The sequence below is a fragment of the Streptomyces sp. NPDC002676 genome (genome assembly GCF_053592455.1).
Genome location: NZ_JBSFVT010000015.1, coordinates 56,008 through 112,526 on the forward strand (window position 1 = coordinate 56,008; position 56,519 = coordinate 112,526).

Here is a 56,519-nt window from a genome sequence, read left to right on the forward strand (position 1 = left end):
CCGGCCGCGGGGACGCCGATGTGGGACAGCACGGTCACGAAGGGGCTCTCGCCGGCGGTGTACCGGTTCCAGGGCAGCAGCATCGACAGCAGGACGACCGAACCGACGTAGAACACGCCCACGCGCCACATGATCGAGTTGATCGCCTTCGGCATGATCTTCTCGGGGTTCTCCGTCTCACCGGCGGCGACGCCGACCAGCTCGACGGAGGCATAGGCGAAGACGACGCCCTGGATGATGAGCAGCATGGGCATCAGACCGTTCGGGAAGACGCCGCCGTTGTCGGTGATCAGGGACGGGCCGGGGTGGTGGCCGGCGACCGGGTGCTGGGTGACCAGCAGGAAGATGCCGATGCACATGAAGATCACCAGAGCGCTGACCTTCACGATGGCGAACCAGAACTCCAGTTCGCCGAACATCTTCACCGAGATCAGGTTCACGGCGAGGACCACGGCCAGGGCTATGAAGGCGATCACCCACTGCGGGATGTCGGAGAACATGCCCCAGTAGTGGGTGTAGGTGGCCACCGCCGTGATGTCGGCGATGCCGGTGGTGGCCCAGTTGAGGAAGTACATCCAGCCCGCGGTGTACGCGCCCTTCTCGCCGAGGAACTCACGGGCGTACGACACGAAGGCGCCGGAGGACGGGCGGTACAGGACGAGTTCGCCGAGGGCGCGTACGACCAGGAAGGCGAAGACGCCGCAGACGGCGTAAGCGACGAACAGGGAGGGTCCGGCGTCGGCCAGCCGGCCGCCGGCGCCGAGGAAGAGGCCGGTGCCGATGGCACCGCCGATGGCGATCATGTTGACGTGCCGGGACTTCAGCGACTTGCTGTAGCCGGCGTCTCCGGCGTCGACATGGCCGGACGAAGGGCGCGTCTCGTCTTTGAGGTGCTGTTCGCTCACGCCTCGGGTCTGCCTTCCGTAGGGAGATCAGTGCGCGTGGGACGCACGATGTCGGTGAGGGTCGTCTCGACGCGGTCGAGGTGGTGGCTCATGGCCTCGACGGCGTCGCGCTCGGAACCGTCGGTCAGCGCCTCGACGATGGCCCGGTGCTCGCGGTTGGACTGCTCGCGGCGACCGCCCAGCTCGTTGAGGAAGGCCGACTGACGCGCCAGTGCGTCGCGGATCTCCTCGATGACCCGGCGGAAGACCGGGTTCTGGGCGGCCTCGGCCACGGCCAGGTGGAAGAGGGTGTCCATCGCGACCCACGCGGTGGTGTCCGTCTCCCGCTCCATGCGGTCGAGGAGGTGGGCGAGGTGGTCGAGGTTCTCCGGGGTGCGGCGCAGGGCCGCGTACCCGGCGACCGGGATCTCGATGTGCCGGCGCACCTCGAGCAGGTCGCTGGCCGCGTAGTCGCCGAAGGTGGGGTCCTCGACCGTGTTCGCGACGACGAAGGTGCCCTTGCCGGTCCGGGAGACCGTCAGGCCCATCGTCTGCAGCGCGCGCAGCGCCTCCCGCAGGACGGGCCGGGACACCTCGAGGGTGCGGCACAGCTCGGCCTCGGAGGGGAGCTTGTCGCCGATGGCGTACTCGCCGCGTTCTATGGCGCCGCGGAGGTGGCCCAGGACTGCTTCCATCGCGCTCACGCGCCGCGGACTCCGACCACCTGTCTGGCTGTCTGACAGGTTCACGGGAGCGATCCTGCGGGTTACGGAACCGGGCTGTCAAGGCATGGCGTAAGAAAACATTCACGGGGTGCGGCACCTGAATGCAGGCATCCGCACCCCGTGGGTGGGCCGGGTCTTCTCCGAGGGGGCTGCTCAGCTGTTGAGCGTGTCCGTGGCGAGCAGGCCCAGCAGGACCACGCCGACGGCGATCCGGTAGAGGACGAAGGCGTTGAAGGAGTGCTTGGCGACGAACTTCAGCAGCCAGGCGATGGAGGCGTACGCCACCACGAAGGAGACGACGGTGCCGACGACCAGCGGGGCGGCGCCCACGCCCGCACCGAGGGCGTCCTTCAGCTCGTAGATGCCGGCGCCGGTCAGGGCCGGGATGCCGAGGAAGAAGGAGAGGCGGGTGGCGGCGACGCGGTCCAGGTCCAGGACCAGGGCCGTGGACATGGTGGCGCCGGAGCGGGAGAAGCCGGGGAAGAGCAGCGCGAGGATCTGCGAGCAGCCGACCAGCATCGCGTCCTTGAAGGACGTGTCGTCCTCGCCGCGCTTGTGCCGGCCCATCTGGTCGGCCGCCCACATCACGGCCGAGCCGACGATCAGCGACGCCGCGACCACCCACAGGGAGGCGAGCGGGCCCTCGATCAGCGGCTTCGCCGCGAGCCCCACGACGACGATGGGAATGGTGGCGTAGATGACCCACCACGCGAACTTGTAGTCGTGGTGGTAGCGCTCCTCGCGGTCGGTCAGGCCGCGGAACCAGGCGGAGACGATCCGCTTGATGTCCTTGAAGAAATAGACCAGCACGGCGGCGATCGCGCCGACCTGGATGACGGCCGAGAACCCGACGACGGACTTGTCGTCGACGGGGATGTCCATGAGCCCCTCGGTGATCTTGAGGTGGCCGGTGGAGGACACCGGGAGGAACTCGGTCACCCCCTCGACGACTCCGAGGACGACGGCTTGACCGACGGAGATGGCGCTCATGGGATCCAGTTCTGGGAAGGGTTGGTCGACACTGCTGTAGACAGTCTTACTATGCCCGGCCGTAGGGCAAAGCCCCTGGGCCCGCTAGGCCCACAGGGCCCCGGCGAGCGAGACGCCGGCGAAGGCCGCTGCGAGCCCCGCCACCACACTCGCGACGACGTTGAGGGCAGCGTAGAGGCCCGCACCGGCCTCGGTCAGCCTCAGGGTCTCGTAGGAGAAGGTCGAGTACGTCGTCAGCGCGCCGCACAGGCCGGTGCCGAGCAGGAGCTGCAGATGCGGACCCGCGGCGCCCGCGGAGACGGCGCCGGTGAGCGTGCCGAGGATCAGGCAGCCGGTGATGTTCACCGCGAACGTACCCCAGGGGAAGACCGAGTCGTGCCGGGCCTGGACCGCGCGGTCGGTGAGATAGCGCAGGGGTGCCCCGACCACGGCCCCGAGGACGACCAACAGCCAGTTCACGACGGCTTCTCACCCTTCGGATCCGCTGCGTCCGCATGCGCGGTGCGGCCGACGTACCGGACGACCTCGCACTCGTCGAGGGTCACGAGGCCCTCGCCGACCAGTTCGTCCAGCTGCGGCAGGAAGGCCCGGACGCGCTCCTCGGCGTCCACGACGACGACCGCGACGGGCAGGTCCTCGCTCAGGGACAGCAGGCGGGAGGTGTGGATGCGGGAGGAGGCGCCGAAGCCCTCGACGCCCCGGAAGACGCTGGCCCCGGCGAGCCCGGCGGCATGCGCGCGGTGCACGATCTCGGAGTAGAGGGGCTTGTGGTGCCAGGTGTCGTCCTCGCCGATGTACACGGTGAGCCGCAGGGCCCGGCCGGTGAGTGAGGTCATCGCTGCCTCCGGGTGAGCAGGAGGCGGGTGGCGGCGGAGGCCAGCCACACCGCCGCGAGCGCCGCGAGCAGGGTCGCGGCGAGATAGGCGAGCGCCGTGCGGGGACGGCCGGCGTCGACGAGCTTCTGGATGTCGACGGCGTAGGTGGAGAAGGTGGTGAAGCCGCCGAGCACGCCGGTGCCGAAGAACGGGCGCACGAGCCGGTGGGCGGCCCACACGTCGGTGATCAGCACCATGAACACGCCGATCACGGCGCAGCCGATGACATTCGTCAGGAACGTCGCCCAGGGGAAGGTGCCGGCCGGCGTGGGCCAGGCGAGGCCCAGTGCGTAGCGGGCCGTGGCGCCGAGCGCGCCGCCGACGGCGACCACCGCGACGACGGGGGCCTGGGTGCGCCACTCGGACCGCCGCGTCGGTGCGGGGCGGACGCGGATGCTCTCGGCTTCCGGGGCTGTCATGCTCGTACGTCTCCTGTTCGACCCTGACCCGAAAGATGATCGACGGGTGATCACGGCCGGGCACCAGGGTACCGCCGTGTCACGGCGGCCTCGCAGGCGACGGCAGCCCCGCGGAATCCCGCGCAGTGGCTTTGCGGAAGACGGCGCGGCGGCGGTCCTTCACCAGCCCTTCTCGAACTTCCGGGCCACATCGGCGATGCGGATCTCGTCGCGCCGGTAGTAGGTGCGGCATCGGATCCGCCGGGTGCGCAGCAGCCCGAGGCGGGTGAGGAAGTCGAGGTGGGCGAGAGCGGTCCGGCGGGGGACGCCGAGCTTGGCGGCCACGGCCCGCGCGGTGACTCCGGTGGCCGCCGGGTCGCGGCGCCGGGCCGGGAAGTGGGCCGCCGGGTCCTTGAGCCACTCCAGGATGGCCCGTCGCATGCGGCCCGAGGGAGTCCCCATCATCCGTCTCGCCTCCGCCCCCGCCCGCTCTTATGCCGCGATCTGCCTGGTTCTGACCGCTTCCCTCTGGGCTTGTTCCCACTTTGGCGCGGGCGACGCCGTCCCGTACGGGACTCGGCTTCCGTTGTCCGGTACCGCACGGCAGGACGACGGGAAGGGCCCGGCCGCGGTGATCCTGCCGACGGAGCCGGCGCGCCGCGGGTCGACGTGAGAGGCGTCTGCTCGGCCGCGTCGGGGCTGGTCACCGTTCACCCGGTCTGACCAGTCCCGTCTCGTAGGCGAGAACGACCGCCTGGGCGCGGTCGCGCAGGCCGAGCTTGGCGAAGATGCGGGCCACGTGCGACTTGACCGTGGCCTCGCTGAGGGTCAGCTCGGTGGCCAGTTCCGTGTTGGACAGGCCGCGCCCCAGCAGGGCCAGCACCTCGCGTTCACGAGGCGTGAGGGCGGTCAGGTCGGGGTGCGGTGCCGGGCTGCGCTCGGGCTCGGCCGCGTACCGCTCCACCAGGCGCCGGGTGATCGACGGGGCGAGCAGGGCGTCGCCGGTGCCGACCAGACGTACGGCCGCCGCGAGATGCTCGGGGGTGACGTCCTTGAGCAGGAAGCCGCTGGCCCCGAGCGAGAGCGCGGTGTACACGTACCGGTCCAGGTCGAAGGTGGTCAGCATCAGGACCCGGCAGCCGGGCGTCTGTTCCAGGATGTGCCGGGTGGCTTCCAGGCCGTCCATGGCCGGCATCCGGATGTCCATCAGCACGACGTCCGGTTCCAGTTCCCGGGCCGCCGCGACCGCTTCGGCGCCGTCGGCCGCCTCGCCCACGACCTCGATGCCCCGGGCGGTGAGGATCAGCCGGAAGCCGGTGCGGATGAGCGTCTGGTCGTCGGCTATGAGCACGCGGGGCGCCCGCTCGGGCGCGTCCGCCGTCACGGTCGGTCCAGGGGTATCCGGGCCCGGACGCGGTAGCCGCCGCCGAGTCTGCGGCGGGCGTCCAGGTCTCCGCCGTAGACCGCGACCCGCTCGCGCAGGCCGAGCAGTCCGCGGCCGGTGCCCTGGGCGGGCGGTCTCGGCGCGGCCGGCGCGGCCACCTGCGCGGTGCCGGTCAGCACGCTGGCGCCGCTGTTGAGGACCTCGACGCGCAGGGCGTGGTCGGCGTAGCGCACGGTCACCTCCGCCTTGCCGCCGTCGCCGTGCCGGAGCGCATTGGTCAGGGCCTCCTGGATGATGCGGTACGCGGTCACGTCGATGCCCTGCGGCAGCGGGCGCGGCTCCCCCGAGATGCGGACCTCGACGGGCAGCCCGGCGAACGATATCCGGTCCACGAGCGGGCCGAGCCGGTCGAGGCCAGGCTGCGGGGCGAGGTCCGGGCCGCGCGGGTCCGCGGCCGGGCCCGGATCCGTGTCCCCATCCGTGTCCTCGCCGTTCTGCGCGGGCGCCAGCAGGCCCAGCAGATGTCTGAGGTCGGTCATCGCGCCCCGCCCGGCGTCCTCGACGGCCCGCAGGGCGGTCGAGGCCTCGTCGGGCATGGTGCCGAGCACCTCGCGCGCGGCGCTCGCCTGCACGACCATGAGGCTGACGTTGTGGCTGACGATGTCGTGCAACTCGCGGGCGATCCGGTCGCGTTCGGCCGCGATCGCGGCCTCGCCGGCGCTCTCCCGCTCCCGCTCCAGCAGCCAGCCCCGTTCCCCCACCGCCGCCTGCCAGCGGCGCCGGGTGCGCACCAGCGCCACCGTCAGCACCACGACGGCCGCGTACGCCACGGCGAGCGCTGCCGCCAACAACTCGTACTCCCCCATGGCCTCACTCTCGCAGACGCCACTGACATCCGCATCGACCTGGGGATTCAGTCCTCTGCATCCCCAGGATGAGGCCGGGCCGCGGTTGCCATCCGAGGGCGGATGCCGGGGGCCGGGGGCCGGGCCTAACTTCATGTCCATGGTCACTGAGGTGAGAACGGAAGACGCCGTCGTACAACTCGACGGTGTGCACAAGGAATACGGCGAGACGGTGGCGCTCGCCGGGGTGTCGCTGGAGATCCGGGCCGGGGAGGCGGTAGCAGTGATGGGGCCGTCGGGGTGCGGCAAGTCCACGCTGCTCAACATGATCGCCGGTCTCGACCGGCCGTCGGCCGGCACGGTCGTCGTGCACGGGGAGAGCGTCGGGGAGCTGAGCGAGAAGGGGCTCGCGCTGTACCGGCGGCGCCGGATCGGCATGATCTTCCAGTTCTTCAACCTCATCGACGACCTGTCGGCCCTCGACAACGTGGCGCTGGCCGCCCAGTTGACGGGGACTCCGTCCCGGCAGGCCCGGCGGCGCGCGCTGGAGCTGTTCGAAGAACTCGGCATCGCGGACCGCCGCAACGCCTATCCGGCGGTGCTCAGCGGCGGTGAGCGGCAACGGGTCGCGGTGGCACGGGCGTTGATGAACCGTCCGGCGCTGCTGCTGGCCGACGAGCCGACCGGGGCGCTGGACAGCCGGGCCGGGGAGCAGGTGATGGACCTGCTGATCGACCTGAACCAGATCGGCCAGACACTGGTCATCGTCACGCACGACGAGCATCTCGCGCAGCGCTGCGCGAGCCGCCTGGTGCAGCTGGCCGACGGCCGGATCACCAGCGAGCACGCCCTGGAGCCGTCGGCATGAGGGCAGTGTGGAAGGCCGCACGGGCGGCCGTGCGCAGGCGCCGGCTGCAGACCGTGGTCATCTGGCTGGTCACGCTGGTGTCGACGGGGTCGACGGTGGTCGCGCTGGGGCTGCTGGACGCGGCTTCGGCGCCCTTCGACCGGGCCTTCGGCAAGCAGCACGGGGCGCATGTGGTGGCCGCGTTCGACCCGGCGAAGGTGTCGGACGACCAGCTGAAGCGCGCGGCCCGGCAGTCGGGGGTCGAGGCGGTGGCCGGACCGTTCCGGCAGGCGACGTTGGAGATTCCGCGCGGGGCGGCCGACTTCGGTCTCGGCGGCGACATCACGGTGGTGGGCCGGCCGGGACCCGGCGGACCGGTGGACCGAGTCCATCTGTGGTCGGGCCGGTGGCCCACCCGGCCGGGCGAAATGGTCCTGAACCGGCAGTCCGACTGGACCGCCGACGACCTCGGCAAGAAGTTCCACGTCGGGTCGGGGCCGACGCTCACCATCGTCGGGTTCGCCTTCGACCTGAGCCACACGGCGAACGCGTGGGTCGCCCCGGACCAGATCCAGGCCCTGCGTCCGACCGGCACACAGATGCTCTTCCGGTTCCGGGACGCGTCGTCGGACAGCGCGCTGCGCGCGGAGCTGGCCAAGGTGACGGAGGGCCTGCCCAAGGGCGCGCTCGCCGGATCGCAGACGTATCTGTCGCTCAAGCACCGCATCGGCAGCACTGCGCGCGCTTACGCCCCGTACCTGATGGCGTTCGGCATTCTCGGCATCATCGTGGCGGTGCTCATCGTCGCCAACGTGGTCGGCGGAGCGGTGGTCTCCGGATTCCGGCACATCGGCATCCTGAAGGCGCTGGGCTTCAGTCCGGGGCAGGTGCTGAGCGTATACCTGGTGATGGTCTCCGTGCCGGCGATCCTGGGCTGCGCGCTCGGCACGCTCGCCGGAAACCTGCTGGCGCACCCCTTTTTCCAGTTCGTGTTCACCGGGCCGAACGCGGGGGTATTCCACGACAGCGTCGGCATCGCGCCCTGGGTGAACGTCCTCGCCCTGCTCGGCATGCCGCTCGTCTGCGGGCTGGCCGCGCTCGGCCCCTCGATGCGTGCCCAGCGGCTGTCGGCGGCGCGGGCGATCAGCGCGGGGAGCGCTCCGCGCGCGGGACGAGCGCTGGGCATCCAGCGGTGGTTGGCGAGTGCCCGGCTGCCGAGGTCGGTCAGCCTGGGAGTGGGGCTGCCGTTCGCCCGTCCCGCACGCAGCGCGCTCACCCTGGCCGCCGTGGTCCTGGGCGTGACGACCGTGACGTTCGCGACGGGCCTGGCGGCCACGATGAACGCCTTCGGGACCTCGGGGACGCACGCCTACGACGTCACCGTGTACGTCGGCACCTTCCGGCACGGCAAGGAGGTGATGCCGGTGCACAGCGACCGGCAGCTCCAGTCGCTGCTGGGCTCGTTGCCGGGGGCGACCCGGGTGACGGCGCGATCGGACGACGAGGCGCTCCTCGTCGGCTCCACGCAGGTGGTCATGTTCGAGGGCCGGCGCGGCAACGTGCCCCTGGACAGCGTGCTCACCCGGGGGCGCTGGATGCACCGCACCGGAGAGGTCGTGGCCGGGTCGGCCTTCATGCGCCGTAACGGCGTGCACCTCGGCGATCACCTGAGGCTGCGGCAGGGCGGCCGTGAGGAGGAGGTGACCGTGGTCGGCGAGACGATGGACGACAACGACCGGAAGGTCGCCGGCGCCTGGCCGACGATCACCGCCCTGATGCCGCACGCCAAGCCCATCGCCTACCACGTCAAGCTGCGCGCGGGCACTTCCCAGCAGGCGTACGCGCGCGCTGTACGGACCGTCGACCGGGGCCTCTACGTCCAGCTGAGCGGGCCGAGCAGCGGCACCGCCACGATCGTCGGCTCGGCGACCGCGCTCACCGTGATGCTCGCCCTGGTCACCTCCCTGGGCGTCTTCAACACCGCCGTCCTCAACACGCACGACCGGCGCCGCGATCTCGGCATGCTGAAGTCGATCGGGATGACCCCGCGCCAGGTGACGGTGATGACGGTGACCTCCATGGCGGTGCTGGGCGCGATCGGCTCCGTGCTCGGCATCCCGCTCGGGATCGGCGCCTACGAGCTGGTGATTCCCCGGATGGCGGCAGGTGTCGACATCACCCTGCCGTCGTACATGACGGACGTCTGGCACGCTCCGCAGCTGGCTGGTCTGGCCCTGGCCGGGCTGGTCATCGCGGTGGCCGGCGCACTCGTCCCCGCGCGGCGCGCGGCCCGCCTGACCGTCTCGGAGGTACTGCACAGCGAGTAGGACAGGAGCCCGCCGCCGCAACCGGTCAGGATCGGAGAAGCCGCGGCGGGCTTGCCCGCCCTAGCGTGAGAGCACCGACGGACGACCCGTCGCAACCCGCACCTCAAGGAGTGAGTGCCATGACCGCCGGCCTGCAGACGATCATCTACCCGGTCAAGGACCCGGCCCGGGCCAAGGCCCTGTTCACCGCCCTGCTGGGCGTCGAGCCGTACGCGGACCAGCCCTACTACGTCGGTTTCAAGGCGGCCGGCCAGGATGTCGGCCTCGACCCCAACGGGCACGCCAAGGGCATGACCGGGCCGGTGCCGTACTGGCACGTCACCGACCTGCGGGAGCGGCTCGCGGCCCTGCTGGAGGCGGGTGCGGAGCTGCTCCAGGACGCGCAGGACGTCGGCAACGGCAGGCTGATCGCCTCCGTGAAGGACCCCGACGGCAACCTGGTGGGACTCCTCCAGGACCCGGCTGCCTGAGCCCCGGACGAGTGCATGCACCCGCACTAATTGCACACTCAACGAATGGCCGGATCGGTGCTACGGTGCGGGTATGGCAGTCAAGACGGCCGACGCCCGGCTCGAAGAACGGTGGCGGGACATCCTCGCGGTGCACGCGCGCACGATGTGCGAGATCGACCGGGCCCTGCACCCGCACGGGCTGGGCGCCAGCGACTTCGAGGTGCTGGACATCCTGGCCGCCGAGTCGCCCGCGGAGGGCGACCACTGCCGGGTGCAGAACCTGGTCGGCCGGGTCCATCTCAGCCAGAGCGCGCTGTCCCGGCTGATCGGACGGCTGGAGAAGGACGGCCTGGTCGAGCGCTCGGTGTGCGCGGAGGACCGGCGCGGGGTGTGGGTCGCCCTCACCCGCAAGGGCCGCGAACTGCACGCCGAGGTGCTGCCGCTGCAACGGGCCGTCCTGGAGCGCATGCTGACCGAGCAGGACCTCTAGCCCAGCTGGGCGAGACCGCTAGAGCAGCAGCTCGGCTAGAGCAGCAGCTCGGCCCCGTCCGGCAGCACCTCGACCCCCTGCTCGGTCACCTGTGCGCTGGCCGGTGAGGCGGGGTCGAGCAGGGGGTTGGTCTTGTTGAGGTGGGTGTAGATCCGGCGCGGGCCGGGGTGGCGGGCCAGGGCGTCGAGCGAGCCGTCGGGCCCGCTGACCGGAAGGTGTCCCGTGGCCCCCTGTCCGCTGCCGCCCCGCACCGGCGTGACCTGCTCGTCGGCCGTGAAGTAGGTGCCGTCCAGCAGCACGCAGTCGGCCTCGGCGCACAGGTCGTCCAGAACCGGGCTCCACGCGCCGACGCTCGGCGCGTAGACCAGTACTCCCCCGGTCGCCAGGTCCTCGACGCGGTACGCCGTCACCCACGGGCCGCCGGGGTCGGGCGTCTGCACCGGCACGTACTTCGGGATCCTGGTGCCCACCGGGTGAGCCGTCACGACCAGGCCGCCCGCCAGCACGAACCCGCCGTCGGCCAGGCTGTCGGCCCACTCCCAGGGCGCGTACCGGTCCAGGGCGGCGCGCATGGGGGTGAGAACGGCGCTGACGGGTGGCGCCGCGTAGGCCTTCAGGCCCTCCGCTCCGCGCAGCGCGCTCAGGCCTGTGACGTGGTCGGCCTCGGCGTCGGTGAGCAGCACACCGCGCAGCGGGGTCGTCCGGGGCGCCTGGCCGGGCCACAGGGCGGGGGTGGCGACGAGCTGGGCCCGCAGGTCGGGCGAGGCGTTCAGCAGCCACCAGTCGCGGCCGTTGCCGGTGACGGCGGCGCACTCCTGGGTTCGGGAGGGCAGCTTGCCGTCCCGGGCGGCGGCGCACAGCGCGCAGCCGCAGTTCCACTGCGGGAAGCCGCCTCCAGCGGCGGTGCCCAGCAGGACGACCCTCACGGCCATCGGCCCTTTCGCTCGCTCGGCGGTCTCCGCTGGGATCTTCCCGCACGGGGCCGGTGACTACCCGGCGGTGGGGGGCAGTTCCGGCCGGCCTTGGGCGGGTCGCCGGTCCACGGGGCGCCGGGGCGGGATGGGTTCGCTCGGGAAGTCGCGGGGGCCGGTCCACAGGGCGGGTACGGCGTCGCAGCGGCGGCACAGCGCATAGGCGACGGCCTCGTAGTTGACCCGCCAGCCGTGGAAGTGCGGCCAGGCGTCCTGGGTGGTGCGTTCGCACCGGAAGCCCGTCTCCTCCAGCAGCGCCACGGCGGCCTCGAACTCGGCGAAGGTCAGCTCGATCGGGGCGTCCGGGGCCGGGTCGCTGTCGAAGGGGGCGCGCACGGAGGCGGCGATGTCGCGGAGGGCGGTGAACCCGGCACGCAGCACCAGCCGGGCCTCCGCCGGGGCGGTGCGCGGGGCGAGCGCGAGCTGCAGGGCCGCCGCGTCCATGACGGCGATCAGACCGACCAGCCAGCTGCGGTACGGGCGGGGCGAGCGGAACGTCAGCAGCACCGGGTAGGTGGCGTGGCTCTCGCCCATGTCCGCGGCGAGCCGCTCCCAGGAGCGGTACAGCTCGGGCAGCGCGGTCTCGGTGTCGACCAGCCACTGCCGGGCGAGGATCTCCGGGCCCCATGCGGGCTCGCCGGCCCGGGACTGGAGCAGGGTGACCTCCAGTTCGCGCCGGTTGTAGGCCGAGTAGAGCGTGGGCAGGTAGGCGATCTGCAGGGCGATGACGACGGGGCCGGTGGCCGCGGCCAGGAAGTCGAGCAGGGACAGGCGCAGCCGGGCGCCGCTCGCGAAGCCGAGGGTGAACAGGCTGGAGCCGGCCTCCCGGAAGGCGCTGCTCCAGGACAGCGGGGACAGCGCGTACAGCAGCAGTCCGAAGCCGGCGAAGGCCCCGCCGAGCCAGAACGCGAGCATGCCGATGAGCATGAGGGGGGCGAGCCAGGTCTGCGCACGGTCGATGGAACGGTAGCCGCCCCGGCTCGCGACCACGCACAGCAGCCGGCGCACCCCCCACCACAGCCGGTACACCAGCACGGAGTACAGGCCCCGGGGCACCACGAGGGTGCGCACGATGCTGCGCATGACCACTATGAGGACCAGCGTCCCGGCCGCGCCGGAGATCCATTCCATGGGCCCATTCTGTCCCCGCGGGCTCGCGCCCTCAGGATTGCGGCCTTTCGGCCCCGTACCGCGCACGGTGATCGGGTGCGGAAGTCGGGTACGGAGATCGAGTGCGTAAATCGAGTGCGGAAAACGGACAGGGACCGCGCATTCCGGAGTGCCGAACCCCGCGCGTCCACCTAGCGTGACCTTCCCGGCACGCGGATGATCGCCGCGGGGATGAGCGGAGGTCGGCGCCGCTCATCCTCGGCCGGCCGTCCCGCCCGGCTGCTCGGGGGCCGGCTCAGCGGGCGAGGAGCGTACGCACTCCCTGCGAGGAGAGCGTCAGCCCGTGTGCGGAGCTGCCGTCGATGACGAGGGAGAGATCCTCCTCGGGCCACTGCGAGGCGAGCGCGCCGAGCGGCACCAGGCGGTAGTGCGAGACGAACGGAAGCAGCTCGGCCATGGCCCCTTCCGTGGTGAAGACCGGGACGACCAGATCCCCGCCGGGCCGTTCGAGGACGGGCAGGGCGACCGTCGAGGGGTCGGCGCTGTCCGAGTCCATCGCGTCGTCCGGCACCGGGATGAGTACGTCGCTGTGGGCCAGGGTGTCCAGGGCGGCCTGGTCCTGGGTGTTCAGGGCCAGTGCGTCCAGCGCCTGACTGGCCGGCGTCGGAGGGTTGTCGTGTGCGGGTGTATCCATGGCAGATCCCCAGGTCGGCGGTCGTACAGGCCACCCGGGCGGGGTCCGCCCGCCCAGGCGCTCCCGCCTCGCGTACCCGTTGGGGGCGGGGACATGCGTGCGAATCGACCGGAGGTCCGGTGCGGTCAGCCGAAGGTGAGGGTCAGCTGGAAGTGGTCGGAGTCGAGCAGGCTGAACACCCGCGGCCGAGTTCTGCGGCGAGGGTCCGCACCCGCGTGTCGACGCCCGGGCGGACCCGGCTGATGCGCTGGTGCTTGAGCGGGACGCCGGTCATGGCCGGGTCTCCGCGAGCAGGTCGGCGATGGTGGTGACGCGGATCAGCGGACGGTACAGGTCCAGGATGTGCAGGGTCTTTATGTGCGAGTCGTCGTCGACGCCCGCGCAGGCGTCCGCCACGACCAGGACCTCGCAGCCGGCGTCTGCGGCGGCCAGGGCGGTGGACAGGATGCAGCAGTCGGTGCTGACCCCGGCCAGGACCAGGCGGCCCTCCGGGCCGACGCGGTCGGCGAGTTCCGGGGTCCACTTGCCGAAGGTGGTGGCGTCCACGGTGTCGCCGGCGTGCTCGGCGAACTCGTCGGTCAGCGCCCAGAGTTCGGCGTCCGGGAGGCGGCGGGCGAAGGGCCACCGGTCGTAGTAGGCGCGCCAGGCCCCGATGGGCTCGGCAGGCGCGAGGAAGCGGGTGAAGGTGACGCGGTCGCCGAACGCGGGCAGCAGGCGGAGTACGCCCGCCGCCGCGTCGGCGTACCGGGGGGTGGCCCAGGGGCTGGCCGGGTCGGCGAACACGCGCTGCATGTCGACGACGGCGAGCAGCCCGGCGGGAGTGCCGTCCCCCATCCAGGAGATGGAGATGCCGAAGCCCAACACGAAGGCACCGTAACCGAGTCCGAGGACGGAGACGTTCGCCGTCGCGTCAGCCGGCCATGATCTGGGCGAACCGCTCGGCGCTCACGTTGCCGCCGGACAGGATCACGCCGACACGGCGTGGCAGCGGGTCCACGCGGTGGGCGAGCAGGGCGGCCAGGGCGCTGGCGCCGCTCGGCTCGAGGACCGTCTTCAGGCGTTCGAAGGCGAACCGCATCGCGTCCCTGATCCGGTCGTCGCTGACGAGTGAAATACCGTCCAGCAAACGCCTGTTGATGGAGAAGGTCAGCTCACCGGGGGTGTCCAGGGCCTGGCCGTCGGCGATGGTGCGCGGTACGGGGATGGACACCCTGTGCCCCGCTTCCAGGGACCGCTTGGTGTCGTCCCCGGCCTCCGGTTCGACGCCGACGACACGGATGTCCGGCAGCAGCCCCTTGGCGGTGACGGCACTGCCGGCGGCCAGCCCACCGCCCCCGACGGGCACGAACAGCGCGTCCAACTCCCCCACTTCCTCGATGAGTTCGAGCGTTGCGGTGCCCTGCCCGGCGATGACGTGCGGATGCTCGTACGGCGGGATCAGCGCGAGCCCCCGCTCGGCGGCGAGTGCCTCGCCGATGGCGATCCGGTCGCCCGTGTAGCGGTCGTAGGTGACGATCTCGGCGCCGTAACCGGCGGTCGCCTCCAGCTTCGAGCGCGGGGCGTCCTCCGGCATCAGGATCACGGCGGTGGTGCCGAGTTCCCTTGCGGCTAGGGCGACGGCCTGCGCGTGGTTGCCGGAGGAGTAGGCGGCGATGCCCTTGGCCCGTTGCGCGGCGGACAGCCGGGAGGCGGCGTGGTAGGCGCCGCGGAACTTGAAGGCGCCCATGCGCTGCAGGTTCTCGCACTTCAAGTGCACCTCGGCGCCGACGAGTTCGTCCAGGGTGCGCGAGCGCAGGACGGGGGTGCGGTGGGCGACGCCCTTGATCCGCTCCGCGGCCTCCTGAACATCCTGCAGCGTGACGGGCTGACGGTCGGGCATGTGCGTACTCCGTTCCGGGATCCAACGGGTCTCTGGATTGATTGTCTAATATGTAGACGAGAAGTCCAACCCCAGTGACACAGAGAGACAAACGCATGGCAGACGCACAGGCGGGGGCGCCGGTCCGCAGCGCCGAGCAGGATGCCGTCATCGCGGCTCTCACACCGGTGATCGACGGGATCGCAGCGACGTTCGGCTCCTCCTGTGAGGTGGTGATCCACGACTTCCGGCGGCCCGAGAAGTCGATCGTCGCACTGGCCGGGTCGGTCACCGGCCGCGGCGTGGGCGGGTCGATGAGCGAGATCGGCATGCGGCTGCTGGCCCGTGGCGACGAGGCAGGCGACGAGCTGAACTACCTCACCCGCACTCAGGACGGGAGGCTCGTCAAGTCCTCCACCATGCTGCTGCGCGACTCCGCGGGCACGGTGTTCGGCGCCTTGTGCGTCAATCTCGACGTGACCGCCATCAGCCAAGTGCACGCGCTCATGGGCGAGTTGGCAGGGGTGGCCGGGCCCCCTGCCGGTCTGCCGACCACCACGTTCGGGGACGACATCGGCGCCGTCGTGGCCGCGATCGTCGACGCCCGTCAGCTGAGCGGCGTCAAGACCTGGGCCCACCTCGGCCGGGCCGAGCGGCTGGCGCTGTTCCGCGACCTCGACCGACGTGGCGTGTTCGCCGTGCGCGGCGCGGTCCAGCAGGTCGCCGCCCGGCTCGGTATCTCGCGGGCCTCGGCCTACAACTACCTTGCGGCGGCGCGAAACACGGACGAAGAGCCGGGCGGCGACTGAGCGAGACCAACGCTTACGCTTCGCGACTTACGCGGGCCAGCCGCCGTACGGCACGGTGATCAGTTCCATGGCGTGACCGACCGGGTCCATGAAGTACACGCCACGACCGCCGTCGTTGTGGTTGATCTCGTTCGGCCGCTTCATGTGCGGGTCGGCGTAGTGCTCGATGCCGCGCTCCTTGATCCGCGCGTACGCCGCCTCGAACTCCTCTTCGGAGACCAGGAAGGCGTAGTGCTGCGGGGATATCTTCTCCTCGGGGATCGTGGCGAAGTCCAGCGTCACTCCGTTGCTCAGGGCGATCGCGACGAACGGACCCCACTCTCCCGTGATCTCCAGGTCCAGCAGTTCCGCGAAGAACTCGGCGGATTCGTGTTTGTCCCGGGAGTAGACGATGGTGTGATTCAGTTCGACTGACAAGGAATGCCTCCAAGGGGCATGTCCAGGCACCTCCATGCCTCACCCAGTCGGTGACCGGCACGCGATGCCGAACATCCATCCTAATCGGGGGTTGCCCGTTGATCCACACCATCGGTGAGCCACGCACCGGGTGATCCGCAGCCCTGACGCCTCCCCCGGATGCCCTCGCCGAGGGCGCGCCGCTTAGGGTGCGGAGATGACCTCCCAGACGTACCTCTGCGAACTCTTCTCACTGGACGGCCAGGTCGCCGTCGTCACCGGCGGCAGTTCCGGCATCGGCCGGGCCATCGCCGGGGCTCTCGCGCGAGCAGGAGCCGACGTGGTGATCGTGGCGCGCAAGGAAGCGGAACTGCGCGACGCCGTCGACGAGTTGACGGACGACGGCTGCCGGGCGGCCTGGGTGAGCGCCGACCTGAGTACGCGCGCCGGGGTGCGCGCGGCGGCGGAGCAGGCCGCCGAGGTGTTCGGGGAGCCCGACATTCTCGTCAACTCCGCCGGGATCAACCTGCGTCCGCCCATGGGCGAGCTGGGCGAGGACGTGTGGGACGCCACGATGGCGGTGAACCTGGAGGCGCCCTACCTGCTGGGACAGCGCTTCGGGCCCGGCATGGCCGAACGGGGCTTCGGCCGGATCATCCACATCACCTCCCAGCAGGCGCACCGGGCGTTCGTCCAGAGCGGCGCATACGGCGTCTCCAAGGGGGCGTTGGAGTCGCTGGCCCGTTCACAGGCCGAGGCGTGGTCGCCGTACGGCGTCACCTGCAACACGCTCGTGCCGGGTTTCGTCATGACGCCGCTCAACGCGCGCCTGTCGTCCGACCCGGAGAAGGTGACGGCACTCGCCGCACGCACCATGGTCGGACGCAACGGCCTGGCCGAGGACTTCGAGGGGGCCGCCGTGTTCCTGGCGAGCCGCGCTTCCGCCTACGTCACCGGCCAGGCGATCTTCGTCGACGGCGGGCTCTCCGTGCACTGAGCCCGCCGCCACGTTCACGGCAGGTGAGGCGTACCGCGCCCACATCACGACGGCGACGCGGAGTCCGCGACTCGACAGATAGTCTGCGCACAGATAATCTGTACGCAGTTGATGCCGGCCGATGGCCGTCGAACACCGTCGAGCGCGGGGGGAATCCCATGTGGACTTACGAGCACAGCCTTGAGACCGATGCCACCCCGGACGCGATCTGGCGCCTGTGGGCCGACGTCGAGAACTGGGGGACGTGGAACGCCGACATCCGGAGCATCCGCTTCGACGGGCCGTTCGCCGCGGGAGCCGAGATCGTGATGAACCCGGACGGAGAGGAGCCGGTGCACCTCGTCGTCACGGAGACCGTCCCCGGTGAACTCTTCGTGGACGAGGCCCGGTTCGGCGGCATGGTCCTGCGGACGACGCACCGGATCGACCGGGGCGAGTCCGGCCAGGACGAGGGCACGCGGACCCGGGTGACGTACCGGATGGAGATCACCGGCGAGGGCGCCGCCGAGTTCGGCCCGCAGGTCGGTCCGGCTGTCACCGAGGACTGGCCGCAGACCATGGCGGCCCTGGTCGAGGCGGCGCGCGGCTGATGGCGCTCGACCCCGACAGCAGCCCCGGTTTCCTTCTCTGGCACGCCACGCTGCGCTGGCAGCGGGACATCGCCGCGGCCCTGGCCCCACTGGGGCTCACCCATGTCCAGTTCGTGCTGCTCGCCTGCGCCTGGTGGCTCAACTCCCAGGGGCAGCGACCCCGTCAGCTGGCCCTCGCCCGTCAGGCCGGTACGGACGTCAAGATGACGTCACAGGTGCTGCGCACCCTGGAGGGCAAGGGGCTCATCGAGCGCGAGGTCGACCCCGCCGACACCCGCGCCAAGCGGCTGCACGTCACCGCCGCCGGCGCCGAACTGGCCCCCCGCGCGATCGCCGCCGTGGAGGAGGTCGACGCGCGCTTCTTCCCGCCCGGGGTGCGGGACGAGGCTGTGGCCGTACTGCGCCGCCTGACCGCCGACGATTCCTGAGGGCCAGGGCTGCTGGGCGGGGGGCGGCGCGTCGGACTCGATCACACGTCGACCCCCCGCAGCTTCTCGGGGTTGCCCTGGAGACGAAGGTTGACGATCCGGCCGCCGTCCACGTCGTAGGTGAGCGCGCCCGCCGGGCGCCCGCCCATGGTGAACAGGACGCCTTCCTCCCCGTTGATGACCGCCGACTGCCAAGCCATCCCCTCCAGGCCGGGCTTGGCAAGGACGCCGAGCATCCAGCGCGCGACCGGGTCGTCGCCGTGCACCGGGCGGCGGGCCGCGCTGACCAGGCCGCCGCCGTCGGACCAGGCAGTGACGTCAGGGGCCAGGAGTTCCATCATGGCGTTCAGGTCCCCGCCGGTGCAGGCGGCGAGAAACCGCTCCGTGATCTCGCGCCGTTCCGCGCCGTCGCTGCGGAAACGCGGTCGGCGCTCCTGGACGTGTGCGCGAGCGCGGTGGGCGATCTGCCGGACTGTGGGATCGGGGCGGTCGAGGATCGCGGCGATGTCGGCGTACGGGTATCCGAACGCCTCGCGCAGGACGAACACGGCCCGTTCGACGGGGCTCAGGCTCTCCAGGACCACGAGCATCGCCGTGGAGACGGAGTCGGCCAGCTCCGCCTCCTCGGCGACGTCGGGCGAGGTGATCAGAGGCTCGGGCAGCCAGGGCCCGACATAGCTCTCGCGCTTGGCACGCGTCGAAGTGAGCTTGTTCAGCGCGAGATTGGTGACCGTGCGCACCAGGTAAGCGCGGGGGTTGTCCACCGAACCCTGGTCGGTGAGCGACCACTTGAGCCAGGCGTCCTGCAGGACGTCCTCCGCGTCAGCCACGCTGCCGAGCAGCCGGTAGGCGGTGCCGAACAGCAGTCGGCGGTGCTCGGTGAAGACGCCGAGTGCCGCGTCAGATACCTCGTCCATGTCGATCACACGCATCAGGCTGCCAGCCGACGAGTTTGCCCGGCAAGTGTGTTCAGCCGGTCCACGCAACCCGCACTGGCGGGTGCCCAGCCCAGCTCGGCCTTCGCCTTCGCGTTCGCCAGGCGCAGGTTCGTCGACATGATGGCGTACGCGAGCGGGGCGGGACGCAGCAGCCACAGCGGTACGGTCATCGGGGCGGGAGCGCCGAACGCCTCGGCCACAGCATGGACATGGCCGCCGAAGCCCATCGGTGTGTCGTCGACGATGTTGTACGCCTGGCCCGGCCGGCCGCTCTCGATCGCGGCGACGACCGCGCGGGCCGCGTCCTCCACGTCCACCCAGGACATCGCCCGCCCCCGGTCCGCGACGACCGGCAGGGCGCGCTTGCGCAGCATCGGCAGCACGGTCGTGTCGCTGACACCGGCCCCGTAGAACAGGCCGAAGCGCAGGCTGACGGCTTCCATGCCGTCGGCGGTGAAGGCGAGTTCCTCCTTGGTGCGCATGGCGCCGACGTGCCCCTCCAGCCACCGGTCGCCCTGCACGGGCCCGAAGGCGCCCTCGTCCTCGCCCAGCAACCGGTCGCCATGGTCCCCGTAGCCGTAGCCGAACGCCATCGACTCCACGACGATGCGCCGGGCTCCGGTCTCCTTCGCGGCGGCGAGCAGGTTCGCGGTGCCCTCGGTGCGCAGCCGGTTGGTGGCGGCCATGTCCTGGTGGCGCAGCAACGACCTGCCCTGAAGCGCTGTGGCCGCGTGCACGACGACATCGAACGAGAGCCCGTCCACCGCCCGCAGCACCGCCTCGCGGTCGAGCAGATCCGCCCGAGCCCCGTTGCCGGCACCGCGCCCGAGGCCCACCACTTCATGCCCCGCCGCGCCCAGTTCGCGGACGACGTTCCCGCCCAGCACACCGCTCGCGCCGGCCAGCAGAACTTTCATGTCCCCACCCGTCTCCGTGTCGTGTCTGCGGTGACACCCATGGGACAGGCGAACGGTGACGGACGTGACAGGCCCGAAATGTGATTCAGGCCACTTGCCGACGTCGTTCTCAGGCCATGAGCAACTCGGACAGGCCTTCCGCGAATTCGATGAGCCAGTCACGCCCTGGCCCGGTGCGAGCCCTCCGAAAACCGTGGCGACGGCCCCAGAACGCGGCCTGGACGGCGTGCAACTGGGCCCAGCGCCGGGCACGGGAGCGATCGACTTCCGCGGCCTCGGTGTAGACGTCCAGGATGCGGTCGACGGCCTTGCGCATGTCGTTCGCCGCGAGGAGCGTGAGCGCGCGGGACTTGAGCAGTGTGCCGGCGTCGTAAGCGGGGTCTCCCGCACAGCCCTTGGGGTCGACGGCCAGCCATGGTTCACGGTCGGCACGCAGGATGTTCCGGGCGTGGAGATCGCCGTGGACGAGGGTGTCCGGCTGGGCACGCCCCAGCTCGCGGACGGTCGCCAGGGCCGCGTCCACCGCATCACGTGACATGGTGTGCGTCAGCTCGTCGGCGTCCTTGCGCAGTTGCTCCTCCCAGGCGTCGGCCTGCTCCCGAAGCCGTGGCAGGCCGGGCGGTGCGGGGACGGCCAGCCGGTGACTGAGGCGGCCCGCGATCGTCACCACCTCGTCGCCGTCTTCGACTTCCGCCAGGGTCGACGTCCCGACCCGCTCCAGCAGCATCGCGAACCGTTCGTCGTCGCGCTCGTGCAGCAGGACGGCCCCGCGCCCGCCCCAGGCGGCGAACGCGTCCGGCTCATGGACGTTGCCGGGGTGAGGAAACGACACCTTCACCACAGCGGCCACGTCATCGCGGCTTCGCACCGGGACGATGACTCCCACACCCCCGTGCATCACCGGACCGTCCGGCACGCACCCCCAACTCCCCAGCAGCTCCTCCACGATGCCGGGCAGTTCGGCGAGCCATACCGATCCGGGCTCTCCTTCCCGCTCGACCGTGCTCCGCGCGAACGTCTCGGGTACCTCGATCATTCGGGCACCCTACGCGCACGCCCCGCTTACACCGCGATCAACAGCTTCCCGCGGTTCGCCGCACGGTTCACGTACAGGCTCCGGTAGGTCTCAGGGATGCTGTCGAATCCGTGGCGGACGGTCTGGTCGTAGGAGATCTCACCGCGCCGGATCATGCCGCCCAGTTCGTCGTGGAGGGCGGCGAAGTCCTCCTCTGTGTACCAGTCCTGCGCGTAGATGCCGCGGATCGTGGTACGCGGGCGCATGATGTGCTCCAGCAGGCGTGGTCCGACCTTGTCGCGTCCGACCGTGGCGCCCCATTGCCACGAAACCGCCACCTGGCTGTACCGGTTGAGCTTGGTGAACACCGCGTCGGTGACGGCGCCGCCCATGTTGTCGAAGTACTTGTCGACGCCGTCCGGCAGGGCCTTTGCGACCGCTCGGTACACGGCGTCGGCGTCGTCGCCCTGGCTGTAGAGCATGACGTGGTCGAAGCCCAGCCCGGTCAGGTACGCCGCCTTCTCCGGACTGCCCGTGGTACCGACCACCCGGGCACCGGCGCGCTTGGCCAACTGGCCGACCAGGGATCCGACGGCGCCCGTCGCGCCGCTGATCATGACCGTGTCGCCGGGCTCGACCGTGAAGAACTTGGTCATCGTTCCCCAGGCGGTCAGTCCGGACACCCCCATGACGCCCAGTGCCGTCGAGACCGGCAGCACCTCGTCGTAGCGCTCGGGATGCAGCTTGCGGAAGTCTGCGACATCGAACAGGAACGAACCCGTATCCCACACATGGGCCTTTCCGTCGCTGACGACATGGGTACGCCAGCCGCCGAAGCCCTCCACCAGGTCGCCGGGGCGAAAGGTCGCATCGGGGCCGGCGTCGAGCACCTCCATGATCGACAGACTGGGCGCGTGACGGCCGAGAGGTGTCACCAGCGTCAGGCCGTTCAGGAAGGGGTCGAGCGAGACGTACCGGGTCAGCAGCAGCATCTGGTCGCGCCGGAGGCAGACTTCGACGTCCTCGACCACCTTCTCGTAGATCCTGCTGACGTCGGGCACGCCTTCGACGTGCTCGCGTACCGCCCATTTTCCGATCTTCATCCTCGGCCCTTCAGTGTGCGACGGCGGGGACGGCGGGGATGACGACGTGGGTCGGCGGCGGTGCGCTGTCGTCGATGGTGGCGGTGAACTCCCTGCCGTCGTCGCGGCAGACGAACTGCATGACATGGCGTCCCGCGGCGGCGGCCCGGATGAGGCCTCCGGTGGTGGCCCACACACCGGAGATGTAGAAGTTCTCCAGACCCGGTAGCACCGGACCGCGCTTCTTGATCTCTTCCTCCATCGTCTCGCCGCTCGCCACGAACGGCTGCCAGCCGAGTACGGTTCCGTCGTAGTTGCCGGTGTAGCGGACCTGGGTGAGCGGGGTGGAGATGTCGCGCACCGCGATCGCGTCCCTCAGGCCGGGGAAGCGCTCGTCCAGGAACGTCACGAGGGCATCACGGACCTGGTGCTTGGCCGCGTAGTACTCGCGTCCGTGCCGCAGCGGGAGGGTGTGCATCTTCGTTCCCCTGTGCACGCGGGTGTTCTGCTCCGGACGCCCTTCGTTCAGGGCACGCCAGGGGGCGGTGTCGGAGAAGTAGGTGGCGTAGACGACGGTCGTCTCGCGCGGTGACAGCTCGGGGTAATGCATGCTGCGGAACTGCACGTTGATGCTGGGGTGGCGGAGGCCGGTCAGCTTCGCCGCCTGCTCCTCGTCCAGCAGGAAGGTGGTGCACGGCTCGCCCTGCGGAAAGGATCCTTTGAGGCCGAGGAACAGCATGACGTAGCCGGGGAAGACCATGCCCGGTTCCTTGATGGTGTTCGTGTACAGGTGCCGGTAGGTCTCGTTGAGGTAGCGGCCTTTCAGGAACTTCATCGTCGTGGTGTGGCCGTCGCAGGCCGAGACCACGATGTCGGAACGGAACTCGCGCCCGTCGCTGAGTCGTACCCCCACCGCGCGGTCGTTCTCGACCAGCACCTCCTCGACCTTGGCGTTGTAGGTCACCTCACCGCCGAGCCGCCGGTAGCGTCGCTCGATCGACGTCGACAGCCCGAGGGAGCCTCCCTCCGGTACGCCGGCGGACAGGTTCGCGTGCGAGGCCAGCTGGAAGTAGAACGGCAGGACCGGGAACGCGGCGTGCCTCTCGTAGAGGATGAAGTTGAACGCCTCTCGCAGCAGCGGGTCCTTGAACCGCGCCGAGTACTCCGTCATGAGCACCGCCATCGACTTGCGGATGACGTTGACGTAGGGAAGGAACGAGGCCAGCATGCGCCAGCGCTCGAACCGGCCCATCAGGCCGACCGGTTTGAGGAAGGGATAGACGGCGAGGCATTTGCGGAACGCGCGCAGACCGCGGCAGAAGTCCCGGATCAGTCTGGCGTCGGCAAGCGAGATGCCGAGCAGATGCGCCTCCAGCCGGTCCGGATCGGAGTAGAAGTAGACCGCCCTGCCGTCCCGGCCGCGCACGATGTTGAAGACGTCGAAGTGCCGCATCTCCTTGCCCTGCAACGCGCCCAGTTCGAGCCAGATCTGGTGCATCTCGTTGCCGGGCCCGTTCCCGAGCAGCCAGCTGACGCAGCAGTCGAACGTGAAGTCGCCGCGGTCCCATGCGGTGCAGCAGCCCCCGGGGATCTCGTGCATCTCGAAGATGCGGGTCCGGTACCCGTTCATCTGGGCGTAGCAGCCGGTGGACAGACCGCCCAGGCCGCCACCGATGATGATCACTGACTCTCTGGGCTGTCGTGGTCGCGACATCACCGGGTTCCTCTTCACGTCTGCGCCCGGGCCGGGCGGCCCGCCGGCGGTGCGTCCAGCTGGGGCAGTCGGCCCAGCTTTCCGGGGTGCCAGGGCTCGGCACCGGGGCTCTCCCAGGCCGCGAACTCCAGCCCCAGCTCCTCGCACAGGTACTGGGCCGCGAATCTGCCCGCGGATGCCGCACGGATCAGTCCGCCACCGCCGACCCACTGACCGGTCATGGAGAAGCCGCGCAGGCCCGGCAGCCGCATGCGGTCCTTGTTGACCAGCTTGTTCGCCAGGTCCTCCGCTTTGGTGAAGGACTTCCAGCCGAGGATGCTGCCATGGGAGTTGCCGGTGTACCGGTGCATGGTGGCGGGCGAAGCCACTTCGATGACCTCGATCCGCTCGCCGATGCCGGGATGACGCCGCTCCAGGAAGTCCCGTACGAAGTCGGCGACCTGGCGCTTGCGTGCCCAGTACTCCCGGCGGTCGGTGCTGCGCAGCGTCTTCCAGTAGGCGAAGTCGCTGAAGTAGGTGCAGTGGATGACCGACTTTCCGGGCGGTGCGAAGGTGTTGCAGTAGCGCGAACGCAGTTGCACCACGATGCTGTTCTGCTGCACGGCCGGCAGGTCGGCACTCTCGCGCTCTGACAGGAAATAGGTGGCGCTGTGCGGGGTTCCGGGGTCCACATCGCCGGCCAGGCCCACGAACGCGGAGACCACGCCTGGGTACAGCAACTCCGGCGTGTGCAGCATCTCGTTGTAGAGCGTGTCGATGGTGGGGTTGGTGTACCGCCCGCCCAGAAGGCCGTAGAGCGTGGTGTAGCCGTCACAGGCCGAGACGACGTGATCGGCGTACAGCCGTGTTCCGTCCTTGAGTTCCACGCCGATCGCACGGTCTGCTTCGATCAGGATTCGCTTCACCCGTGCGCGGTAGTCGATCCGGCCGCCGAGGGCGGTGTAACGCTCCTCGACGGACCGTGACAGGCCCAGTGAACCGCCCTGCGGGAATCCCGCGTTGCCGTGATACGCACCAGCCATGTTGAACAGGTACGGAAGCAGCGGGAAGACCTCGTGGTCCTGGAAAAAGATGAAGGGGAACGCCCGGCGCAGCAGCGGATCCTGGAACTTGCCGCAGAAGGTCTCCATCGAAGTCGCCGCAGTGCGACAGAACAGCGGGAAGACCGGCAGGACTTTGCGCAGCAGGCTGAGCTTCTCACGTGCTGTCCGCAACGGCGGTGGAGTCAGGAACGAGTACAGGTTGATGTCGAGAAACCGCCTGAGATCGCGGCAGAAGGCCCGGATCAGCCGCGCGTCGGCGGGCGAGACCTCCAGCAGGTGCCGCTCCAGCCGCTCGGGATCGTTGTAGAACGTCACGGACCGGCCGTCCTCGCCGATCACGGTGTTGAACATCTCGAAGTTCGTGATCGTCTTGCCGTCGAGCGCGCCCAGCTCCCGCCAGATCCTGGCGGCGTCATTGTTCGAGCCGGTACCGGTCAGCCACTCGATGCAGTAGTCGAAGATGTAGCCGTTGCGCGACCAGGCGGTGCAGCAGCCTCCGGGCAGCACGTGCTTTTCGAGGATGCGGGTCTGCATTCCGCTCATCTGCGCATAGCAGCCGGTGGACAGGCCGCCGATGCCCGCGCCGATGATGAGAATCCGTGGCTTACGACCGGGAGCGCGGTCGCGACTGCCCCAGTCCGGCTCGGAGTCATGTGTCACCGGTGCGGTCCCCCTGCCGCCGCTCGAAGGTGACGGACAGTTCGTAGAGGCCATTGGCGATGCCCTCCGTGTTCCAGCGCAGCTCGTGCTCGGGTACGGCCGGGCTCAGTCCGGGCAGGCGCCGCAGCACCGCTTCCAGGGCCACCTGCAGTTCCAGCCGCGCCAGGTGAGCGCCGCGCCGGTAGGAGGCCCTCGGCGACTTCCCGTGCCCGAGCGCCCAACCCGGCTTCGGCCAGGCTGAAGCGAGGGTCCGGCATCACCGTCTTCGCATCGCCGTACCCGGTGGCGAGCCAAACCTCATCTCCGTAGGGCATCCGCACCCGGGCGAGCGGCCGTTCCCACAACTCCGCGTACTGGGACGGACATTCTGCCCCCGGACCGGACTCCAAGGGGAACGCGAGCGGCTCCGGGCGTGTCTGCATGGCTCGTCGGCCCTTCACGTCAGGAGTCGAAAGCGACGGGCAGTTCATGGAGGCCGTTGACCATGTTCCCCGTCTTCCAGCGCAGTTCGTTCACCGGAACGGCCAGCCTCAGTCCGGGCAGGCGCCGCAGCACCGCTTCCAGAGCCACCTGCAGTTCCAGCCGCGCCAGGTGAGCCCCGACGCAGTAGTGCGCACCATGTCCGAAGCCGATGTGCGGGATGCCGGCCCGGTCGAGCAGGAGGTCCTCGGCGTCAGGGAAGATCGCCGGGTCCCTGTTGGCAGCCGACAGCGCGACCAGCACGGCCTCACCGGCGCGCACGAGGACCCCGCCCAGCTCGACGTCCTCCTGGGCGTAACGCGGGAGGAGGACGCTGTTGAGATGCACATACCGCGTCAGCTCTTCGACGGCCCTGGGAATCAGGGCGGGCTGATCGCGCAGTCGCTCCAGGTCCTCGGAGCGGGTCAGCAGGTAGTAGAAGCTGTTGACGATCTGGTGGGTGACGGTCACGAAGCCCGCGGTGAGGAGCTCTCCGGCGAGCGTCAGCACCTCCTCCTCGGTGATCCGACTGTCCGCCTCACGTGCCTGTAGGAGGCGGCTGATCAGGTCGTCTCCGGGTTCCCTGCGACGCAGCTCGAACAGTCCGGTGAGGCACGAGAAGAACTCCTCGCCCTGCACCTTGAGCTCCTCGTCCGTCGCAGCACCGACCAGCTTGGCGTCTGCCCAGTGCCAGAACCGGAGGTGGTCTTCGGCGGGCACTCCGAGCCGTTCGCAGGTCAGGGTCGTCGGAAAGGGGACGGCGAACTGCTCGACCAGATCGGCCGTCGGCCCCGACCGCACGATCCGGTCGAGCAGCACCTCGGCGATGTCCCAGGCCCGGCCGCGCAGTTGCTCGATCCGCCGTGGACTGAGCTCCTTACCCAGCATGCCGCGGAGTCTTGTGTGCTCGGGCGGCTCATGGGCGAGGAGTCCGCCGTCGACGCGAGCCGATTCACGCAAGCGTGGTTGGTCCTGGCTCACGGCTGCCGCCAGGCTGAAGCGAGGGTCCGCCATGACCTTTTTCACATCGGCGTACGTGGTGGCGAGCCAGGCTTCGTCTCCGTAGGTCATGCGTACCCGGACCAGTGGCCGGTTCCGCAACTCCGCGTAGAGGGGGTTGAGTTCGAGGCCCGGGCCAGGCTCGAAGGGATAGGTGAGCGGCTCCGGTTGTGTCTGCAAGGCTGGTCGGCCCTTCATGTCGAGGTGAGATCGGGTGGTGGGTCCGCGCGAGCGTCACGGGACGTTCGTCACGGGACCTTCGTCAAGGGCGCCGTCAGAGTGGCGCGCACCAGCTGTGTGTTGGCCTCCAGGTACGCCGGGTCGAGCATGTCGGCGTGCACACCGAACCCCTGGAGGACCGTCGTGTCCGTGGTGGAACTTCCGTGCCAGGCGCCGTCCTGGCCGGCGGCATAGAACTGCGCCTTCTGCTCGTCGGAGATCACGCTGACCTGGGCCGCGACCGCCCCGAGGTTCGGGGTGCGGAAGCAGAAGTGGATGTATTCCCGCGCCTGGCCGAGCACTTCCTCGGTGACGCTCGCCGACCCGGTGTGCTTGCGCAGGTGCTCGCCGAGCTCGCGCTCGAAATCCTCCAAGTGCTCGTCGGTGAGGCTGAAGGATTCGGGAATGCGGTACGAATCCACGATGACCACGTGGGAGACCTCCCGTCCGCGTCGCTCCAGTTCCTTGGCCACTTCGAAGGCGAGATTGCCGCCGAGTGAGTAGCCGAGCAGGGCGCAGGGCCCCTCGGCCTGGAGTGACTCGACCAGGTCGGCGTAGCGCTCTGTCTTGTCGTCGCCGGCGAGGTAGTTGAAGGCGGTGACCCGGTACTCCGGCAGCTGTGCCGCGAACCGGCGGTAGACCAGCCCGTGGCCTCCGGCCGGCGGGAGGCAGAAGAGCTGTGGACCGTCGCCGTCGTTGAAGCGCAGGTAGGGCAGCGCCCCGACCGACCCGCCGGTGGCGATCTGCTCGACCGTCCCGGCCATCCCCTGCAAGGTGGTGAGCTTGAAGAGCCGGCTGACCGGGACGGGAACGCCGAACTCGTCCCGCAGACACTCGATCAGCTCGATCAGCTTGATGGAGCTGCCGCCGACCTCGAAGAAGTCGTCCTGCAGGCCGACCCGTTCGAGGCCGAGCAGCTTCTGCCACTGTCCGGCCATCCGCACCTCGTAATCCGTCACGGGCGGGTCGTGGGCCTCGTCGTCGGCACTGAACCGTGGGGCCGGCAGTGCGGCCAGGTCGACCTTGCCGTTCGCGGACAGCGGCAGGGTGGGCAGTTCGACGAGGTATGACGGGATCATGAACGTCGGCAGGTAGCCGGCGAGATGACGGCGAAGCTCGCACTGATGCAGCTCCGCACCGGCCGCGGGCACGCAGTAGGCACACAGGGCGGCTTCGCCCTGCGCGTCCTGACACACCGCCACCACTGCCTGCTCCACGTCGGGCCAGAGCGCCAACTGGGTTTCGATCTCTCCGAGCTCGATTCGGTGGCCCCGGACCTTGATCTGGGAATCGATGCGACTGAGCAGCTGCACGCCACCCTCCGAGTCCCAGCGCGCGAGGTCGCCGGTGCGGTACACACGTACGGGCTCGCTGTCGGGCTCAGTGCTCAACGCAAGGGTGGCGAAGCGCTCCTCTGTCTGCTTCTGATCACCCGCGTAGCCGAGCGCGACGCCCTCGCCGCCGATCCACAGTTCTCCGGGCACACCGGGCGGCACCGGCTCGTTGTTCCCGTCCAGGATGTAGAGGGCGCTGTTCGGGAAGGGCCGGCCGATCGGCACCATCATGCTCGGCTCCAGCCCGTCGGCCGGACCTTCGAAGTAGGTGCTGTCGATGGTCGCCTCGGTGACTCCGTAGGAGTTGACGAGCCGGGTTCGGGGGCCGCACAGGGCGCGCAGGCGCTGGTACTCCTCGACCTTCCAGCTGTCGGACCCGACGACCAGCAGCCGCATGAAGTCCAGCCGCTCGCCTGTGCGTTCGCAGTGGCTCATCAAGCCGCGCACCACCGCGGGAACGAATTCGCCGCAGTCCACCCGCTCGGCACGCATCGTGTCGTACAGGCGTCTCGTGTCGAAGAGCAGCTCCCGGCCGATCAGAACCAGCGTGCCGCCGGAGCAGAGCGCACGGACCAGATCGCCGGTGAAGACGTCGAACGACGGGTTCGCGAGCTGGAGATGAATCCGCACGTCGTGGCCGAGGCGGTACCCCTCGCGCCATCCGCCGTAGGCCGAGGCGAGGTTGTGGTGGCTGACCCGGGCGGCCTTCGGCCTGCCGGTGGAACCGGAGGTGTAGATGACATAGGCGGGGGCGTCCGGGCCGACCTTGGCGTCGAGGTCGCAAGCCGCGAGCTGTCCGGATCCGTTCAGTTGATCCAGTGTCAGAACCAGGGCGTGTGCCGAGGTCATGCGCTCACGCTGGCTCTCGTCCGCCACGACGACCAGCGAGGCGCCGGCGTTGCTCACCATGTAGTCCAGGCGTCCCGCCGGGTACGCCGGATCCAGCGGCAGATACGCGCCGCCCGCCCGGAGCACCGCCAGCAAGGTGACGATCAGTTCGGGCGACTTGTCCAGGCACAGTGCCACCACAGTGCCCTCGCGCACCCCCAGCTCGCGCAGTCGGTGTGCCAGGACGCGGGAGCTGTGTTCGACTTCCGCGTACGTCAGGCGCCGCACGGCCCCCGACTCCGACGGGGCCGACACGGCGATCGTCTCGGGGTGGGCGGCGGCAGCCTGGCAGAACAGCTCGTGCACCGGAACGTCGTGGGCGGCCCGGGATTCAGCCCCGCTCCACTGACCGAGGATGCGTTCGCGCTCGTCGGGCCCGAGCATGGCCAGCCGGGTGGCCGGCCGGGCGGACGTCGCCTTCGTGAGCCCGTCGAGGAGATTCACGTAATGTGAGGCCATCCGCCGCAGCGTCTTTGCTTCGAAGAGGTCGGTGTTGTACTTGAAGACGCAGTGGAAGCGGTGCTCGGCCTCGTCCTCGTAGGCCGACAGCGTCAGGTCGAACTGTCCCTCCTCCTCGGGCAGTTCGATGTAGTCCAGTCGATAGCCGTACTGTTCGGTGGCGACCTTGTGGGTGAGCAGGATGAACATCGCCTGGAACACCGCGGAGCGGCTCGGGTCGTGCTGCAGTCCGAGTTGGTCGACCAGCAGGACGAACGGGTACTCCTGGTTGTCCAGGCCGCCCAGGACACTCTCACGGACCCGCGCCAGCAGCTCGGTTGTGGAGGGTTCACCGGCCAGGCTCACGTACAGCGGCAGCGGGTTGACGAAGTATCCGTAGACGGAGGCGAACTCCTCGTGCGTGCGCCCGGTGACGGGGCTTCCCACGATGATGTCGTCCTGCCCGCTGTAGCGGTGCAGCAGCAGATAGTAGGCGCTCAGCAGCACCATGAACACGGTCACGTTGTGCTCGCGTGCCAGGGCGTGCACGCGGGCGCTCAGCTCTTCGTCGAGGACGAAGAACTCGGACGCACCATTGTGGGTCTGGACGGCCGGACGGGGGCGGTCGGTGGGCAGGCCGAGGACGGGTACCTCGTCGGGGAGGCGGCCCCGCCAGTAGTCGAGCATCTTCCGTGCGTCCGGGCCGGCCAGGAACCGGTTCTGCCGGTTGAGAAAGTCGAGGTAGCGGGCGGGCACCGGTGGCAGCTCGACGGGCAGGTCGTGCCGCAGTCCCTCGTAGACCGCGAGGAGTTCCTCGATGAAGGTGAAGGTGGAGACGGCGTCGGAGATGACGTGGTGGACGGCCTTCATGATCAGCCAGCGGTCCTGGTCGCGCTTGAACAGGCGGAGGCGGACCAGTGGATCGTCCGCGAGGTCGTACGGCTTGCGGTACTCGCGGATGATCAGCTGCCGGATGCCGGCCCAGTCCCGGTCACGTACATCGAACACGCCGAAGTCCGGTGTCGTCGCGGGCGAGATCCGCTGTACCGGCTGCCCGTCCTGCATGACGAGGTTGGCGCGGAGGCTGGGGTGGCGCTCGATCATCGCGGTGAAGGCGGCGAGCATCAGCTCGGGGTCGAGCTCGACACGTACCTCGACGGCGCCGCCGATGTTGTAGGCGAAGCCTCCCGGGTTGAGCTGTTCGAGGAACCAGAGCGCCTTCTGGTTCTGGGTCAGTGGATACTGCCGCTCGTCCTCGAAGAGCTCGACGTCCATGGCGTCACCGCCGTCGCCGGGGTCCGCGGCGAGCAGTTCGGACAGGCCTGCGTGCACCTGCTCGACCAGTTCCGAGACCGGCGCGTTGCTCAGCAGGGCCACCACGGGCAGGGCGATGCCCAGATCCGCGTGGATGCGGGCGCGCAGCTCCATGGCGAGCAGGGAGTCCAGTCCCAGGGCGCCCAGGGTGTCCGTCGAGCCGATGTCCTGTGCGTTCATCCTGAGGACGCGCGCCACCAGCGCGGCGAACCGGTCGACGACCAGCAGTCTGCGTCCCTCGTCATCGGCGTCGCGGAACGCGCTGACGAAGCCGCGCTGTTCACCGTCGATGCGGGGATCGCCCGCGGCGGCAAGTTCGGCGACCAGCGGCGGCGGGGAGGGGTACCAGGCGAGGAAGACCGGCCAGTCGACGACCGTGGCGACCAGCAGTTGGGCTCGGTCCTGGCCGATGACCCGTTCCAGTACGGCCATGCCGGTGTCCGGGGACAGCGAGTTCATGCCGCGGCCGGCTCGATAGTGTTCGACCAGCCCGAGTTCCTCGATCATGCCGGTCGCCCACGGGCCCCAGTCGATGCTCAGCGCGGGGAGTCCCTGGGCGCGGCGGTGGTGCGCGAGCGCGTCCAGGAAGGCGTTTCCGGCTGCGTAGTTGGTCTGGCCCGCCGTGGTCAGCAGCGAGGCGACCGAGGCGAACAGCACGAAGTGTTCGAGCGGTTCGTCGCGCAGCAGGCGGTGCAGCAGCCAGCCGCCGATGGCCTTGGGGCCGTACGTGGAGTCGAAGACCTGTCGGTCCATCTCCGGAACCAGCGTGTCGCGTACTTGCCCCGCGAGGTGGAACACGCCGCGGATCGGCGGCTGTTCGGCCGCCCGGTGGCCGGACAGCCAGCTGTTCAGGGCTGCCTCGTCGGTGATGTCCAGTGACACCACGACGGGGTGGGCTCCGAGTGTCTCCAGTTCCTTGACGAAGCAGACGTTGCGCCCGGCCGGGGAGTCGGGGTCGAGGTCCCGCCACAGGGCGCGTTCGGGCAGGGCGGTGCGGCTCATCAGGATCAGCCGGCGCGCGCCGCGCCGGACGAGGGTGCGGCACAGCAGCCGGCCGAGCGCGCCGAAGGCTCCGGTCACCAGATAGCTGCCGTCGGCCCGCAGCCGCAGCGGCAGCGGGCGGGTCAGGCCGGCGGCCGGGGCCAGTCGGCCGGAGCTTCGGCGGCCGGCGCGCAGGGCGATCTCGTTCTCGTCGCCGGCCGACAGCTCGCGCAGCAGCGCCTCGGCCTCGGCGCGGCGGGCCGCGGCGTCGTCCGGCCGGGCCGGGTCGAGGTCGATGAGCTTGCCCGGGTGGTCGGTCAGCTCCTGGTGGCGCAGCACGCGGCCGATGCCCCAGGCGGGCGCGCCGAGCGGCTCCACCACGTCCGCGGGGGCCACCGCCTGCGCGCCGCGGGTGACGATGTGCAGGGCGGCGCCCGGCAGTTCGCGGGGCAGGACCTGGGCGAGGGCGATCAGTGAGTAGACACCGGTGCCGGTGTGCTCGTCGAACGCGTGCCGGTCCGCCGCGCCGATCGGCGGCAGGTCGAGGCTCCAAAGGTGCACGATGCCACCGGGCGGAACTCCGCCGTCCTCGCGCAGATCGGTGAACAGGCGCGCCAGATCTTCGGCGGAGTCCGGCGCGACCGTCCAGGTGCTGTCCTCGCCGGCCCTGCGGTATCCACGGCCCGGGCGGACCAGGTGACAGCGGCGGCCGGTGGCACGCACCACGGCCGCGAACTCCTCGGCGACACCCTGCGCGTCGGCGAACACCAGCCAGTCGTGTGAGACGGCAGCTGCGTCCGACCCCTCGCTCGCTTCGAAGCCTGCCTCGAAGGGCCGGTCGGTCCAGGTCACTTCGGCCAGCCAGCCGTCGATCGTCCCCACGTCGGCCGACGTCGCCGCTTTCTCGACGTCGGCGGCTCGGAAGCCGCTGATCCGGCCGAGCGGCTCGCCGCTGTCGGCGTACAGGCCGATGTCGCCTACGAGTTCACCGCTGCCCCGTCGTACGACCGTGGCGTGCGCCCACAGGGGCTGGTCCCCTACAGGGGCGACGCGCACCTCCTCGATGGACAGAGGCAGCAGCATGCCGGTGTCCTGCGCATCCGCGCGGTCGGCGAGCAGCCTCGGGGTCAGCAGCGCCTGGAAGCAGGCGTCGAGCAGCGCGGGATGGATGTGGTGGCGGGCGGCCTCGTCGCCGAGCGGCTCGGTCGCACGGATGCGGGCCAGCGCCTCACCGGGGCCGATCCACACGTCCTCGATGCCCTGGAACGCGGGCCCGTAGTGGTACCCCAGGGCAGCCAGTTCCGCGTAGCATCCGGCGCCGTCGAGACGGCGTGCGCTGCGTGCCCGGATCGTGCCGGCGTCGAGTGTCCCGCCGGTGCGGCGGCGCTGCGCAGCGCGCACCACGCCGGTCGCGTGCAGGGCCGGGTCCCGGCCGTCGCCCGGCAGGCTCGCGATGGTGAACGCGGCGCCCTGGGAGGAGAAGCTCAGCTGCACCGTGGCGGCGTCGTCGTCGGGCAGGAACAGCGCCTTGCGCAGCTCGACCTCGCCCAGCACCGCCTCGGTCGCCCCGGTCATCGCCCGTACCGCCTGCACGGCCATCTCCACGTAACCGGCCGCGGGGAAGACGGCGTTGCCCTGGATCCGGTGATCGGCCAGGTACGGCATCGAGTCGACGGCGAGCTTCACCTCCCAGGTGGGTTCGGCGTGAGCCATGCGGCGGCCCAGCAGCGGGTGGTCCTGCCGGCCGAGCCGGATCTGCCGTACCGGGGCGGGCTCCACCCAGTAGCGGTCACGCTTCCAGGGATACGGCGGCAGCGTCACCGGACGGCCCTCGGGCTGCAGCGCGTCCCACGCCACGTCGACGCCCGCGTTGTGCAACGAGGCCAGCGAGGTCATGAACCGCTCCGGCTCGTCCTCCCCGCGGCGGATCGACGGGAGCGTCCAGCCCTCGGCGCCGCGGGCGGAGAGGCACTCCCGGATCGCGTGGCCGAGCACCGGGTGCGGGCCGAGCTCCAGGAACACGCCGTAGCCGTCGTCGGCCAGACGGTCGACCGCCGCCCGGAAGCGCACACTGCCCCGGACGTTCTCCCACCAGTAGCCGGCGTCCAGTTCGGTGCCGTACGCGGTGCCCTCCCTCCCGGTGAGGTACACCGGCACCTGCGCCACGCGCGGTTTCAGATCCGCCAGTGAGGACAGCAGTTCGTCCTTGATCGACTCCATCTGGGCACTGTGATAAGGAACTTGCACCGACAAGAACCTGACGAAGACCTGCTCGGCGCGGAGCTGGTCCGCGAGCTGTTCGAGCGCGTCCCGGTCTCCGGAGAAAGTGACCGAGGCCGGGCTGTTGGACGCGGCCAGCGACACGGCGTCGCCGTACGGCCGGATGCGGGGCTCCGCCTCCGCGGCGGACAGGCTCACCGCGAGCATGGTGCCCGTGCCCGCCAGCCGGTGCTGGAGCCGGCCGCGGTGCACGGTGAGCGCGACGGCGTCCTCAAGGCTGTAGACGCCGGCTTCGTAGAACGCAGCGACCTCGCCGGTGCTGTGTCCCACGACGGAGTCGGGGCGCACTCCGTAATGGCGCCACAGGGCCGCGAGGCCGACCTGCAGGGCGAAGTTGGCGGGCTGCGCCAGCCAGGTCTCGTTCATCCTCGAATCGGCTTCGCCGACGGTGAGTTCGTCCACCAGGGACCAGCCGGTGAGCTCGGCGATCTCGTGGTCGCAGCGCTCGACCGCCTCGCGGTAGACGGGCTCGCTCTCGAACAGCCCGCGTCCCATCGCCCACCACTGCGGCCCCATGCCGGTGAACACCCAGACCAGCCGCCGTCGCGGAGCGGCCCGGCGCTGGTCCACGAGCACGCGGGGGTGTTCCTCGCCCCGCACGTACGCTTCCAGGCCTTCCGTCAGCGAGGCGCGCGTGGAGTACACGACCGACAGCCGTGATTCGTGGTGCTGGCGGCGGTGCGCCAGGGTGTGGCCCAGGTCGGACAGCGACACGGACGCTTCGTCGTCGCCCGCGTCGGTGACCTCCCGCAGCATGCCGGCCGCCAGCCGGGGCAGGGCGCCGGGATCCCGCGCGGTCAGCGGCAGGATGGTCCAACCCGGCTTCCGCGACCTGGCGTTCGGGTCGTCTCCGCAGCGGTCGGCGCGCGGGCGTACGAGTGTCTTCGGCGCCTCCTCCAGCACCACGTGCGCGTTCGTTCCCCCGAATCCGAACGCGTTCACTCCGGCGCGGGCCGGCCCGTCGTGCTCGGGCCAGTCGGTCGGCCGGGCCGGAATCTCGTACGGCAACGACGCCAGGTCGATGGCCGGGTTGATCCGCCCCAGGTTGATGTGCGGCGGGATCGTACGGTGCTCGAGGCACAGGACGGTCTTGATCAGTCCCGCGATGCCGGCGGCCGACTCGGTGTGGCCGATGTTGGGTTTGACGGAGCCGACGTAGCATCTGGCGCCCGGCTTCCGCCCGACCGACAGGGCACGGCCGAGTGCGGCTGCCTCGATCGGGTCGCCGACCGGTGTCGAGGTCCCGTGTGCCTCGACGTACTGCAGGTCGCCGGGTACGACGCCCGCCTCGGCGCAGACCCGCTCGATGAGCTCCACCTGAGCGTTCGCACGAGGGACGGTGATGCCGTCGGTACGGCCGTCCTGGTTGACGCCGCTGCCGATGATCACGGCATGGATCGGGTCGCCGTCGCGCTCCGCGTCCGCCAGCCGCTTGAGCGCGACCATGCCGACGCCCTCCGCCCGGACATAGCCGTTGGCCGAGGCGTCGAAGGTGCACGAGCGGCCGTCGGGGGACAGGAAGCCGCCCTGGGTCTCGGCGATGGTGTACTGCGGAGCCATGTGCAGCAGCGAGCCGCCGGCGAGCGCCAGGCTGCTCTCGCCGCGCAGCAGGCTCCGGCAGGCCAGATCCACGGCGACGAGCGAGGAACTGCAGGCGGTGTCGATCGAGACGCTGGGACCGCGGAAGTCGAAGCAGTGCGACACACGGTTCGACAGCATCGTCATCATGGTGCCGGTCGCGGTGTGCGCGGCCAGCGTGTCGAAGCCGAGGTCCGCGAACTGCAGGATCTTGTAGTCGAGGGTGAACCCGCCGACGAAGACGCCGATGTCACGTCCCGCCAGTTCCGCGGGTTTCTGCCCGCCGTCCTCCAGCGCCTCCCAGGCCACCTCCAGCAGTTTGCGCTGCTGCGGGTCCATGTACTCGGCCTCACGCGGGCTGATGCCGAAGAACGCCGGCTCGAATTCGTCGAACCCGTCGATGTAGCCACCGCGACCTCCGACCAGCCGCCCTCGCCTCGCCTTGTCCCGGCTGCTGAGCGTCGTGACGTCGTACCGATCGGCCGGAGTCGTCGTGATGCAGTCCTTGCCGTCGATCAGGTTCTGCCAGAAGGCCCGGTGGCTGGATGCCCCGCCCGGAAACCGGCAGCCGATGCCGATGACTGCGATCTTGTCGCGGGTGATCGCGTTCCCCATGTCTGTCATAGTCGAAGAGTCGAAATCCCTGAGTCGTGGTCCCTGGCGCGGCGTCGCGGACAAGCAGGACCGCCCGCCGTTGCGCGACGGGCGGTCGAGTGTCCCCGACGGGTCAGGCCCCGCTGAGGGCTTCGTACACGGCGACACCGGGAGCTTTGTGGTCGCCACTGACGTAGCACTCGCGCTGCATCGACGCGTACTCCTGGCTGGAGATGCGGCCGTCATGGTCCTTGTCCAGGATCTCCATGACGGTGCCGGCCTGGTTCGGCTTGAGGCCGTAGGCCTTCAGCAGCGGGACGATCTCCTGCTGGTTGATGTAGCCGTCGTCGTCGCTGTCGGCGAGCGCGAACTCGGCCACCTCGCGGCCGATCGTCCCGACGACGTCCTTGACGGTCGCCCCGTCGAGGACCGCCGCGAACTCGTCCCGCGTGATCCGACCGTCGTGGTCGCTGTCCGCCGCATCGGCCAGCTCCTGCCACCATCCGTCGTACTGCCGGCGCACGGCCTGAGCCTTCTGCGGGTCCGCCTGAGGGAACTGCTGGATGATCGCGTCTGCTCGCTGCCGGAAGTCTTCCTGCGTGATCAGACCGTTGTGGTCGGTGTCGAAGAGGCCGAACATGTTCTCGGACTTGCCGTGCGTGAAGCTGTCGGTCACGGGGTGCGCCCTTTCTCGTCGTGGGCCCACGCGATGTAGATGTATGGGCCACGCGCGCGATGATTGCCCTGAGTCACGTATTGCACACGGAGCGTATTCGCATGTGCATGTGCAGGGTCGTCGCCGCGTGGTCAGCGAACGGGTGATGCCGTGCGGCCTGCCGCCTTACGGAGTCATCGCCCACGGATCGTCGAAGGCTACTGCGCGCCGTAGACCGGCTGCGCGGGCTGCGCCTCGGCGAGGAGTTTCAGCGTCGCCTCGCCCGCCTCCGCCGGGGTCCAGCGGACGCCCTTGTCGGTGGTGGGGCCCGGGCGCCAGCCCTCCATGACGGTGATCCGGCCGCCCTCGGACTCGAAGACCCGGCCCGTCACCCCTGCGGAGGCGGCGGAGCCGAGCCAGACCACGAGCGGGGAGACGTTCTCCGGGGCCATGGCGTCGAAGCCCCCGTCCGCCGGGGCGGCCATGGTCTCGGCGAAGGTCCGCTCGGTCATCCGGGTCCGGGCGGCCGGGGCGACGGCGTTGACCTGGACGCCGTAGCGGCCCAGTTCGGCGGCGGCGACGAGGGTCAGGCCGACGATCCCGGCTTTGGCGGCGGAGTAGTTGCCCTGGCCGACGCTGCCCACAAGCCCGGCGCCGGAGCTGGTGTTGACCACCCGGGCCTCGGGCCTGCGACCCGCCTTCGCCTCGGCCCGCCAGTGCGCGGCGGCGTGCCTGAGCGGCAGGAAGTGGCCTTTGAGGTGGACGCGCACGACCGCGTCCCAGGCGTCCTCGTCGAGGTTGACGAGCATGCGGTCGCGCAGGAACCCGGCGTTGTTGACCAGGGTGTCCAGGCGGCCGTAGGTCTCCAGGGCGGTGCGGATGAGTGAGGCAGCGCCCTCGGTGGTGGCGATGTCGCCTCCGTGCGCGACCGCCTCGCCGCCGAGCGCGCGGATCTCGTCGACGACCTGCTGAGCCGGTCCGGCGGCCGGGCCCGTGCCGTCGAGGCCGACGCCGAGGTCGTTGACGACAACCCTGGCTCCCTCGGCGGCGAAGGCGAGGGCGTGGGCGCGGCCCAGGCCGCGGCCCGCGCCGGTGACGACGGCCACGCGTCCGGTGCACAGTCCGGTCATGGGGGGGAGTCCTTTCGTCGGGTGCTCTCGTCCGGTGTCGCGGGGCGTGCTACTTGTTGACGCCGGCGACGTCGAGGAAGGCCGGGCGCTCCCCTCCGCCGTGGACGTGCAGGCTCGCCCCGCTGATGTAGGCGGCGCGGTCGGAGGCGAGGAAGACGCAGGCGTCGCCGACGTCGGCGGGCGCGGCGAGGCGGCCGAGCGGGACGGTGCGTCCGACGGCGTTGATGCCGTCCTCGTCCCCGTAGTGCAGGTGCGACAGTTCGGTGCGCACCATGCCGGGGACGACCGTGTTGACCCGCACCCGCGGCGCCCATTCCACGGCCATGGAGCGGGCGAGGCTGTCCAGGCCGGCCTTGGCCGCGCCGTAGGCCGCGCTGCCCGGTGACGGGCGCGTTCCGCTGACGCTGCCGATCATCACGATCGACCCGCCGCCGTTCTGACCGCGCATCAGCTCGTACGCGGCGAGCGATGCGGTGAGGGGGGCGAGGAGGTTCAACTCCACGACCCGGGCGTGCCGTTCGGCTCCACCCTCGGCGAGAAGCCGGAAGGGAGTGCCCCCGGCGTTGTTGACGAGGGTGTCGAGGCGTCCGTACTCGTCCCGTACGCGCTCGAAGAAGGCGCCGCTCGCATCGGCGTCGCGCAGGTCGGCGGGGAGGAAGCGGGCCGTGCGGCCGGCCGCCTCGACGGGCTCGACCGGGGGCCGTCGGGCGCAGGTCACGACGTCCGCGCCGGCCTCCAGGAACGCCCGGGCGATGCCGGCGCCGACGCCCCGGGTTCCGCCGGTGACGACCGTGACGCGTCCGGTGAGATCGATGATCGCCGCCAAAGGGCACCTCCCGCAGTGCGCACTCCGCTGCTACCTTCTCGCCTAACAAACGTTTGGTGGAAAGGTAGCTGATCTGCCCATGAGTGTCTCCACCTCCGTTCCAGAACAGGGCATCGCCGTCGTCACCGTGGACTTCCCGCCGGTCAACGCCCTTCCCGTGCAAGGCTGGCACGAACTGGCCGCCTCCGTGCGCGCCGCCGGCACCGACCCGAAGGTGCGGTGTGTGGTGCTCGCCGCCGAGGGCCGCGGCTTCAACGCCGGGGTCGACATCAAGGAGTTGCAGCGCACAGCCGGGCACGAGGCCCTCATCGGCGCCAACCGCGGCTGCTACGAGGCGTTCGCCGCGGTGTACGACTGCGAGGTCCCGGTGGTCGCCGCCGTGCAGGGCTTCTGTCTGGGCGGCGGCATCGGACTGGTGGGGAACGCCGACGCGATCGTCGCCGCCGACGACGCGGCCTTCGGCCTGCCCGAGCTGGACCGGGGCGCCCTCGGTGCGGCCACCCACCTCGCCCGGCTGGTACCCCAGCACCTGATGCGCGCCCTGTACTACACCTCACGCACCGTCAGCGCCGAGGAGCTGCACCGGTACGGCTCGGTGTGGCGCGTGGTGCCGCGAGATCAACTCAATGCGGCAGCCTTGGAGTTGGCCCGCGAGATTGCCGCCAAGGACGGAGCTCTGCTCCGCCTGGCCAAGGCGGCGATCAACGGCATCGACCCCGTCGACGTGCGCCGCAGCTACCGCTTCGAGCAGGGCTTCACCTTCGAGGCCAACCTCAGCGGCCTCGCCGACCGCATCCGCGACACCTTCGGTACGGACCGGGACGCCTTCGGCACGGAACAGGAGCAGCAGCCGTGAGCAGGGACAAGACGATGACCGCCGACGAGGTCGTCGGCCGGCTCGACAGCGGCATGACGCTCGGCATCGGCGGCTGGGGTTCGCGGCGCAAGCCGATGGCGCTGGTGCGGGCGCTGCTGCGCTCGGACGTCACCGACCTGACCGTCGTCTCCTACGGCGGCCCGGACGTGGGACTGCTGGCAGCCGCCGGGAAGATCCGCACCCTGGTCGCGGCCTTCGCCACCCTCGACTCCGTTCCCCTGGAACCGCACTTCACGGCGGCCCGGCAGCGCGGCGCGCTGGAACTGGTGGAACTGGACGAGGCCATGGTCATGTGGGGACTGACCGCGGCAGCGCACCGGCTTCCCTTCATGCCGATCCGGGCCGGCCTCGGCTCGGACGTGATGAAGGTCAACCCCCGCCTGCGGACCGTGCGTTCGCCGTACGAGGACGGCGAGGAACTCGTCGCCGTCCCCGCGCTGCGCCTGGACGCCGCGCTGGTGCACCTCAACCGCGCGGACAGGCACGGCAACGCCCAATATCTCGGCCCCGACCCCTACTTCGACGATCTGTTCTGCGAGGCCGCCGACGCGGCGTACGTCTCCTGCGAGCGGATCGTGGACAGCGCGGACCTGCTCAAGGACGCCGGGCCACAAACCCTGCTGGTCAGGCGCGCGTTCGTGAACGGCGTCGTGGAGACACCGAACGGCGCCCATTTCACCTCCTGCGTCCCCGACCACGACCGCGACGAGGCGTTCCAGCGCGCCTACGTACGTGCCGCCCGCGACCCGGAGGCCTGGCAAGCCTTCGCCGAGCGGTTCCTGTCCGACGACGAGGACGCGTACCAGGCCGCGGTGGCGGCGTTCCACGAGGAGGAAGCAGCGGCATGAGCGACACCCGTACGACAACGATGGCGACGCGCGCCGAGTACTGCGTGGTGGCCTGCGCCGAGGTCTGGCGGGATGCGGGGGAGGTTCTGGCCGGCCCGATGGGCACCGTCCCTGCGATCGGCGCCCGGCTGGCGAAGCTGACCTTCTCCCCCGAGCTGCTGCTGACCGACGGCGAGGCACTGCTGGTCGGCGACGTCCCGGCGATCGGTGCCGAGCCCGAGGTGGTCGAGGGCTGGCTGCCGTACCGGCAGCACCTGGCCCTGGTCGCGACCGGGCGGCGGCACGTGATGATGGGCGCCAGTCAGCTCGACCGGTACGGCAACCAGAACATCTCCTGCATCGGCGACTGGAACCGGCCCACCCGGCAACTGCTGGGCGTGCGCGGCGCCCCGGTCAACACCCTCAACAATCCGACCAGTTACTGGGTTCCACGGCACTCGAAGCGGGTGTTCGTCGAGCGGGTGGACCTGGTCTGCGGCGTCGGCTACGACCGAGCCGCCGCGGCCGGTCCCTCCGCGGCTCGCTTCCACCGGATCGCGGACGTCGTCAGCGACCTGGGCGTCTTCGACTTCCGCACGCCCGACCGGACGATGCGGCTGCGCTCCCTGCACCCCGCGGTCACGGTCGAGCAGGTCGTCGAAGCCACCGGATTCCCGCTCACCGTCCCGGACGAGGTGCCGTACACCCGGCAACCCACCGCCGAAGAACTGCGGCTGATCCGCGAGGTCATCGACCCGAAGGCGCTGCGCGACCGCGAGGTGCCCGCGTGAACGACCTCGCGATCACCACCCCACTGACGGAACTCGTCGGCGTACGGCACCCCATCGTGCAGACGGGCATGGGCTGGGTGGCCGGTCCCCGCCTGGTGTCGGCCACCGCCGATGCGGGCGCGCTCGGGATCCTCGCCTCGGCCACCATGACGACCGAGCAACTCCGTTCCGCCGTCCGCGAGGTCAAGTCCCGTACCGACGCGCCCTTCGGGGTCAATCTGCGGGCGGACGCCGCGGATGCGGCCGAGCGGGTGCGGATCATCATCGAGGAGGGCGTGAAGGTCGCCTCGTTCGCGCTCGCGCCCTCCCGGGAGCTGATCGCCCGGCTCAAGGACGCCGGCGTCGTCGTCATCCCGTCCATCGGCGCCCGCCGGCACGCCGAGAAGGTCGCCGCGTGGGGCGCCGACGCGGTGGTGGTGCAGGGCGGGGAGGGCGGCGGGCACACCGGGAAGGTCGCCACCACCGTCCTGCTCCCCCAGGTGGTCGACGCGGTGGACATCCCGGTCGTCGCGGCCGGCGGCTTCCACGACGGCCGCGGCCTGGTCGCCGCGCTCGCCTACGGCGCCGCCGGGGTCGCCATGGGCACCCGCTTCCTGCTCACCTCCGACAGCGCCGTCCCCGACGCGGTCAAGGCCCGGTACCTTGCGGCCACGGTCGACGACGTCACCGTCACGACCAAGGTCGACGGCCTGCCCCACCGGATGCTGCGCACCGAGCTGGTCGACTCCCTCGAACGCTCGGGCCGGGCAACCGCCTTGCTGCGCGCCGTACGTCACGCAGCGTCCTTCAAGGGGCTGTCCGGCATGAGCTGGGCGCAACTGGTCCGCGACGGCCGGGCGATGAAGCACGGCAGGCAACTGACGTGGAGCCAGGTCCTGCTGGCCGCCAACACCCCCATGCTGCTCAGGGCGTCGATGGTCGAGGGCCGGACCGACCTCGGCGTGATGGCCTCCGGCCAGGTCGCCGGGCTGATCGACGATCTGCCGTCCTGTGCGGAACTCGTCGACAGGATCATGACGGAGGCCCGGTCGACGCTTCGTGGCCTTCCTCCGGCCGAGCAGAGCCGCGGGTCCGGTCCCGTCAGAGCCGTTCGACGATGGTGACGTTGGCCTGGCCGCCGCCCTCGCACATGGTCTGCAGGCCGTAGCGTCCGCCGGTGCGCTCCAGTTCGTGCAGCAGCGTGGTCATGAGCTTGGTGCCGGTGGCACCCAGGGGGTGGCCGAGGGCGATGGCGCCGCCGTTGACGTTGACCTTCTCCGGATCGGCGCCGGTCTCCTTCAGCCAGGCGAGCACCACGGAGGCGAAGGCCTCGTTGATCTCCACGAGGTCGATGGCGTCGAGGGTCATCCCGGCCTTCTTCAGGGCGTACGCCGTCGCCGGGATCGGCGCGGACAGCATCCGGATGGGGTCCTCACCGCGCACCGAGAGATGGTGTATGCGGGCGCGGGGCGTCAATCCGTGCTCCCTTACGGCTCGTTCGCTCGCGAGCAACAGGGCGGAGGCGCCGTCGGAGACCTGGGAGGAGACGGCGGCGGTCAGCCGGCCGCCTTCGACCACCGGCTTCAGGCCCGCCATCTTCTCCAGCGTGGTGTCGCGGCGGGGGCCCTCGTCGGCGGTCACGTCGCCGTAGGGGACGAGTTCGCGGTCGAAGCGGCCCTCGTCGGCGGCGCGGACGGCCCGTCGGTGGGAGCGGAGCGCGAACTCCTCCATGTCCCGGCGGGAGATGCCCCACTTCTCGGCGATCATCTCGGCGCCGGTGAACTGGTCGACCGGCCGGTCGCCGTAGCGGGCCCGCCAGCCCTCGGAGCCGGCGTAGGGGCCCTGGGTGAGCCCGAGGGGTACGGCGGCCTGGCGGCTGGCGAAGGCGATGGGGATCATCGACATGTTCTGCACACCGCCCGCGACCACCAGGTCCTGGGTGCCCGAGAGCACGCCCTGCGCGGCGAAGTGCAGGGCCTGCTGGGAGGAGCCGCACTGGCGGTCCACCGTCACCCCCGGCACCTCCTCGGGCAGCCCGGCGGCCAGCCAGGAGGTACGGGCGATGTCACCGGCGTGCGGGCCGACGGCGTCCAGGCAGCCGAAGACGACGTCCTCGACGGCGGCCGGGTCGACGCCCGAGCGCTCCATCAGCGCCGTCAGCACGTGGGCGCCGAGATCGGCCGGGTGGACGGCGGCGAGCCCGCCGCCGCGCTTGCCGACCGGCGTGCGTACGGCTTCGACGATGTATGCCTCGGCCATGGCCACTCCTTGGGGGCTCGGTGGTTGCTGCGGTGTCATTCGCGCAGGGCGATGCCCTCCAGCACCATCGACAGGTACTGGCGGGCGATCTCCTCCGGGCTGTGCTGTCCGCCCGGCCGGTACCAGGACGCGGCGACCCACACGGTGTCGCGCACGAAGCGGTAGGTGAGCCGGACGTCGAGGTCGGCGCGGAAGACCTCGGCGGCCACTCCACGCTCCAGGGTTCCCAGCCACGCCTTCTCGAACCTGGCCTGCGAGTCGGCGAGGTAGTGGAAACGCGGCTGGTTCACCAGGTGCTTGGACTCCTTCTGGTAGATGGCGACCGCGGCACGGTGCCGGCCGATCTCCCGGAAGGACTCGGTGACAAGGGCTTCGATCGTCTCCCTGGGGCCGAGCCCGGAGGCGAGTACGGCGTCGTAGCGGTCCCACAGCTCGTTCAGGAAGGTCGAGAGGATCTGGTCGAGCATCGACTCCTTGGAGTCGAAGTGGTAGTAGAGGCTGCCCGCGAGCATCCCGGCGGCGTCCGCGATCTCGCGGACGGTGGTGGCCTTGTAGCCCTGCGCTGCGAACACCTCGGCGGCGGTCGCCAGCAGTTCCTCGCGCCGCTCGGGCGAGGGGCCGGGGGCCATGGTCTTCTTGCTGCTCTTGTTCGGCACCGGATCATTCTCGCCTCAGGCGTGCTGGCTGCTGACGGACAGGACCTCGCCGGTCAGGTACGAGGAGTAGCCGCTGGCCAGGAAGACGATGACGTTGGCCACCTCCCACGGCTCGGCCCAGCGGCCGAACGCCTCGCGGGCGGTCAGTTCCGCCAGGAGTTCCGGCGTGGTGACCTTCACCAGGTGCGGGTGCATGGCGAGGCTGGGCGAGACGGCGTTGACCCGCACCCCGTACTCCGCGGCCTCGACGGCGGCGCAGCGGGTGAGGGCCATGACCCCGGCCTTGGCGGCGGCGTAATGTGCCTGGCCCTTCTGTGCCCGCCAGCCGATCACCGAGGCGTTGTTGACGATGACGCCCCCGCTGCCCGCCGCCTTCATCCGGCGCAGCGCGGCGCGGGTGCAGCGGAAGGTACCGCCCAGGGTGACGTCGAGGACCTTGTCCCACTGCTCGTCGGTCATCTCGACCAGGTCGGCGGTGCCGCCGAGTCCGGCGTTGTTGACGACGACGTCCAGGCGCCCGTGCCGCTCCTCGACGAGGTCGAAGAGTGCGCTGACCTGGTCCTCGTCGGTGACATCGCAGGGCAGTGCGGCGACGCGGTCCGCGCCGAACTCCGCGGCCAGCGCCGCCTCCGACTCCTTGAGCCTGCGCGCGTGGGCGTCGGAGAGCACGACGCGGGCGCCTTCCTCCAGCAGCCGGCGGGCGGTCGCGCCACCGATGCCGGCGCCCGCGGCGGCGGTGACCACGGCGGTACGGCCATGAAGGAGGGCGTGGCCGGGGACGTAGGGCGGCGGGGGCGTGGTCACGGGGCGGGCCTCCTTCGGCAGGCCGAGAGCGGCTCCGGACGGCTCTCGACGGCTGACGGCCCGTTAGGTTAACCTACCAAACACTTGTTAGGGAAGGAGAGCGGATGTCCGCTGCCCGCACCGCACCCACGGAGCCACTCCGCACCAGGGAGGCGGGCGCCTGATGGACCTCGACTTCTCCGCCGCCGAGGACGCCTTCCGCGCCGAGGCCCGCGCCTGGCTCGCCACCCATGTGCCCGGCACCCCCCTGCCGTCGCTGGAGACGGCGGAGGGCTTCGCGGCCCACCGGGACTGGGAGCGCACCCTGTTCGCCGACGGCTGGTCGGTGGTCTCCTGGCCCGAGGAGTACGGTGGCCGTGCGGCCACCAGCTTCGAGTGGCTGATGTTCGAGGAGGAGTACTACGCGGCCGGTGCGCCGGGCCGGGTCAGCCAGAACGGCATCAACCTCCTCGCGCCCACCCTCTTCGAGCACGGCACGCCGGAGCAGTGCGCCCGCGTCCTGCCGTCCATGGCGAGCGGCGAGGTGATCTGGGCCCAGGCCTGGTCCGAGCCGGAGTCGGGCTCCGACCTCGCCTCGCTGCGCTCCACGGCCGTACGCACGCACGGGGGCTGGCTGCTCAGCGGCCAGAAGACCTGGTCGTCGCGGGCGGCGTTCGCCGACCGTGCCTTCGGACTGTTCCGCAGCGATCCGGACGCGGACCGGCCGCACCGGGGTCTGACGTACCTCATGTTCCCGCTGGACGCGGAGGGCGTGACAGTACGGCCCATCGGGCGGCTCGACGGCAAGCCCGCCTTCGCCGAACTCTTCCTGGACGAGGTGTTCGTGCCCGACGAGGACGTCATCGGCGAGCCCGGGCAGGGCTGGCGGGTCGCGATGAGCACGGCGGGCAACGAGCGCGGGCTCACCCTGCGCAGCCCCGGCCGGTTCACCGCCGCCGCCGACCGGCTCACGGCCCTGTGGCGGTCCGCTGCGGACCCGTCCGACACCGCCCTGCGCGACCGGGTCGCCGACGCGGTGATCGGCGCCCGCGCCTACCAGCTGTTCGCCTACGCGGGCGCATCGCGGCTGGAGGCGGGAGGTTCGATCGGCGCTGAGTCGAGCCTCAACAAGGTCTTCTGGTCCGAGCTGGACCTCGCCCTGCACGAGACCGCCCTCGACCTGCTCGGCCCCTACGGCGACCTCGCCGACGACGCCGGGGACGCGCCCGCGCACGGCGGCTGGGCCGAGGGCTACGTCTTCTCGCTGGCCGGCCCCCTCTACGCGGGCACCAACGAGATCCAGCGCGACATCATCGCCGAGCGGCTGCTCGGCCTGCCGAAGGGACGCCGGTGATGCGGTTCCTCCTCGACGACGAGCAGCGCGACTTCGCCCGCTCGCTGGACGCCCTGCTGACGGCGGCGGGCACCCCGGCCGTCGTCCGCTCCTGGGCGACCGGGGACACCGGGCCCGGACGCGCCCTGTGGACCCGGCTGGCCGAGGCCGGGGTGTTCGCACTCGCGGTACCGGAGCAGTACGACGGCCTGGGCGCACTGCCGGTCGAACTGGCCGTTGCCTTCGTGGAGTTGGGCCGCCACGCGATGCCGGGGCCACTGGTGGAGACGGTCGCGGCAGCGGCTCTCCTGGACCGTCTGGGTGAGACGGTGCCGGCCGCCGCCTGGTTGCCGGGGATCGCCGTCGGCAAGGCCGTCGGCTCCCTGTGCCTGCTCTCCCCCGCCGGCCCCTACGCCCTGGACAGCCCATACGCCCTGGACGCCGGCGCCGCCGATGCGGTGTTCGTCGTCGAGGGCGACATCCTGCGCCTGGCCGAGGCGCACGGCCCTGTACAGCGCTCGCTCGACCCGGCCCGGCGGCCTGCCCGCCCGCTCGGCGGCACCGTACTGGCCCAGGGGCCGGCCGTCGCCGCCGCAGCCGCGCACGCCGCCGAGGTCGCGGCGCTGGCCACAGCCGCACAGGCCCTCGGACTGGGCCGCGCCCTGCTGGACCGGACCGTCGAATACGCCCGGCAGCGCAGGCAGTTCGGGGTCGCCATCGGCTCGTTCCAGGCGGTCAAGCACCGGCTGGCCGACACGCTCATCGCCCTGGAGTTCGCCCAACCGATGGTCCACGCCGCCGCGTTGGCGCTGGGGCGGGGTGACGACGGGTGCGGGCGCGAGATCGCCGCGGCGAAGGTCTCCGCCTGCGAGGCCGCGTACGCCGCGGCGCGCACCGCCCTGCACCTGCACGGTGCCCTCGGCTACACCGAGGAACTGGACCTGTCCCTCTGGATCCGCAAGGCCCGCGCACTGCGCACCTCCTGGGGCACACCCTCGGCCTGCCGGGCCCGGGTGCTGGCTCCCTGACCGGCGAGGCGGCTGACCGGCCATCTCCATCCCACCGAGGCGCTGCTCGCCGGTCAGGGCAGCGTCCAGAACCGGACCGTGACGAGGTAGAAGACGACAGCCCAGAGGGCTATCGCCACCGCGACGACACCGAGGCCGCGGAGGTTGCTCCTTGCCGCCGGTTCGTCCGGCGGTGGCCGCAGCCATCGCCCGAGCAGCGGGTTCACGTAGTAGGGCATGGTCAGGAAGCTCATGATGAAACTCGACAGCAGGTTGCCCACCAGCAGGCCGATCCAGAGCCGCATGTGCAGCGGGGACAGAGCGAGCGTCAGCAGCACGACGGTCGGGTACAGGCCGACCCAGATGGCGAGGGAGGTCCTGGTCTCGGAGGGCGGCGGCGGTGCCTCCTTGCCGTTGCCCTCGAAGGCGAACCAACTGCCGAACGAGTTGTCGATCGTACGCAGTTTGAAGTCGCTGAACTTCTCGCCCTCGGCCAGGATCTCCTGCCGCTGGGGCGACGTCAGCCAGGCGTCGAGGTGCTCGGCGCTGTCGTAGCGGTACAGCGTGGTCCATTCCTCCTGGAGCCCCTCGATCGGGCGGAAGAGCTCGGTCCCGCGAAACCCCTCGAACTTGCTCTCCTCCTCGACCATGTGGTGCTGCCAGGCGAGGAACTCGTCGACCTGGTCCGGGTGGACGCGGTGGCTGACCACCACGGTGACCAGCGGATCCAATGACTGCGTGCCGCTGCTGACCACCTGCTGGGTCGCCGGACCGTCGAAGTACTTGGCGCCGACTTCGAGATACGTCTGCCTGGTCGCGCTGTTGATCCACGCCTGCAGATGCGCCACCGAGTCGAACCGGTACACGACGACCCAGTCGGGTTGCAGCGGTGTCGGCGGTGAGATCTCGGCGCCGAGGAAACCGGGGTAGTAGGAGGCCGCGGTGTTGAGGTCCTTCTGCCACGACTCGAACTCGCGCTCCATCCCGGGCAGGACCTTCTGGCCGATGATCGCCGTCGCCGCGGCAGCTATGTTCTTTCCGGTGTTCATGGTGGCTCAACCTGCCGACACCGACTGCTCCGCGGGGAGTCGGCCGTAAATGCGTTCCGGAGTCAGCGGCAGCGCCCGGTAGCGGACGCCCGTGGCGTCATGCACCGCGTTCGCGAGCGCGGGGGCCACCGGGTTGATACAGCACTCGGCCATCCCCTTGGCCCGCATGGGCCCCACCGAATCCGCCGAGCCCACCAGGAGCACCTCGGTACGGGGGATGTCGGCGTAGGTGGGGATGCGGTAGTTGCGGAGGTTCGGGTTGACCATGACGCCGCTGTCGTCGACGTGGTGGTTCTCGGTCAGCGCGAAGCCGATTCCCTGGGCGACACCGCCTTCTATCTGCCCCCGGACCTGCGCCGGGTTGATGATCACCCCGGCGTCCGCGGCCTGCACGCTGTACAGGATCCGTATCTCGCCCGTCACGCGGTGTACGGCGACGCGGAACCCCTGCGTGTTGGAGGTGACGCTTCGGGGCGAGCCGTATGCCTTGCGTGCGGCGGTGAAGCGGATTCCACGTGTGCGGGCCAGCGCGACAAGTTCGGCCAGCGATACCCGCCGGTCCCCGCAGACGACCCCGTCGTCGTCCATCGTGCACATCACGACATGGACGCCCGTGTGCGCCGCGGCGAATTCCAGGATGCGGTCGCGCACCGCATTGGCCGCCCGCAGGACCGCGTTGCCCGCCACGAAGAGGCCCGCGCTCGCGAAGGCGCCGGTGTCGAATCCCGTGCGGTCGGTGTCGGACTGCACCAGACGGATCCGCGACGGCGTCGTGCCCAGCTGGTTGGCTGCGATCTGGACATGGGCCGTGGAGGTTCCCTCCCCGAACTCGGCGGTTCCGACGGCCAGTTCGTAGATGAGATCGTCGCCCAGCGTGACCCAGGCCTCGGAGAGGTGTTCCGTCGGGGGTGCGGTCTCGTGCAGGGAACTCGCCACGCCGGCTCCGACGAGCCACTCGGGGCCGGGAGGCGGCCGGTCGGCCGTACGGGCCAGGGCGTCGCCCACCAGGTCGATGCACCTGGCGAGTCCGTCCTCGGTGAAGATCACGTCGTCGGGGCCGTCGTGCATGGCGACCAGGGGCTCACCCGGCCGAACGATGTTGCGGCGGCGCAGTTCCAGCGGGTCGAGGTGAAGGGCGCGGGCCAGTTCGTCCATCGCCGACTCCACGGCGAACGCCGGCTGCGTCATCCCGTAGCCTCGCAGCGCCCCGCTCGGCACGGTGTTCGTGTAGACGGAGTACGCGTCGTACTTCTTGTTGGGGCAGCGGTAGATCATGACGGCGGCTCCGCCCGCGTACACCGTTTCGCCGCCGTGGTTGCCGTAGGCGCCCGTGTTCGACACGTTGCGTACCTGGAAGGCGGTGAGCGTTCCGTCGGCCTTCGCGCCGAGCTTGACCGTCAGGGTCATCGGATGTCGCGGCGAGGCCGTGGTGAACTCCTCCTCACGGGTGTACTCGAGACAGGTGGGCCGCCCGGTGTCCAGGGTGGCGAGCGCGACCAGGTCCTCCGAGATCACCTCCTGCTTGCCGCCGAATCCGCCGCCGACGCGTTTGCAGAACACCCTCAGCTGGTCCGGGCGCAGCGCGAACAGGTATTCCAGTTTGACCTTCGCGATCGACGGTGACTGTGAACTGGTGCGGACGTTCAGCCGGCCGTCCTCCATCCAGGCGATGGAACCGTGAGTTTCCAGATGTGCGTGCTGCACCCGCGGTGTGAAGTACGTGCCTTCGTGGATCACGTCGGCCGCGGCGAATCCCGCGTCGACGTCGCCGATGTGCGAGTGGAGTTCGACAAGGATGTTGTGGACGGGGTCGCGGACGAACGGATCGTCGGAACCGTGCAGCTGGGGTGCGCCGTCGGCCATCGCCGCCTCGGGGTCGAACACCGCCGGCAGCACCTCGTACTCGACCGCGAGACGCCGGCAGCCCTCCTCGGCCGCCCCGACCGTGTCGGCCAGGACCGCGGCGACGCGCTGGCCGGCGAAGCGGACCGTGTCGTCGAGGATGTAGGTGTCGTCCGGGTCGACCAGGTGGTCGGTGTGGATCGCCGTGGTGAAACGTCTGCGGGGTACGTCTTCCCAGGTGTAGACCCGGTGCACGCCGGGCGCCGCGAGGGCGGCGCTCTTGTCGATCGAGAGGATCCGGGCGTGCGCGTGGGGTGAGTGCAGCACCTTGAGGTGCAGCATGCCGTCGATGTGCGTGTCCATGGTGAACTCGGCGTGACCCGTCACCACATCGTGGCCCGCGGGCGCGCCGACGCTCGTCCCGACGGCCTTGCCCGGTGCTGCCGTCTCCACCGCACGGACGCCCTTCACGGCATCCTCGATCGCCCGGTAGCCGGTGCAGCGGCAGAGGTTGCCCTTCAACGCCCGTGGCAGATCGGCCTTCTGGTCCTCGGTGAAGGTCGCCGACGTCATGATCATCCCTGCGGTGCAGAAACCGCACTGGAACCCCGGGGCGTCCTCGAACTGCCGCTGCATGGGATGCAGGGCGCCGGGCCGTCCAAGGCCCTCGATCGTGGTCACCTGCCGGCCGTCCGCGCGGAACGCGGGGGTGATGCAGCTGTGTACCGGTGCGCCGTCCAGCCACACCGTGCAGGCGCCGCAGTCGCCCGCGTCGCACCCCTTCTTGACGCCGAAGTGGCCGAGTTCGCGCAGGAAGGTGCGCAGGCACTGGCCGGGGGCCGGTTCCCGGTCGAATTCCCTGCCGTTCACGATGTAGCTCATGCCAGGTCCCCAGCGGTGAGTTCACGGCAGATCTCTTCGGCGAAGTGCCGTGTCAGATGCCGGCGGTGGTCAGGGGTCCCGTTGGGATCAGCGAACCAGACGTCGGCCGGCACGGCGTCGATGCTCTGCCGCAGGGTTCGGACATCGGGCAGGGAGTCGAAGACGATGCGGACCGGCCGCGTGGTGCCGGCGGTGACGGTGAGCATCAGGTCACTTGCTCCCAGCCGTTGCGTGCCGACGAGGAACACCGTCGAACGGCCGAGCCGGGTCAGTGTGAAGCGACGGTGCGCGGTGCGTTTGCGCAGCGCGTGCTCCGGAATGGTGATGCGCCGGAGGATCTCGCCGGGGGCGAGAACGTTGCGGTGGTCACCCGTGACGAAATCGAGGGCGTCGACGAAGCGCACGGAGCCATCGGGCGCCCATAGTTCGTACTGCGCCTCCAGCGCGACCGTCAACGTGATCATCGGGCCGGCGGGCAAGGACATGCAGATGTTTCCGCCGACGGTCGCCGCGTTCCAGACCTTGAACGAGGACAGGAATGCCTCACAGCTCTTCCGGAAGAGGATTCCGGCGGTCCAGTCCTTTGGCCATGGGAAGGCGTACAGCTCGCGAATAGTGCATGTGGCGCTGATCTCCAGGCCCCCGTCCGTCGGAACAAGAGGCTCCCAACGCAACGCCGTCAGGTCGATCAGCCGTCGCAGGTCCGGCTGCTCCGTGGAATAGAGCCATGTTCCGCCTGCGAGCCAGGCGTCGCCCTCGTGCCAGTCCATGCCTGGCCGCTCGGACGGTCGCCGGATTACTTCGGTGATGGTGTTCAGGTCCATGAAAACCGACCTACGGGAGAACGGACCTACAGGAAGTCGACTGTCCCCTGGCACTGTTGGATTTCCCGCTGACCGAGCAGGCGTTGGCCGCCACGCCGCGCCGTTCGGGGCGGCTGCGCCGCGAGGGACCAGCGGGCACACAGACACTCTTGTTGCAGCTTAGCGCAGCATGCGGATGAGGGCCTGGCCGACGACAGCTGAAAGTGGCCGACGCACCCCGGACCGTAACGGGACGGCGGGGCCGGGCGGACGCGGTGCAGGGGGTCCGCCCGCGCGGCTGTCCGTGCCGCAGGGCCAGCTCATCGCGCGTACCGCTTCGCGGATCAGGTCGGCGACCTCCTCGGGCCGGGAGACGGCGACCGCGTGTGACGCGCCCTCGACCTCGACGACGGTCGCCCCGGCTCGTTTCGGGGCGCGCGTCTCGGCTACCGACCGCAGGGCAGCCGTCTCTACCTCTCGCTGCCCCCGGAGCAGCTGCCCTGACCGGACAGACCTGCTCGGGGCGGCCACCTGCGTCGTCCCCGAGCCCAATACCTACCCTGATACTCCAGGCCGTCCTGGCCGAGCCGCGGCGGTCCGGCCTGCTGGGGCCGACCGGCCGGCGCGGCCTGACCCCGCTGTTCTGGAGCCACGTGCGCCCGTACGGCGAAGTGAAGCTCGACCTCGGCTCCTGTCCCCGGTCCGGTACCAGCGCTGCTGCGTCACGGGGCGGCCGGGCCCGGTCGTTCCTTGAGGAACATCGACAGCACGGCCGGAAGCACCATGACGCAGGCGGCGAGTGTGAACACCGTGTCGGTCGAGGAGACGATCGCGTGCAGCGCGGCGTGCCGCTCTGCGGGAGACAGTGCGGGCGTGGAGAGCACCGCTGTGTTCAGCTGTCCGTGCGCGTTGGCGGCTCCCGCCGAACTGCCCAGCTTCGCGGCGAGTTGGCGATTGAGCACCGTGCCGAACATCGCAAGGCCGGCCGAAGCGCCGAGCTGCTGGACGAACCGCAGCGAGGTGGTGGCGACCCCCAGGTCCTCGGCGCCCACGGCGCTCTGAGTGATCATCAGGCCGATTCCCAGGCACAGGCCCAGACCGGTGCCGAGCAGGAACAGCCCGAGGCTCAGGAACCAGAGCGGGGTGTCGGTATCCAGCCTGCTGAAGATCAGCAGCGCGCCGGCGACCAGGAGGTGACCGGCGAGCAGCTGGTACTTGTGTCGGCCCGCCATCTTGACCATGGCCTTTCCGGACAGCAGACCGATGATGGTCATCCCGGCGGCCATCGGGAAGAAGAGCAGGCCGGCGCCGGTCGGGCTCATCCCGCGGGCCTGCTGAAGGTAGCCCGCCATATACGCCACCGAACCCGCGAGACCGACTCCGCCGAAGAAGCCGAGTGGCACCATGATGCGGAAGGTCGGATTGCGCAGCAGGGCGAGCGTGAAGATCGGCTCCTTGGTGGTCGCCTGACGCCAGAGAAAGGCAGCCAGCAGAACTGCGGCGGCGATGCCCAACCCCTCGATCATCGGCGAGGTCCACGAGTAGTCCTTGCCGCCCCATTGGGAGATCATCAGCAGGGCGCTCGCGGTCGCGGCGACGAGAGCGGCGCCCAGGAAGTCGATGCGGCGCCGAACGGGGATCACCGGGAGCTTGAGCAGGGTCAGCGACGTGATGAACGCAGCGACGCCCAGCGGGATGTTGATGTAGAAGACCCAACGCCAGCTCAGGTGGGTGGCGACCAGCCCTCCCACGGCCGGGCCCAGCACGATGCCGAGCCCCACCATGATGCCGCCCATGCCGGCCTTGCCCGAGCCCTCCGCCCCCTCGCCCTGGCCGGGGTGGACCAGCAGCCCGAGGACCACCATGGTCACCGACATCAGGCCGCCGCCACCGACACCCTGCAGGGCCCGGAAGGCGATCAGCTCGGCCATGTTCTGCGCGATGCCGCAGAGCGCCGACCCCGCCAGGAAGATCCCGAGGGAGAGCAGGTAGATGCGCTTGGCGCCGTAGACGTCGGCCAGCTTCCCGTATAACGGCAGCACGATGCAGTCGGCCAGGGTGTAAGCGGTCAGAAGCCAGGGCAGACGGGCCACACCGTGCACCGGGTCGAGGTCCTTGACCATCGTCCACGACACCGCGCTGACGATGTTCTGGTCGAGCAGCCCCAGCAGCAGCGTGGCGAAGCACCCGGTCACTGCGATCACGACATGGTTCCGGCTCATCGGCGCACCTCCTGGCAGGAGTTCTATATCCGCTAAAACTCTTGTGTCAATAAAAGTTTGTAGTGGCAAAAGCATTAGGTTAGGGTGTCTGCATGAGCGACGGGACCGGCTTGCGTGAGCGGAAGAAGCAGCAGACGCGGCGCGCCATCTCCGAGGCGGCGATCTCCCTGTTCCTGGAGCGCGGCTTCGACAAGGTCTCCGTCGCCGATGTGGCGGCAGTGGCCAACGTCTCGACAGTGACGGTGTTCAACTACTTCCCGACCAAGGAAGATCTGGCCCTGCACCGCTTCGAGGACCACTTCGACGACCTTGTTGCGATCGTCCTCAACCGGGAATCCGGCGAGTCCGCGCTGGGTGCGGTGCGCCGGCACTTCCTCGCCGGACTGGACCGGCGCGACGTCGTCACCGGCCTCAACGACAACGAGCACTTCCTCGCTTTCCAGCGCATGGTCCTGGCCGCACCGAGCCTGCGACTGCGGGTCCTGGAGCAGACGACCCGCACCGTGGACGCACTCGCCGTCACACTCGCCGAGCAGACCGGCAGCGAGCCGGGTGACATCACAGCGCGCGCGGCGGCAAGTCAGTTGTGCTCCGCGCAGACCGAACTGGTTCGGGAGAACGTCCGACGGCTCGCAGCCGGCGAAAAGGCCGACGCGGTCTATCCAGACGCCGTGGTCGCGGCGCAGAGGGTATTCACCCTGCTGGAGCAAGGCCTCGGCGCCTACTGCACCTAGCGTTCATCTATCGACCCGAATCAGGGAAGATCATCCCCGTGTCACGATCGCCGTCCCCATGGGGAGTCGTGAACGTGGGAGCAGGGAATTACGCCGTGCTGAAACCGCAGAAGGCAGGGAATTGCGCGGTCGTCGACGCCCAGCTATTACTCCTCCTGCTGACTGTTCAACCTTGCCCAGGTGTAGCTGTCCATACCGTCGTGAGGGCCGATCCTGGAGAGTTCCGAACCGTCGCGCCCCACAGCCACGATGAGCGGTCGTATCCCGACGTGTCCTCTGGACCGGGACTTCCATACGACGACGAGCCTGCCGTGCCGGGGCACATCGATCCGTCGGTCGCCGAGGAGAAGGTGATCCACTTCGGCCGCCACCTGGAGTTCGTTGGATCCGACCCACGGAGCCATCCCGATGAAGTCCGCATGACGATGCTGCAGGCGGTAGGCATGACTCAGACCACCTGCGCCTCCGCCGAGTTCGATCATGCCGACCTGCCCCGGCCGGCCCGCCGCCAGCCTCTCCGCGGGCACGTCACCATCGGACTCACTGCCACCGCCGGTGTATTGCCACTTCTCGCCGCAGCGCTCAATCAGTGCGGTGTGCGTCTCCGCTTTCGCGGACCCGGGACGCCAGATGAGCCAGACTGCGCCGATGCCCGCGTCCAGATCGACGTCACCCGACACCAGGGTCAGCCAGCGGCGAGGAAGCCAACCAGGCTGCGACACGTCGCCGTTGACCACGCGTCGGACCACCCTCGGCAGAATGATTGCCATCCAGCGCTCGATACGGCGCATCCGACGCAGCTCCGTGCGAGTGGGCATGCACACACGGTACCCAGGGTGAATCCCGCCGCACCAGTGACGCCGAATCCCTGCACGAGATCCCCGTCCCTGATGCGATGACGCTGCACGACTGACTCGCCGCCAAGCGCGCCGAGGAACAGCAGGCCGCCACACAGAGTTGGCCGCGACGACACTCGCCAGGGCAGGGCGGGGCAGCCGCGTCTACAACACCCGCGCACGTGCACCGCGAGCCGGGAACTGCGCGCCCCGCAGGCCCCCGAGCCCCGCGACGCCCGATCTGCGGCTCATGTCGGAGTTCTACGCAGCGTAGTCAGCACCAAACCAGCACGGGAGTCAGCACGGCGCCTCCAGATCTTGCCCGAACAGCGCAACTCGGACAGCGCCCTTCGCTGCCTCATTGCAGCCGTCACCGAGGCCCCGACAGCACCCCCATGGTGTGTGCGCACTCAGACGCCCAGAACTATGGTGTCCCGCCACATGTGCGCCTGACCTGCATGTTAGACGCCGAACAGGTTCACGCTGGTGTACGTGTCCGCGATGC

General features: G+C 70.3%; 50 protein-coding genes and 1 pseudogene (1 of these 51 running past the window's edge). 15 read left to right on the forward strand and 36 right to left on the reverse strand.

The window, feature by feature from the left end; genetic code table 11:
* From ACWD3E_RS31570 to ACWD3E_RS31610, 9 genes are all read right to left on the reverse strand, one after another.
* Positions 1-905 carry the 5' portion of an amino acid permease gene (locus ACWD3E_RS31570; RefSeq protein ID WP_451390954.1) on the reverse strand. 538 nt of this gene lie to the left of the window's left edge, so 905 of the gene's 1,443 nt are visible here — the first part of the coding sequence; the start codon lies at positions 903-905; its stop codon lies off the left edge, out of view.
* The gene (locus tag ACWD3E_RS31575) at positions 902-1,579 is read right to left on the reverse strand and encodes a FadR/GntR family transcriptional regulator (protein WP_451391068.1); all 678 of its coding nucleotides are present in this window, start codon (positions 1,577-1,579) and stop codon (positions 902-904) included. Before ACWD3E_RS31575 ends, ACWD3E_RS31570 begins: the two co-directional genes overlap by 4 nt.
* Before the next feature lie 183 nt (positions 1,580-1,762).
* Positions 1,763-2,599, reverse strand: coding sequence for an undecaprenyl-diphosphate phosphatase (locus tag ACWD3E_RS31580; protein ID WP_451390955.1), 837 nt, complete (start codon positions 2,597-2,599; stop codon positions 1,763-1,765).
* Between the two features lie 84 nt (positions 2,600-2,683).
* Positions 2,684-3,058, reverse strand: a complete 375-nt coding sequence (gene crcB, locus ACWD3E_RS31585) for a fluoride efflux transporter CrcB (protein WP_451390956.1) — start codon at positions 3,056-3,058, stop codon at positions 2,684-2,686.
* Complete coding sequence (locus tag ACWD3E_RS31590) at positions 3,055-3,435, reverse strand: DUF190 domain-containing protein (protein WP_451390957.1); 381 nt, start codon at positions 3,433-3,435, stop codon at positions 3,055-3,057. Before ACWD3E_RS31590 ends, crcB (ACWD3E_RS31585) begins: the two co-directional genes overlap by 4 nt.
* On the reverse strand, positions 3,432-3,893 hold the full coding sequence (gene crcB, locus ACWD3E_RS31595) for a fluoride efflux transporter CrcB (protein WP_451390958.1): 462 nt from the start codon (positions 3,891-3,893) through the stop codon (positions 3,432-3,434). Before crcB (ACWD3E_RS31595) ends, ACWD3E_RS31590 begins: the two co-directional genes overlap by 4 nt.
* 159 nt (positions 3,894-4,052) lie before the next feature.
* Positions 4,053-4,337: an ArsR family transcriptional regulator gene (locus ACWD3E_RS31600; RefSeq protein WP_451390959.1), complete on the reverse strand. Its 285-nt coding sequence runs from the start codon at positions 4,335-4,337 to the stop codon at positions 4,053-4,055.
* Between the two features lie 238 nt (positions 4,338-4,575).
* Complete coding sequence (locus ACWD3E_RS31605; protein WP_451390960.1) at positions 4,576-5,256, reverse strand: response regulator; 681 nt, start codon at positions 5,254-5,256, stop codon at positions 4,576-4,578.
* The gene (locus ACWD3E_RS31610; RefSeq protein WP_451390961.1) at positions 5,253-6,122 is read right to left on the reverse strand and encodes a sensor histidine kinase; all 870 of its coding nucleotides are present in this window, start codon (positions 6,120-6,122) and stop codon (positions 5,253-5,255) included. Before ACWD3E_RS31610 ends, ACWD3E_RS31605 begins: the two co-directional genes overlap by 4 nt.
* Before the next feature lie 139 nt (positions 6,123-6,261).
* Here ACWD3E_RS31610 and ACWD3E_RS31615 point away from each other — a divergent pair, with 139 nt between their 5' ends.
* The 4 genes from ACWD3E_RS31615 (at position 6,262) to ACWD3E_RS31630 (ending at position 10,217) form a co-directional block, all read left to right on the forward strand.
* Entirely contained in the window at positions 6,262-6,969 is a 708-nt protein-coding gene (locus ACWD3E_RS31615) for an ABC transporter ATP-binding protein (RefSeq protein ID WP_451390962.1), read from the forward strand.
* Positions 6,966-9,275: an ABC transporter permease gene (locus tag ACWD3E_RS31620; protein ID WP_451390963.1), complete on the forward strand. Its 2,310-nt coding sequence runs from the start codon at positions 6,966-6,968 to the stop codon at positions 9,273-9,275. The genes ACWD3E_RS31615 and ACWD3E_RS31620 overlap by 4 nt, the downstream gene beginning before the upstream one ends.
* Positions 9,276-9,394: 119 nt before the next feature.
* Positions 9,395-9,745, forward strand: a complete 351-nt coding sequence (locus ACWD3E_RS31625; protein WP_451390964.1) for a VOC family protein — start codon at positions 9,395-9,397, stop codon at positions 9,743-9,745.
* A 73-nt stretch (positions 9,746-9,818) separates the two neighbouring features.
* Positions 9,819-10,217 (forward strand): MarR family winged helix-turn-helix transcriptional regulator, encoded by a 399-nt coding sequence (locus ACWD3E_RS31630; RefSeq protein ID WP_451390965.1) that lies wholly within the window; start codon positions 9,819-9,821, stop codon positions 10,215-10,217.
* 35 nt (positions 10,218-10,252) lie between these two features.
* Here the strand turns inward: ACWD3E_RS31630 and pqqB are convergent, their stop codons facing one another.
* The 5 genes from pqqB to ACWD3E_RS31655 all read right to left on the reverse strand — a co-directional run bounded on the left by pqqB (position 10,253) and on the right by ACWD3E_RS31655 (position 14,871).
* Positions 10,253-11,149 carry a pyrroloquinoline quinone biosynthesis protein PqqB gene (gene pqqB / locus ACWD3E_RS31635; RefSeq protein ID WP_451390966.1) on the reverse strand — a complete coding sequence of 299 codons (897 nt, stop codon included), beginning with the start codon at positions 11,147-11,149 and terminating at the stop codon, positions 10,253-10,255.
* A 57-nt stretch (positions 11,150-11,206) separates the two neighbouring features.
* Positions 11,207-12,319 (reverse strand): hypothetical protein, encoded by a 1,113-nt coding sequence (locus tag ACWD3E_RS31640; protein WP_451390967.1) that lies wholly within the window; start codon positions 12,317-12,319, stop codon positions 11,207-11,209.
* A gap of 274 nt (positions 12,320-12,593) precedes the next feature.
* Positions 12,594-12,992 carry an SseB family protein gene (locus ACWD3E_RS31645; RefSeq protein WP_451390968.1) on the reverse strand — a complete coding sequence of 133 codons (399 nt, stop codon included), beginning with the start codon at positions 12,990-12,992 and terminating at the stop codon, positions 12,594-12,596.
* A 270-nt stretch (positions 12,993-13,262) separates the two neighbouring features.
* Positions 13,263-13,826, reverse strand: coding sequence for a cysteine hydrolase family protein (locus ACWD3E_RS31650; protein ID WP_451391069.1), 564 nt, complete (start codon positions 13,824-13,826; stop codon positions 13,263-13,265).
* 76 nt (positions 13,827-13,902) lie between these two features.
* Entirely contained in the window at positions 13,903-14,871 is a 969-nt protein-coding gene (locus ACWD3E_RS31655; protein ID WP_451390969.1) for a pyridoxal-phosphate dependent enzyme, read from the reverse strand.
* Positions 14,872-14,966: 95 nt separating this feature from the next.
* Here ACWD3E_RS31655 and ACWD3E_RS31660 point away from each other — a divergent pair, with 95 nt between their 5' ends.
* Positions 14,967-15,659 carry a helix-turn-helix transcriptional regulator gene (locus tag ACWD3E_RS31660; RefSeq protein ID WP_451390970.1) on the forward strand — a complete coding sequence of 231 codons (693 nt, stop codon included), beginning with the start codon at positions 14,967-14,969 and terminating at the stop codon, positions 15,657-15,659.
* A 27-nt stretch (positions 15,660-15,686) separates the two neighbouring features.
* Here ACWD3E_RS31660 and ACWD3E_RS31665 read toward each other — a convergent pair whose 3' ends face one another.
* Positions 15,687-16,076 (reverse strand): VOC family protein, encoded by a 390-nt coding sequence (locus tag ACWD3E_RS31665; protein WP_451390971.1) that lies wholly within the window; start codon positions 16,074-16,076, stop codon positions 15,687-15,689.
* A 196-nt stretch (positions 16,077-16,272) separates the two neighbouring features.
* Here ACWD3E_RS31665 and ACWD3E_RS31670 point away from each other — a divergent pair, with 196 nt between their 5' ends.
* From ACWD3E_RS31670 to ACWD3E_RS31680, 3 genes are all read left to right on the forward strand, one after another.
* Complete coding sequence (locus ACWD3E_RS31670) at positions 16,273-17,052, forward strand: SDR family NAD(P)-dependent oxidoreductase (protein WP_451390972.1); 780 nt, start codon at positions 16,273-16,275, stop codon at positions 17,050-17,052.
* A 158-nt stretch (positions 17,053-17,210) separates the two neighbouring features.
* Positions 17,211-17,642, forward strand: a complete 432-nt coding sequence (locus ACWD3E_RS31675) for an SRPBCC family protein (protein WP_451390973.1) — start codon at positions 17,211-17,213, stop codon at positions 17,640-17,642.
* Complete coding sequence (locus ACWD3E_RS31680; protein ID WP_451390974.1) at positions 17,642-18,070, forward strand: MarR family winged helix-turn-helix transcriptional regulator; 429 nt, start codon at positions 17,642-17,644, stop codon at positions 18,068-18,070. The genes ACWD3E_RS31675 and ACWD3E_RS31680 overlap by 1 nt, the downstream gene beginning before the upstream one ends.
* Before the next feature lie 41 nt (positions 18,071-18,111).
* On the opposite strand, the gene ACWD3E_RS31685 is transcribed toward ACWD3E_RS31680, so the two are convergent.
* The 12 genes from ACWD3E_RS31685 to ACWD3E_RS31740 form a co-directional block, all read right to left on the reverse strand.
* Complete coding sequence (locus tag ACWD3E_RS31685) at positions 18,112-18,987, reverse strand: RNA polymerase sigma-70 factor (protein ID WP_451391070.1); 876 nt, start codon at positions 18,985-18,987, stop codon at positions 18,112-18,114.
* Between the two features lie 14 nt (positions 18,988-19,001).
* Entirely contained in the window at positions 19,002-19,925 is a 924-nt protein-coding gene (locus ACWD3E_RS31690) for an NAD-dependent epimerase/dehydratase family protein (RefSeq protein ID WP_451390975.1), read from the reverse strand.
* A gap of 109 nt (positions 19,926-20,034) precedes the next feature.
* Positions 20,035-20,961 (reverse strand): aminoglycoside phosphotransferase family protein, encoded by a 927-nt coding sequence (locus tag ACWD3E_RS31695; protein ID WP_451390976.1) that lies wholly within the window; start codon positions 20,959-20,961, stop codon positions 20,035-20,037.
* A 26-nt stretch (positions 20,962-20,987) separates the two neighbouring features.
* Entirely contained in the window at positions 20,988-22,043 is a 1,056-nt protein-coding gene (locus ACWD3E_RS31700) for a zinc-binding dehydrogenase (protein WP_451390977.1), read from the reverse strand.
* A gap of 10 nt (positions 22,044-22,053) precedes the next feature.
* Positions 22,054-23,736: a phytoene desaturase family protein gene (locus ACWD3E_RS31705; protein ID WP_451390978.1), complete on the reverse strand. Its 1,683-nt coding sequence runs from the start codon at positions 23,734-23,736 to the stop codon at positions 22,054-22,056.
* A gap of 14 nt (positions 23,737-23,750) precedes the next feature.
* The gene (locus ACWD3E_RS31710; RefSeq protein ID WP_451390979.1) at positions 23,751-25,439 is read right to left on the reverse strand and encodes a phytoene desaturase family protein; all 1,689 of its coding nucleotides are present in this window, start codon (positions 25,437-25,439) and stop codon (positions 23,751-23,753) included.
* Positions 25,429-25,584: a hypothetical protein gene (locus tag ACWD3E_RS31715; RefSeq protein WP_451390980.1), complete on the reverse strand. Its 156-nt coding sequence runs from the start codon at positions 25,582-25,584 to the stop codon at positions 25,429-25,431. The genes ACWD3E_RS31710 and ACWD3E_RS31715 overlap by 11 nt, the downstream gene beginning before the upstream one ends.
* A gap of 296 nt (positions 25,585-25,880) precedes the next feature.
* Positions 25,881-27,077 carry a cytochrome P450 gene (locus ACWD3E_RS31720; RefSeq protein ID WP_451390981.1) on the reverse strand — a complete coding sequence of 399 codons (1,197 nt, stop codon included), beginning with the start codon at positions 27,075-27,077 and terminating at the stop codon, positions 25,881-25,883.
* Positions 27,078-27,145: 68 nt separating this feature from the next.
* Positions 27,146-36,553 carry a non-ribosomal peptide synthetase/type I polyketide synthase gene (locus ACWD3E_RS31725; protein WP_451390982.1) on the reverse strand — a complete coding sequence of 3,136 codons (9,408 nt, stop codon included), beginning with the start codon at positions 36,551-36,553 and terminating at the stop codon, positions 27,146-27,148.
* 103 nt (positions 36,554-36,656) lie between these two features.
* Positions 36,657-37,199: an EF-hand domain-containing protein gene (locus tag ACWD3E_RS31730; protein WP_451390983.1), complete on the reverse strand. Its 543-nt coding sequence runs from the start codon at positions 37,197-37,199 to the stop codon at positions 36,657-36,659.
* 197 nt (positions 37,200-37,396) lie between these two features.
* The gene (locus ACWD3E_RS31735; protein WP_451390984.1) at positions 37,397-38,308 is read right to left on the reverse strand and encodes an SDR family oxidoreductase; all 912 of its coding nucleotides are present in this window, start codon (positions 38,306-38,308) and stop codon (positions 37,397-37,399) included.
* Positions 38,309-38,357: 49 nt separating this feature from the next.
* On the reverse strand, positions 38,358-39,134 hold the full coding sequence (locus ACWD3E_RS31740; RefSeq protein ID WP_451390985.1) for an SDR family oxidoreductase: 777 nt from the start codon (positions 39,132-39,134) through the stop codon (positions 38,358-38,360).
* 79 nt (positions 39,135-39,213) lie between these two features.
* Here ACWD3E_RS31740 and ACWD3E_RS31745 point away from each other — a divergent pair, with 79 nt between their 5' ends.
* The 4 genes from ACWD3E_RS31745 to ACWD3E_RS31760 are packed head-to-tail and all read left to right on the forward strand — an operon-like array spanning position 39,214 to position 42,732.
* Positions 39,214-39,990 carry an enoyl-CoA hydratase family protein gene (locus ACWD3E_RS31745; protein WP_451390986.1) on the forward strand — a complete coding sequence of 259 codons (777 nt, stop codon included), beginning with the start codon at positions 39,214-39,216 and terminating at the stop codon, positions 39,988-39,990.
* Positions 39,991-40,004: 14 nt separating this feature from the next.
* Positions 40,005-40,859, forward strand: coding sequence for a CoA transferase subunit A (locus ACWD3E_RS31750; protein ID WP_451391071.1), 855 nt, complete (start codon positions 40,005-40,007; stop codon positions 40,857-40,859).
* Complete coding sequence (locus ACWD3E_RS31755; RefSeq protein WP_451390987.1) at positions 40,856-41,629, forward strand: CoA-transferase subunit beta; 774 nt, start codon at positions 40,856-40,858, stop codon at positions 41,627-41,629. The genes ACWD3E_RS31750 and ACWD3E_RS31755 overlap by 4 nt, the downstream gene beginning before the upstream one ends.
* Before the next feature lie 11 nt (positions 41,630-41,640).
* Entirely contained in the window at positions 41,641-42,732 is a 1,092-nt protein-coding gene (locus ACWD3E_RS31760) for an NAD(P)H-dependent flavin oxidoreductase (protein WP_451391072.1), read from the forward strand.
* On the opposite strand, the gene ACWD3E_RS31765 is transcribed toward ACWD3E_RS31760, so the two are convergent.
* The 3 genes from ACWD3E_RS31765 to ACWD3E_RS31775 are packed head-to-tail and all read right to left on the reverse strand — an operon-like array spanning position 42,710 to position 45,327.
* Positions 42,710-43,867: an acetyl-CoA C-acetyltransferase gene (locus tag ACWD3E_RS31765; RefSeq protein WP_451390988.1), complete on the reverse strand. Its 1,158-nt coding sequence runs from the start codon at positions 43,865-43,867 to the stop codon at positions 42,710-42,712. The genes ACWD3E_RS31760 and ACWD3E_RS31765 overlap by 23 nt on opposite strands.
* A gap of 35 nt (positions 43,868-43,902) precedes the next feature.
* Positions 43,903-44,496, reverse strand: a complete 594-nt coding sequence (locus tag ACWD3E_RS31770; RefSeq protein WP_451391073.1) for a TetR/AcrR family transcriptional regulator — start codon at positions 44,494-44,496, stop codon at positions 43,903-43,905.
* 42 nt (positions 44,497-44,538) lie between these two features.
* Positions 44,539-45,327, reverse strand: coding sequence for an SDR family oxidoreductase (locus tag ACWD3E_RS31775; protein ID WP_451390989.1), 789 nt, complete (start codon positions 45,325-45,327; stop codon positions 44,539-44,541).
* Between the two features lie 163 nt (positions 45,328-45,490).
* Between ACWD3E_RS31775 and ACWD3E_RS31780 the strand changes: the two genes are divergently transcribed.
* On the forward strand, positions 45,491-46,660 hold the full coding sequence (locus ACWD3E_RS31780) for an acyl-CoA dehydrogenase family protein (RefSeq protein ID WP_451390990.1): 1,170 nt from the start codon (positions 45,491-45,493) through the stop codon (positions 46,658-46,660).
* Positions 46,660-47,667: an acyl-CoA dehydrogenase family protein gene (locus ACWD3E_RS31785; RefSeq protein ID WP_451390991.1), complete on the forward strand. Its 1,008-nt coding sequence runs from the start codon at positions 46,660-46,662 to the stop codon at positions 47,665-47,667. The genes ACWD3E_RS31780 and ACWD3E_RS31785 overlap by 1 nt, the downstream gene beginning before the upstream one ends.
* 53 nt (positions 47,668-47,720) lie before the next feature.
* Here ACWD3E_RS31785 and ACWD3E_RS31790 read toward each other — a convergent pair whose 3' ends face one another.
* From ACWD3E_RS31790 to ACWD3E_RS31810, 5 genes and pseudogenes are all read right to left on the reverse strand, one after another.
* Entirely contained in the window at positions 47,721-48,695 is a 975-nt protein-coding gene (locus tag ACWD3E_RS31790) for an antibiotic biosynthesis monooxygenase (RefSeq protein WP_451390992.1), read from the reverse strand.
* A 6-nt stretch (positions 48,696-48,701) separates the two neighbouring features.
* Positions 48,702-51,419: a molybdopterin-dependent oxidoreductase gene (locus ACWD3E_RS31795; protein WP_451390993.1), complete on the reverse strand. Its 2,718-nt coding sequence runs from the start codon at positions 51,417-51,419 to the stop codon at positions 48,702-48,704.
* Positions 51,416-52,243, reverse strand: coding sequence for an FAD binding domain-containing protein (locus ACWD3E_RS31800; RefSeq protein ID WP_451390994.1), 828 nt, complete (start codon positions 52,241-52,243; stop codon positions 51,416-51,418). Before ACWD3E_RS31800 ends, ACWD3E_RS31795 begins: the two co-directional genes overlap by 4 nt.
* Positions 52,244-52,402: 159 nt before the next feature.
* Positions 52,403-52,657 (reverse strand): annotated as a pseudogene (locus ACWD3E_RS31805) (alpha/beta fold hydrolase); the annotation flags it as partial.
* Between the two features lie 287 nt (positions 52,658-52,944).
* Positions 52,945-54,444 (reverse strand): MFS transporter, encoded by a 1,500-nt coding sequence (locus ACWD3E_RS31810; RefSeq protein ID WP_451390995.1) that lies wholly within the window; start codon positions 54,442-54,444, stop codon positions 52,945-52,947.
* A 92-nt stretch (positions 54,445-54,536) separates the two neighbouring features.
* Here ACWD3E_RS31810 and ACWD3E_RS31815 point away from each other — a divergent pair, with 92 nt between their 5' ends.
* A complete protein-coding gene (locus tag ACWD3E_RS31815) occupies positions 54,537-55,178 on the forward strand; it encodes a TetR/AcrR family transcriptional regulator (protein ID WP_451390996.1) in 642 nt (213 codons plus the stop codon).
* 146 nt (positions 55,179-55,324) lie between these two features.
* On the opposite strand, the gene ACWD3E_RS31820 is transcribed toward ACWD3E_RS31815, so the two are convergent.
* Complete coding sequence (locus ACWD3E_RS31820) at positions 55,325-55,996, reverse strand: hypothetical protein (protein ID WP_451390997.1); 672 nt, start codon at positions 55,994-55,996, stop codon at positions 55,325-55,327.
* Positions 55,997-56,519 lie beyond the last annotated feature (523 nt).

Excerpts from the sequence above, each read along its gene's own strand:
- ACWD3E_RS31705 (WP_451390978.1), bottom strand. The coding sequence starts at position 23,736 with ATGTCGCGACCACGACAGCCCAGAGAGTCAGTGATCATCATCGGTGGC.
- ACWD3E_RS31640 (WP_451390967.1), bottom strand. The coding sequence starts at position 12,319 with ATGGAATGGATCTCCGGCGCGGCCGGGACGCTGGTCCTCATAGTGGTC.
- ACWD3E_RS31680 (WP_451390974.1), top strand. The coding sequence starts at position 17,642 with ATGGCGCTCGACCCCGACAGCAGCCCCGGTTTCCTTCTCTGGCACGCC.
- ACWD3E_RS31815 (WP_451390996.1), top strand. The coding sequence starts at position 54,537 with ATGAGCGACGGGACCGGCTTGCGTGAGCGGAAGAAGCAGCAGACGCGG.
- ACWD3E_RS31675 (WP_451390973.1), top strand. The coding sequence starts at position 17,211 with ATGTGGACTTACGAGCACAGCCTTGAGACCGATGCCACCCCGGACGCG.
- ACWD3E_RS31810 (WP_451390995.1), bottom strand. The coding sequence starts at position 54,444 with ATGAGCCGGAACCATGTCGTGATCGCAGTGACCGGGTGCTTCGCCACG.
- ACWD3E_RS31800 (WP_451390994.1), bottom strand. The coding sequence starts at position 52,243 with ATGGACCTGAACACCATCACCGAAGTAATCCGGCGACCGTCCGAGCGG.
- ACWD3E_RS31645 (WP_451390968.1), bottom strand. The coding sequence starts at position 12,992 with ATGGATACACCCGCACACGACAACCCTCCGACGCCGGCCAGTCAGGCG.
- ACWD3E_RS31765 (WP_451390988.1), bottom strand. The coding sequence starts at position 43,867 with ATGGCCGAGGCATACATCGTCGAAGCCGTACGCACGCCGGTCGGCAAG.
- ACWD3E_RS31820 (WP_451390997.1), bottom strand. The coding sequence starts at position 55,996 with ATGCCCACTCGCACGGAGCTGCGTCGGATGCGCCGTATCGAGCGCTGG.
- ACWD3E_RS31660 (WP_451390970.1), top strand. The coding sequence starts at position 14,967 with ATGGCAGACGCACAGGCGGGGGCGCCGGTCCGCAGCGCCGAGCAGGAT.
- ACWD3E_RS31735 (WP_451390984.1), bottom strand. The coding sequence starts at position 38,308 with ATGACCGGACTGTGCACCGGACGCGTGGCCGTCGTCACCGGCGCGGGC.
- ACWD3E_RS31795 (WP_451390993.1), bottom strand. The coding sequence starts at position 51,419 with ATGAGCTACATCGTGAACGGCAGGGAATTCGACCGGGAACCGGCCCCC.
- ACWD3E_RS31575 (WP_451391068.1), bottom strand. The coding sequence starts at position 1,579 with ATGGAAGCAGTCCTGGGCCACCTCCGCGGCGCCATAGAACGCGGCGAG.
- ACWD3E_RS31745 (WP_451390986.1), top strand. The coding sequence starts at position 39,214 with ATGAGTGTCTCCACCTCCGTTCCAGAACAGGGCATCGCCGTCGTCACC.
- ACWD3E_RS31600 (WP_451390959.1), bottom strand. The coding sequence starts at position 4,337 with ATGATGGGGACTCCCTCGGGCCGCATGCGACGGGCCATCCTGGAGTGG.
- ACWD3E_RS31785 (WP_451390991.1), top strand. The coding sequence starts at position 46,660 with ATGCGGTTCCTCCTCGACGACGAGCAGCGCGACTTCGCCCGCTCGCTG.
- ACWD3E_RS31725 (WP_451390982.1), bottom strand. The coding sequence starts at position 36,553 with ATGACAGACATGGGGAACGCGATCACCCGCGACAAGATCGCAGTCATC.
- ACWD3E_RS31590 (WP_451390957.1), bottom strand. The coding sequence starts at position 3,435 with ATGACCTCACTCACCGGCCGGGCCCTGCGGCTCACCGTGTACATCGGC.
- ACWD3E_RS31615 (WP_451390962.1), top strand. The coding sequence starts at position 6,262 with ATGGTCACTGAGGTGAGAACGGAAGACGCCGTCGTACAACTCGACGGT.
- ACWD3E_RS31690 (WP_451390975.1), bottom strand. The coding sequence starts at position 19,925 with ATGAAAGTTCTGCTGGCCGGCGCGAGCGGTGTGCTGGGCGGGAACGTC.
- pqqB (WP_451390966.1), bottom strand. The coding sequence starts at position 11,149 with ATGGCCGTGAGGGTCGTCCTGCTGGGCACCGCCGCTGGAGGCGGCTTC.
- ACWD3E_RS31655 (WP_451390969.1), bottom strand. The coding sequence starts at position 14,871 with ATGCCCGACCGTCAGCCCGTCACGCTGCAGGATGTTCAGGAGGCCGCG.
- ACWD3E_RS31630 (WP_451390965.1), top strand. The coding sequence starts at position 9,819 with ATGGCAGTCAAGACGGCCGACGCCCGGCTCGAAGAACGGTGGCGGGAC.
- ACWD3E_RS31620 (WP_451390963.1), top strand. The coding sequence starts at position 6,966 with ATGAGGGCAGTGTGGAAGGCCGCACGGGCGGCCGTGCGCAGGCGCCGG.
- ACWD3E_RS31755 (WP_451390987.1), top strand. The coding sequence starts at position 40,856 with ATGAGCGACACCCGTACGACAACGATGGCGACGCGCGCCGAGTACTGC.
- ACWD3E_RS31770 (WP_451391073.1), bottom strand. The coding sequence starts at position 44,496 with ATGGCCCCCGGCCCCTCGCCCGAGCGGCGCGAGGAACTGCTGGCGACC.
- ACWD3E_RS31780 (WP_451390990.1), top strand. The coding sequence starts at position 45,491 with ATGGACCTCGACTTCTCCGCCGCCGAGGACGCCTTCCGCGCCGAGGCC.
- ACWD3E_RS31695 (WP_451390976.1), bottom strand. The coding sequence starts at position 20,961 with ATGATCGAGGTACCCGAGACGTTCGCGCGGAGCACGGTCGAGCGGGAA.
- ACWD3E_RS31625 (WP_451390964.1), top strand. The coding sequence starts at position 9,395 with ATGACCGCCGGCCTGCAGACGATCATCTACCCGGTCAAGGACCCGGCC.
- ACWD3E_RS31650 (WP_451391069.1), bottom strand. The coding sequence starts at position 13,826 with ATGGGGGACGGCACTCCCGCCGGGCTGCTCGCCGTCGTCGACATGCAG.
- crcB (WP_451390958.1), bottom strand. The coding sequence starts at position 3,893 with ATGACAGCCCCGGAAGCCGAGAGCATCCGCGTCCGCCCCGCACCGACG.
- ACWD3E_RS31790 (WP_451390992.1), bottom strand. The coding sequence starts at position 48,695 with ATGAACACCGGAAAGAACATAGCTGCCGCGGCGACGGCGATCATCGGC.
- ACWD3E_RS31610 (WP_451390961.1), bottom strand. The coding sequence starts at position 6,122 with ATGGGGGAGTACGAGTTGTTGGCGGCAGCGCTCGCCGTGGCGTACGCG.
- ACWD3E_RS31685 (WP_451391070.1), bottom strand. The coding sequence starts at position 18,987 with ATGGACGAGGTATCTGACGCGGCACTCGGCGTCTTCACCGAGCACCGC.
- ACWD3E_RS31670 (WP_451390972.1), top strand. The coding sequence starts at position 16,273 with ATGACCTCCCAGACGTACCTCTGCGAACTCTTCTCACTGGACGGCCAG.
- ACWD3E_RS31750 (WP_451391071.1), top strand. The coding sequence starts at position 40,005 with ATGACCGCCGACGAGGTCGTCGGCCGGCTCGACAGCGGCATGACGCTC.
- ACWD3E_RS31580 (WP_451390955.1), bottom strand. The coding sequence starts at position 2,599 with ATGAGCGCCATCTCCGTCGGTCAAGCCGTCGTCCTCGGAGTCGTCGAG.
- ACWD3E_RS31700 (WP_451390977.1), bottom strand. The coding sequence starts at position 22,043 with ATGAAGATCGGAAAATGGGCGGTACGCGAGCACGTCGAAGGCGTGCCC.